Genomic DNA, 57671 nt, shown 5'->3' with positions numbered 1-57671 from the left:
GAGCTATCAGGCATTGTATCGTACATGGCGCCCGAGGACTTTCGCGGATGTTGCTGGACAATCACATATAACTCGAACACTGCAAAATGCTATTGTACAGCAGAAATTTTCGCATGCTTATCTTTTTTCCGGCCCTCGTGGTACTGGGAAAACGAGTGCTGCAAAGATTTTTGCGAAAACGATAAACTGTGAGCGTGCACCGGTTAAGGAGCCGTGTAATGAATGTGCATCTTGTCGTGGAATTCAGGATGGGTCGATTTCTGACATTATTGAAATGGATGCCGCTTCGAACACGAGTGTAGATGATATCCGGGAAATACGTGATAAGGTTAAATATGCTTCTAGTTCTGTTCCTTATAAAGTGTACATTATTGATGAGGTTCACATGATTTCAGTAAGTGCATTTAATGCATTGTTAAAAACACTTGAAGAGCCTCCAAAGCATGTTGTATTTATTTTAGCAACAACAGAACCACATAAAATACCGTTAACGATTATCTCGCGTTGCCAACGCTTCGATTTTAAACCGATTTCGAATCAGGCGATTGTGGATCGTATGAAAACAATTATCGGGGCTGAAGGAATTTCTGTCTCACAGGAAGCATTGGACACGGTTGCACTTGCGGCAGAGGGTGGAATGCGTGATGCGTTGAGTATTTTAGATCAGGCGATTTCATATAGTGAAGATAGTGTAGAATTAAATGATGTGTTGGCAGTTACTGGTGGTGTTTCCCAACAAATTTTAACAAACATCGTTCAAGCAATGCATGATAAAGATGTGCAGCAGGCGTTGAAATGGTTAGACGATTTGATTCAACGGGGAAAAGATCCAGGTAGATTTGTTTATGACCTCATTTATTTTTTACGTGATTTATTACTTTACAAAAGCGCCCCATCATTAGAAGGTATTTTGGAACGTGCTATGATTGATGAAGGCTTTAAAAATCTGGCAGAAAATGTTCCAATTGAATGGATACAGGAAGCAATTATGCAACTGAATCAGTGCCAGCAAGAGATAAAATGGACAAATAGCCCAAAAGTTTTTATCGAAATTGCAATATTAACGATTACCAATCGGTATAACGGGAAAAATGAAGCGGCAAGTGCTGTTGATTCAGAAGCAGTTATACAGCTTACACATAAATTAGAGCAGTTGGAAAAAGAATTGAAAGCATTAAAGGAAGCGCCAGCAGCTACAAGTCAACCGGCTAGGACAGAGCAAAGGCGACCAAGCCCAAGACAATCGAAAAACAGTTACAAGATTCCGTATGAGAAAATTCGTAATGTCTTACAAGAGGCTGAAAAACCAGCATTGAAACAAGTGCAATCAGATTGGGCAAAATTTTTAAGTGCCTTAAAAGCGACGAGTGCACCTGCACATGCAACGATTCAGGATAGTAAGCCTGCTGCGGCTTCTGATCAGGCACTTGTTGTAGCATTCAAATATGAAATACATTGTTCACTTTTTCTTGATAACAGAGAAACGGTCGAATCTGTATTGGCAAAGGCTGTTGGAAAGAATCTAACGATTATTCCAATCCCTGATAACAATTGGCAGGAATTACGAAATGAGTATGTTAATAAACAAGAGCAACCAACTAACATGCAAGAAAGTGAACAAGCAGATCCATTCATTGAGGAAGCTCGGAAACTTGTTGGAGATGACTTGTTGGAAATACGTGACTAAAGGAACAAAAGCGAACGGGCTTGATCAGCGGTGGCAAACTTCAATAAGGGCCGTGGAGCATTAGGTTCAGACTTTCACGCATGCCGCTAGCCCGTGGAGCCGGACGTAGCCTTACATTATAAATAAATCTAAATTGATCATTTTAAAGGAGGACTTACCATGAAAGGTAATATGGGTAACATGATGAAACAAATGCAAAAAATGCAAAAGAAAATGATGAAGGCGCAGGATGAGCTTAATGAGATGAGTTTTGAAGCATCTGCTGGCGGTGGAATGGTTACCGTTTTTGCGAATGGAAAAAAAGAAATTACCGATGTACAAATTAAAGAAGAAGTCGTTGATCCGGACGATCTCGAAATGCTACAGGATCTTATTTTAGCAGCAACAAATGATGTATTAAAACAAATTGATGAAAAAACAAATGAAACGATGGGACAATTCACGAAAGGATTAAATATGCCTGGTGGAATGTTCTAATTCTAGGAGGCGTATTTGATGTATTATCCAGAACCGATTTCCAAATTAGTTGACAGTTTTACAAAGTTGCCAGGGATCGGACCGAAAACTGCAGTCCGACTGGCTTTTTTTGTGATAAATATGAAAGATGATGATGTATTAGAGTTCGCTAACTCATTAGTAAACGCAAAACGGGAATTAACCCATTGCTCGGTTTGTGGTCATATTACAGACCAGGATCCATGCTCAATATGTCAGGATGATACACGGAATCAATCTGTTATATGTGTTGTGCAGGATCCTAAAGATGTGATTGCCATGGAGAAAATGAAGGAATTCAATGGGAAATATCATGTTTTACATGGAGCTATTTCCCCGATGGATGGAATTGGTCCAGAAGATATTAATGTGCCTGATTTGCTGAATCGCTTAAAAGATGAAGAGGTGGAAGAGTTGATTTTAGCCACCAATCCAAACATCGAGGGTGAAGCAACAGCCATGTATATTTCCCGTCTTGTTAAGCCATCGGGTATTAGGACTACACGGATTGCCCATGGACTTCCTGTTGGTGGAGATTTGGAATATGCTGATGAAGTTACGTTGTCTAAAGCTTTAGAAGGTAGAAGAGACTTGTAGGAGTGGCAGCATGAGTAGAAAAATAAAAAAGCGTGATGTGGATGAACAATTATTAGATTCTCTTATTGCAGCGGAGCAAGAATGGAAGCAAATCCGTTCTATTATGGAGAAAAGCATTGATCCGATGGGGAATGGGCTCTACCATGAACATCTTGCTAGAGCTAAATATTTATTTTTATTAAGAGAAGCACGGCACCGAAAAATTAGTGCAATTCGATACAATAAATAACGATTTCGGTTCTTTTTCCAGGTTTCTTTTCATAAGTAGTAGAAAGGGGACAAGGAGAAGGAGTTGATAGATTTGAGCTCTACAGTAGTTATTTCCATTATGGTTGCATTAATTGTGTTGCTGTTAGTAGTTGGTGCTCCTATTAAGCCAATGCGTCTAATCGCGCATAGTACAGTTAAGGTAGGAATAGGTATTTTGTTCTTGTTTTTTTTCAATGTGTTTGGTGGTGCAATTGGGTTGCATATACCTATCAATCTATTTACCACTATTGTATCCGGATTTTTAGGCTTGTTTGGCGTTGCTTCACTTGCTGCCATTCATTTGTTTTTAATACCGTAAAGAAAGGCCGAGAAGCTTTAGAGCACTCGGCTTTTGCTTTGTTTGGAAACAACCGAGCACTTCTTACATATAGTAAAGAATAAGCAAGTTTCTTTGATTCAAAGATTGCATGTATATATTTCGTTAGATTAGGAGATACTAACTAACGGAGGTGGGGAGATGAAACAAACTATTATTCATGAGCGTTGTGGCATTTGCGAGGAAGAAAAGGAAAAGGGAATTCACCTATACAAACTATTTATTTGCTGTGAATGTGAACGAAATATGATTCACACAGAGCCAAGAGAAGAAAAGTATCACTACTATCTAGAAAAGTTAAAAAACATGAATCAACCTAAATTATATTCATAGATTTCCATATGTCTAGCGAAATTAGCCTGGCCCCTCGAGGTCTTATGTTAAGCATTCATGTGGGATTGTCAGGGGTTAAACAAGGCACTTGCACTTTTCTTATGGTCTTTGTAGTAAATTTACAAAGGCTATTTTTGTTGCCATAATATAATAAATGTAGATGAAAAAAGAGGACGGAGACGTAATGAATCATAAAACCACACCATTATTTACAAAATTATCCCAGTTTAGTCAGCAAGAGCCAATATCATACCATGTTCCAGGGCATAAAAATGGGGCAATTTTTCCAAAGAACGCTCTCAACAATTATGATAAAATTTTACCCCTCGATCTAACAGAATTAACCGGGTTAGACGATTTACATGCACCAAGTGGGGTAATCGCCGAGGCAGAAGAACTGGCTGCAGATTTTTTCGGAGCTGATCATACATTCTTTCTTGTTGGCGGAAGTACCGTTGGAAATTTAGCAATGATCCTAGCAGTTTGTAATGCTGGGGAAAAAATCATTGTGCAACGCAACAGTCATAAATCGATCATAAATGGGTTAGAATTAAGCGGAGCTATGCCCGTTTTCATTAATCCAGAATATGATAAATCGGTTGGCCGCTATACAGCACCAAATTTAGCTACTCTAAAGCAGGCATTCCAGGAGAATCTGGATGCAAAAGCGGTAGTATTAACCTACCCCGATTATTTTGGAAAAACTTATGCAATAAAACAAATGATAGAAACAGCACATGAATATAATGTACCAGTACTAGTTGACGAAGCGCATGGGGTACATTTTTCGCTTGGAGAGCCATTTCCTCCATCAACATTAAAGCTTGGAGCAGATGTAGTCGTTCAATCTGCACATAAAATGGCTCCTGCTATGACCATGAGCTCATTTTTACATATCACATCAACACGTATCGCAACTGAGTCGATCGCCCATTATTTACAAATGCTGCAATCAAGTAGCCCTTCTTATCCATTGATGGCTTCGCTTGATATTGCCCGTTCGTTTTTAGCGCAGCTAACACCGATTGATGTAGACAATATCCAAGCAAGTGTTTATCAGTTGAGAGAATTAATGCAATCAAACGATTTTTGGGATTTATTACCCTATACGGAAACGGATGATCTACTGAAACTAACACTACATGTGAAACAAGGTCTTTCCGGTCATGATGTGGCCCAAATGTTTGAAAAAGAGGGAATCTTTCCGGAGCTTGCTACCCATAATCAAGTATTGTTTGTTCAAGGACTTGCACCATTCAAAGACCACTCCAAATTAAGGAGTGCGATAAAAAGAATTAAGGAACAATTAAAAATTGGCACGTATCATGCTACAATAGATATAGGAAGGTTATTTACAAAACCTATGCAAAAACTAGCATTATCCTATCAAACCATGAATCAATTACAGCCTGTACATGTACCGTTAAAAGAGGGGATAGGATATGTAGCAGCAGAGGCAATTATCCCATATCCACCTGGAATTCCTTTCATTTTAAAAGGTGAAACCATTACAGCTAATCACATAGAAATAATCGAACAATTACTCAGACAAGGTGTTACGATACAACATCGTGATTTAAATAAGGGTATTGGCGTTTTTAAAGGAGAAGAAGTTACGTGAGCGGACATTTTATAACATTTGAAGGTGGCGAGGGTGCTGGCAAAACATCTATTCTCCCTTCTGTCGCTGCAAACTTAAGTAATCTTGGGTACGATGTGTTAAAAACACGTGAGCCCGGTGGGATTGAAATAGCAGAGAAAATAAGACATATTATTCTTGATCCAGTAAATACAAAGATGGATGGACGTACGGAAGCGCTGTTATATGCAGCAGCAAGAAGACAACATTTAGTCGAAAAAGTATTACCAGCCTTAAAAAAAGGGAAGATTGTATTATGTGACAGGTTTGTTGATAGCAGTCTTGCCTATCAGGGGTATGCAAGAGGAATTGGAATGGATGAGGTATTTACAATCAATCAGTTCGCCATCCAAAATTGTATGCCAAATCTTACTTTGTTTTTTGATATTGAACCAAAAAAGGGATTACAGCGCATTGCGGCGAATAAAGATAGAGAAAAGAATCGTTTAGATTTAGAAACGATACAGTTCCATGAACAGGTATATGAAGCATATAAAATAGTAGAAAGAAAATTTCGCGATCGTTTTAAATCGATCAATGCAGACCAGTCATTTGAACAGGTAGAACTAGATGCTACAAAAGCAATTGTTTCTTATTTGGAAAATACTAATTCGTAAGGGAGGTTCGAACGATGAAATTAATCATTGCGGTTGCACAGGATAAGGATTCTAATCGTCTTGTCGATGCACTTGGTGAGGAAAATTTTAAAACGACGAAGCTTGCGACAACTGGTGGTTTTTTAAAGGAAGGAAACACCACGCTCATGATTGGTTGTGAGGATGAATATGTAGATGAAGCGCTGCAGATCATCCGAGATAATTGCTCACAGCGCGAACAAATGGTAGCGCCAATTTCTCCAATGGGTGGTAATGCTGATTCATACATTCCGAAGCCTGTTAAAGTAGAAGTCGGCGGAGCAACAGTATTTATTTTACCAATAGAATCGTTTTTTCAATTTTAAATGTAGGTTCTTTTGTTGCTATTTATAGAAATGGCGACATAAGTGCTGTAGTAATTTAGCATTTTTTATTGCTTTCTGCCCCGCAGCCCGTACACACTCCGGGATCTCACCGAGGTCTCTTATCCCCTAGGAGTCTACGTGTATACGGGCTGATTGTAGGAAAATATATGCTTTTCTATTTCTTATAAATGAAATGGGATTATAAAGCAAGTACAATATCAGCGAAGGAAATACACGGAGACTCCTGTGGGAAAGCGAAGACGATGAGATTCCGCAGTGAGTGGGTTTCTCACGAGGAGGCTCATCTCGAGCCCACGGAAAGCGTAGTGTATTTCCGTAGCGGTGGCTGTGGGTTAAGTCGGAGTTTTTTTCAATTTAGCATTTGAAAAAGCAACGATCCAAGCCTAATTTTAAAACGAAGCTGGATATAGCATATTCTAAGGAGGGACTGTTCCTATGAAAATAAGTCAGGAAATGCGTTCACAAATAGAATCGACAACAAAAAATGTTCGGACAGCTGCAGGTCAGCAGACGTTTGACGGAATGGTTCAGTCCCAAACACAAAAGCTAAAGCAGCAAGAGCTTCAGCAATTAATGAAGGACATTACCATGCAGGGTGATAAACTTGCACGATTTCGCTCATTTCGCGATTTGGTCAAGTTTAAACGCATGGTTAAAGGCTTTTTAAAAGAAACGGTTTATAATGGACTTGATTTACAGAAATCGTATGGATTTAGCTTAGATGGACAAAACCGTAAATTAGCCATTGTAAAAGAAGTGGATGAAAAGCTTGTCGAATTAACCGAAGAAATTATGAATCAAGAAAAGAAAACCGTTGATTTACTTGGGCTTATAGGTGAAATCAAAGGGTTGTTAATAAATTTATATACTTAAACTATGAGGATGGGAAACGATGAAAACATGGTCAGAGGTAGCTGAGGTCCAGCCATTGGCGAGCAGAATAATTACCAACAGCATAACGAAAAATCGTATATCCCATGCCTATTTAATTCAAGGAGAACGTGGAACGGGAAAAGAAGAGATTGCCTTGTTACTTGCAAAAGATCTGTTCTGTGAGGATAAAAAAGGTGTTGAACCATGTCAGCAATGTAATGCATGTAAACGGATTGCATCTGGTAATCATCCTGATGTTCATTGGATTGAACCAGATGGTTTATCTATTAAAAAAGAACAAATTGATCAATTACAAAAAGAGTTTTCCTATTCTGGCCTTGAATCAAATAGAAAGGTTTATATTATTAAAGATGCTGATGCACTAACGACAAATGCCGCAAATCGCATCTTAAAATTTTTAGAAGAACCAAGTAAAGAAACTACCGCAATTATGCTTACAGAAAATGGCCAATCGATTATTTCAACCATCCGCTCGCGCTGCCAAATCATTGACTTACAACCATTAAATGCCGAACTTTTTAGACAGCAATTGATTGAATCTGGTGTATCAGAAGGAAGTGCACGAATTTTAAGTGCTTTAACGAATAACTTTAATGAAGCAACTAGTTGGAACGAGGATGAGTGGTTTGCGCAAGCTAGAAAATTAATGGTACAATTAATAGAAATGTTCTCAACAAAGCCTGCTGATGCTTTCTTGTTTATTCATAATAGTTGGTTATCTCATTTTAAGGAGAGACAACAGCTAGAACAAGGTTTTGATTTATTGCTTTTAGCTTTTAAGGATATTCTCTATTATCATTTGGGCAATGAAACCGCAATGATTGTTTTTACTAGTGATAATGAAAAACTAGAAAGAGCAAGTATGGTTTTTTCTCAGGAAAAACTATTATCTATCTTACATGCAATTTTGCAGGCAAAACGAAAATTGAAGCAAAATGTTCATCCAACATTAGTGATGGAGCAACTTACACTTCAAATACAGAGGTGATATAATTGGTTGAAGTGATTGGTGTTCGCTTTAAAAAGGCGGGTAAAATATATTATTTTGATCCAGGCGATCACGACGTTGTTATAGACAGCTATGTAATTGTAGAGACAATACGTGGCATAGAGTTTGGAAAGGTTGTCATTGCTAGTAAACAGGTTGACGAGGAAGATGTCGTGCTTCCACTAAAGAAAGTCATACGGATGGCAGATGATAAGGATAAACTGACTGTTTCTGAAAACCAGGAACGGGGAGAGGAAGCCTTTCAAACTTGTTCGGAAAAGATTATTGAACATAACCTGGATATGAATCTAGTGGATGTCGAATATACATTTGATCGAAATAAAATAATTTTTTATTTCACAGCAGACGGTCGCGTAGACTTCCGTAATTTGGTTAAGGATTTAGCGGCTTTATTTAAAACACGTATCGAGCTTAGACAAATTGGTGTCCGCGATGAGGCAAAAATGCTAGGCGGAATCGGTCCATGTGGTCGAATGCTTTGCTGTTCAACATTTTTGGGGGATTTTGAACCGGTGTCTATTAAAATGGCAAAAGATCAAAACCTTTCTCTTAATCCAGCAAAGATTTCTGGTTTATGTGGCCGTTTAATGTGCTGTTTAAAATATGAAAACGATGATTATGAAACAGCGAAACGTGTATTACCTGATATAGGGGAAGCTATTAAAACACCATTTGGTAATGGAAAAGTGGTCGGTCTAAACATCCTCGAGAGGATCATCCATATCGAAATACCAGAAAAAGAACGGGTAATCGAATATACATTAGATGAACTAATCGATGAAGGAATTATTACAGCGCAAGCCACAGAATAGTGGGGTGTATTGAGGCGTGAATAAGAGTAAACGACATATTTTTGACCAAGTATCAGATATGGAAACACAAATTGGCGAGCTATACGAACGACTTGGTGATTTAAAAGGAGAGTTAGGCGATCTATTAGAGGAGAATCATCGTCTTGCCATGGAAAATCATCATTTACGTAATCGCCTTAATAGTAGTAATGAACAAATTGATGAATCAGGCAATCAGGAACACCTGTCAAAAGGAGTACCTGGTGAAGGGTATGATAACTTAGCAAGACTCTATGAAGAAGGTTTTCATATTTGCAATCTTGAATTCGGTAGTCCGAGACAAAATGAAGATTGTATATTCTGTCTTGATTTCTTAAATAAAACGAAATAAGGTAGTACTTATAAAGCTGTCTCCTGGTCTTCTTTCAAGACAAAGCGAGACAGCTTTTTATTTTTACATAGGAAAGGAATATAACATGGTACAATTATTTGATGATGAACGTCTTGATTATTTATTAGCAAACGAAACGATGCAGATTATTCAAAGTCCGTCTGCCTTTTCATTTTCTCTTGATGCCGTATTACTTGCACACTTTGCTTATGTTCCAATAAAAAAAGGAACTATCTTAGATTTGTGCTCGGGCAATGGTGTTATCCCATTATTATTATCAAGAAGGACTAACGCCTATATTACTGGTGTGGAAATTCAAAAGCGATTATTTGATATGGCGGAAAGAAACGTACAATTAAATGAGTTAGAAAAGCAAATCAACATGATACATGGTGATTTAAAGGAAATGCAGCCAAAATTGGCGCAAAGCCACTTTGATGTGGTCACATGTAACCCTCCATATTTTCGTACACCGCAAAAAACGGAACTTAACAAAAACGACTATTTAACGATTGCTAGACATGAGGTATTCTGTACGTTAGAAGATGTAGTACGGGCATGTAAACTATATGTGAGACCTGGCGGGAAAGTCGCTATGGTTCATAGACCAGGTAGACTAGTGGATATTATTTCTTTGTTCCGGAAGTATAAGCTTGAACCAAAACGGATGCAATTGGTTTATCCGAAAACAGGAAGGGATGCCAATATGTTGCTTGTTGAAGGAATTAGAGATGGAAATGCGGATTTGACCATCTTACCGCCATTGTATATTTATAATCATGATAATACGTATACAAAAGAAGCAAAGGATATTATTTATGGCAGATAAAGAACATGTTGTTTATATTTTAAAATGCAAAGACAATACGTTGTATACTGGATATACAAATGATTTAGCCAGAAGACTGCGTATGCATGAAGAAGGCAAAGGGGCAAAGTATACAAGAGGAAGAGGCCCATTTGAAGTTGAATTTGTTAAAGCATTTGTAACAAAAGAAGAGGCAATGCAGCACGAGTATGCGATTAAACAGCTTTCTAGGAGTCAAAAAGATCAAATGATACGGCTGAATAAGGAAGAAGTGAAACGGAATGAACATTCAAAAGAGCTTTGAGCAACATGCGAATGGAACAATATATGTTGTTCCCACCCCAATCGGTAATTTAGAAGATATCACGTACAGAGCGCTGAATACGTTACATACAGTTGCTGTAATTGCGGCAGAGGATACACGGAATACGAAAAAGCTACTTAATCACTTTGAAATCAATACACCGTTAATTAGCTATCATGAGCACAACAAAGAAGTGAGAGAACAGCAGCTACTGACGCGTTTAGAAAATGCAGAATCAATTGCTATTGTTAGTGATGCTGGTATGCCAGGGATATCTGATCCTGGTTATGAACTGATAAAAACAGCAGTTGAAGCGGATGTACCTGTTGTTGTATTACCAGGTGCGAATGCTGCATTATGTGCATTGGTCGGCTCAGGATTACCATCAACTGAATTTTTGTTTTATGGATTTTTACCAAGAAAAAAGAAGGATAAGCTGGCTGAATTAGAACGAGTAGGGTCATATAAAGCTAGTTTACTGTTTTACGAATCCCCTTTTCGGGTAAAGGAGACTATTTTAGCGATACATGAGCAGCTAGGAAATCGTAAGTTAGCTATTGCTAGAGAATTGACAAAACGATACGAGGAATACGTTCGAGGAACAGCAAGTGAAATTATCATGTGGATAGAGGAGAACGAATTAAAAGGTGAGTTTTGCCTTGTAGTTGAAGGAAGTAACGAAAGTGAAGAAAGTGCCGATATGCTTTGGTGGAGTCATTTATCGGTAATCGATCATGTAACACATTATATGGAACAAGAGAATATGAGTAGTAAAGACGCGATTAAGAGCGTTGCGCAGGATCGAAAAATGCCAAAACGTGAAGTATATCAAACCTATCATATAGAAAATTAAAAAGTGGCCGACGTTCGTAAAAAGCGTCAGCCACTCTTGGCACATAAATATTTTCTTTTGAAAATCACTTGTTTAATCTAGATTGAATTTCTTCGATTATTTCTTTTGCTCCCTCGGGGCTAAGTACTAATTTACCGTTTGCAAGAGAAAAGTTTTCGTCTGAAGTTTCTCCAGTAATATGACATGTCATATTTGGTGTGTATTTTTTCAAAACAATTTTATCGTTATCAACATAAATCTCTAGTGAGTCTTTTTCATGAATATCAAGAGTACGACGTAGTTCAATTGGAATTACGACACGTCCGAGTTCGTCAACCTTTCTAACAATCCCAGTAGACTTCATTATTTTATTCTCCCCTCGTAGGTAAAAAAGATTTTCGTCAAGTTTCGACATGTTTCTATGCAATATAGTACCAACCTTTACCATAAGTGTCAATATTTTTTTAGCTAAAAATAAAAATAAATGAGAAAATTTTATCAGCTTATTATTTTCTTTACGCTAAGGTCAGTAATGATTAATGTTTCATGTGGGAAATAATGGTTAATAATAAAAAGTATTCCTATATTTTATATCAACATGAATCGACAAAAATATTTTTAAAGAATTTATTGAGAAAATCAAGTTACCATTCACACGGCAATGGAAATATTGTGTTAAAATCGCTACAATAGAAATAGTTAAAAGAGTGTTGTAAGACTAGAGGAGGTAAAAAAATGCCGAAAGAAAAGAATACGTTTTATTTAACTACACCTATTTATTATCCTAGTGGTAATTTGCATATTGGGCACGCCTATTCGACTGTAGCTGGAGATGCAATGGCTCGCTATAAACGGATGCGTGGTTTTGATGTTATGTATTTAACAGGGGCAGATGAACACGGACAAAAAATTCAAAGAAAAGCAGAGGAAAAAGGCGTTTCACCACAAGAATATGTCGATGAAATTGTAAGTGGTATCCAAGATTTATGGCAAAAGCTTAAAATAACGAACGATGACTTTATTCGAACAACACAGGAACGCCATAAAAAAGTTGTTGAGAAAATATTTGCACAGCTTTTAGATCAAGGTGATATTTACTTAGATGAGTATGAAGGATGGTATTGTACATCTGATGAGTCTTTTTTTACAGAACGCCAATTAGAAGATGGTCATTGTCCGGACTGCGGAGGTCAAGTTGAGAAAGTAAAAGAAGAATCGTATTTCTTTAAAATGAGTAAATATGTTGATCGGCTTGTGCAATATTATGATGAACATCCTGAGTTTATTCAACCGGAAAGTCGCAAGAAAGAAATGTTAAGTAACTTTATTAACCCTGGTTTAGAGGATCTTGCTGTTTCGCGAACCACTTTTGATTGGGGGGTAAAGGTTCCTGGTGATCCGAAGCATGTTATTTATGTATGGGTCGATGCATTAAGCAATTACATTACAGCACTTGGCTATGGAACTGACAATGATGAAAGATTTCAAAAGTATTGGCCTGCCGATGTTCATTTAATGAGCAAGGAAATTGTTCGTTTCCATACTATATACTGGCCAATTATGTTAATGGCATTAGATTTACCGTTACCAGAAAAGATTTTTGCACATGGTTGGATTTTGATGAAAGACGGAAAAATGTCAAAATCAAAAGGAAACGTGGTTGATCCAGTAAAACTGACAGATCGTTACGGGTTAGACGCATTACGTTATTATTTATTACGTGAGGTTCCATTTGGCTCTGACGGTGTATTTACACCAGAGGGATTCGTTGAACGGACAAACTTTGACCTAGCCAATGACCTTGGTAACTTATTAAATAGAACAGTTGCAATGATTGAGAAGTATTTTAATGGTGAAATCCCAGCATATGTTGCCTCTGAAACAGATGTAGATCAGTCACTCGAACAGTTTGCCGAAGAGACAATTGCTAAAGTGGAAGATGCTCTTGATAACATGCAATTTTCAGTTGCATTAGCATCATTGTGGCAATTAATTAGTCGAACAAATAAATATATTGACGAAACGGAACCATGGATTCTAGCGAAGGATGACAGTCAAAAAGCACGTCTTGGCAATGTAATGGCACATTTAGCTGAATCATTACGTGTTGCTGCTGTGATGCTACAGCCATTCTTGACAGAAGCACCGGCTGAGATCTTTAGACAATTGGGCATTCAGGACGATTCATTAACAGAATGGGATAGTGTTCATAAAACTAGTCAAATTAAAGCTGGAACGAAGGTTGTAAAAGGTGATCCGATTTTCCCTCGATTAGATGTGGAAGACGAGATTAAAACGATCAAGGCTATGATGCAGAATCCGGCAGCTGAGAAAAAAGAAGAACAAGCTAAAGAACAAGAACAGAAAGAACAGATTGTTTATGATGACTTTATGAAGCTTGACATGCGTGTAGCTGAGGTCGTCAAAGCAGAAAAAATGAAAAAGGCTGACAAATTGTTAAAACTTCAACTAGATTTAGGAACTGAAAAACGTCAGGTGATTTCGGGAATTGCTGAACATTATCAGCCAGAGGAGCTTACTGGTAAAAAAGTTATCTGTGTAACAAATCTGAAGCCAGTGAAATTACGTGGTGAAATGTCAGAGGGAATGATTCTTTCTGGTGAAGATGCTGATGGTAAGCTTTCACTTGCAACAGTTGAACAGACACTGCCAAATGGATCTATTGTAAAATAAAATTGTAAAAGGTCAAACACCTAATTTTTAGGGGTTTGCCTTTTGTTATAATAAAAGGCTTTTTTCGTAAACCTTGTTGCTTTTTAGCTTCGTAGTTTCAGGCAAAATGTGTCTAAATATTATTGTCCCTGGATACCGCAGCCCGTATACACTTCGCGATCCTTAGGTCGGCTGATGAGCCTCATCTCCCCCAGGAGTCTCCGTGTATACGGGCTGCTAGCAAGTAAATATTAATATATTTACTTGCTTTTCTAGGTTCTTAAAAATAAATTAGAATTAAAAAGGCACAACAAAAGTGGAGGAAATACACGGAGACTCCTGCGGGAAAGCAACAGCTGAAGACCCCACAGGAAGTGGGGTCCTTCCGAGGAGGCTGAAGCGTTGCCCGCGGAAAGCGCAGTGTATTTCCGGAACGGTAGCCCAATCAAAAATTTACGTTACATTCTATGTTTTTTGTGTAATAACAACAAACTTTTGCCTTAATAAATAATAGTTATGGAGGTTAGTTTTTCTGTCATCTGATCTCTAGTGTCAAATTGTGAAAAGGTTAAAGCAGCTGCTATAATTGACTACTTACAAAAATAAAGGAGTAATATGATGCTATTCGATACTCACGTACACTTAAACGCAACACAATTTACCGAAGATCGTAATGAAGTAATAAAGCGTGCATTTGATACAGGCATAAAATATATGGTTGTTGTCGGATTTGACCGAGAAACCATTCCACTAGCGATTGAAATTGCTGAACAAAATGAAACGATTTATGCTGCTGTTGGCTGGCATCCTGTTGATGCGATTGATATGACCGATGCAGAATTAGCGTGGATCGAGGAGCTTTCTTCCCATCCAAAAGTTGTGGCAATAGGTGAAATGGGGCTTGATTATCACTGGGACAAGTCACCAAAAGAGGTACAAAAAGAAGTTTTCCGCAAGCAAATCCGACTTGCAAAAAAAGTGAACATGCCGATTATTATTCATAATCGTGAGGCAACAGAAGATATTATAGAAATTATGCAGGAGGAAGATGCTAAACAAGTTGGTGGTATTATGCATTGTTACAACGATTCAGCTCGTTATGTGCAAACATGTTTAGATATGAATTTTTATATATCACTTGGGGGACCTGTAACATTTAAAAATGCACCACTACCTAAAGAAGTAGCCCAACAGGTGCCATTGGATCGTTTATTAGTAGAAACCGATGCACCATTTCTTGCACCCCATCCAAATCGCGGTAAACGCAACGAGCCTGCATATGTAAAACTGGTAGCGGAAAAGATTGCTGAACTAAGAGAAATGTCATTCGATGAAATTAGTAAAATCACAACAGAAAACGCTTTTTCTCTCTTTAATATTAAAAAATAAACGTGAAAAAGAATGTAACATGTCGTAATTTTTATGTAATGAAATATGCTGAAAATGGTTATTCTTTTTGAGACTGGTGCTAATACTGGTCTCTTTTTTTAATGCACTCAAAAACAATTAAATATAATTATACCAAGGGTTATAGCACTGTTAGTAGAAAGGTGATAACTAATATTTTATTAAATGTAACCTTTTTGTAAACAAACCGTAATCGGAATAACTTTGACTTTGCATATGGATGTTACTATAATCGATTACGATATAAGGAGGCAAGAAGCATGAAGATTATTTCAAAGCTATTGCCGGCGTCGAAAAAGAAGCTGGTTATTTCTAGTATTGGTGTATTGGCACTTGTTGTTTTTTCTAGTTTGTTACTATTTGAAGCTACGAAAGCAGAAGTAGACCTAACAGAAAACGGAGAAAAACGCACAGTAAAGACACACGCAAATACTGTTGGAGAACTGCTTGCAGATTTAGGTATTGATGTTGGGAAGCATGATGCACTATCGGTTAATGTAGATGCTAAGATTGAAGACGGTATGAAGTTGAATTACGAAAAAGCAAAACAGGTTATTGTATCAATTGATGGAAAAGAAAAAGAATACTTCACGACACTTGATACAGTAGGAGACTTTTTAGCGGATAATAAGCTTTCTTTTTCAGAGCATGACGAAGTATCACAAGAACGTGATGATGCAATTAAAGATGGATTAAAGGTGTCTGTTTCCCTGGGATTTAAGGTTGCAATCAATGATGGTGGAAATGAAAGAAAAGTCTGGGCCAATGGCGGTACTGTTAAAGAACTAATACATAAAAATAATATTACACTAAATGAATTGGATAAAATTAAACCCGCTAAAGATGAAAAAGTAACGAAAGACACAAAGGTCAAAATTGTTCGTGTTGAAAAGGTCACAGATGTTGTAGAAGAAACGGTTGCATTTAAAACAGAGACTAAAAAAGATGCTTCACTAGTAAAGGGAAAAGAGAAAGTGCTTGATGAAGGTAAAAAAGGAACGGTTGTTAAGGAATATGAGGTAGTCATGGAAAACGGTAAGGAAGTTAGCCGTGAATTGATTAGTGAAAAGGTAAAAGAAGAAAGTGAAAACCGTGTTGTAGCAATTGGAACAAAACAACCTGAGCCAGTTGTAGAACAAGTATCTCGTAGTAATGACTCGAATAGCAAAGTGTTGTATATGACTGCAACTGCATTTACAGCAGATTGCGGTGGATGTTCTGGCCATACTGCTACAGGAGTTGATTTACAAGCAAATCCGAATGCTAAGGTAGTTGCAGTGGACCCAAGTGTTATCCCATTAGGATCAAAAGTATGGGTGGAAGGCTATGGTTATGCAATTGCAGCAGACACAGGCGGATTCTCTGGAAACCATATTGATGTACACGTACCAACAAAAGCGGATGCTTATAGCTTTGGTAGAAAGAATGTAAAGGTAAAAATAATTGAGTAAATAAATGATAAAGATACTCTTACCGTGTTAAAATGGTAAGAGTATTTTTTATAGTTTAAGAAAGAGGAATTAATATTGAAAATAAAAGAAGTTATTGTAGTAGAAGGCCGAGATGATACAGCAAAAATTCGTCAAGCTGTTGATGCCGATACAATTGAAACGAATGGATCTGCGATAAACGAAGCGATTCTTAACCAAATACAACATGCTAAAGATAAACGTGGCGTAATAATTTTTACCGATCCGGATTATCCTGGAGAACGAATCCGTCATATTGTTGATCAAGCTGTACCGGGATGTAAGCATGCATTCTTGACACGTGATGAGGCAAGGGCGAGAAACCCTCATAACAACAGCCTTGGGATAGAACATGCGTCGATTTCAACAATTAAACAAGCATTACAGGATGTTTATGAATTAAAAGTAAGTGAAACAACCGAGATAACGAAAGAAGAGCTGATTGATTATGGGCTTATTGGCGGTTCAAAAGCTAGTTCAAGAAGAGACAGACTTGGAGAGATCTTACAAATTGGGCATACTAACGGAAAGCAATTATTGAAACGGCTAACCATGTTTCAAATAACCCATTCACAGTTTGTTCAAACGATCAAGCAGGTACTTCAGGAGGAAAGTAATGACGAATAAAAAGCATATTGCAACACCGACACGTACAAAAGAAATTCTCAAGAAGTATGGCTTTTTCTTTAAGAAAAGCCTAGGGCAGAACTTCTTGATTGATGTTAATATACTTGAAAATATTATAAAACATGCAGGGATAAACAAGGAAACAGGGACTATTGAAATTGGTCCCGGGATTGGAGCGTTGACTGAACAACTAGCAATTCATGCTAAAAATGTAGTTGCATTTGAAATCGATCAGCGGCTACTACCGATTCTGAAGGATACACTTTCTGATTATAACAATGTTACTGTGATTCACCAGGATATTTTAGAAGCGGATGTTAAAGAAGTAATTGAGGCTAACTTTGCACCTGATCAGGAGGTTCATATTGTAGCTAATCTACCGTATTATATTACAACGCCAATTTTGACAAATTTATTGCGCAACAGGCTTCCAGTTTCTGGTTTTACGGTGATGATTCAAAAGGAAGTTGCAGAACGAATGGCAGCAAGTCCGAATACAAAAAGCTATGGATCCTTAACGATTGCAATGCAATATTATACGCACGCTGAGGTGGTCATGCATGTACCGAAAAGCGTTTTTATGCCACAGCCGAATGTTGATTCAAGTATTTTAAAACTTACGACAAGAACAAAGCCACCTGTAGATGTGTTAGATGAAGATTATTTCTTCAGCATTGTACAAGCGTGTTTTGCACAACGAAGAAAAACGTTACGAAATAATTTAACCAGTTATTTTAAAGAAAAATACAATAAAGAGACCATTTCAACCATATTAGAGAACATAGGAATAGATGGTACGCGGCGCGGAGAATCATTGACCATGGAAGAATTTGCAACGTTGGCCAATGCATTTTTTCGCGGAATTTAAGGAATAAATAAGCTATTGCTGCAGTTATGTGGTGACGGCTTATTTTTCTATATTTAAGTAAATAATGGATAAATAATTGTATTTTTATGGAAATACAATCCAATTCCCCCGATATACATTATCAGCTCATTTTTAAAATCAATAGGCACATAGCAGTTACACCTCACATAGGCTATTGATAGTAGCGAATGCTTTCACAGATAGAAAGCTTGTGAGGTGGACTAATGGATTTTACAACAGGAGATTTAGTGACACGTACATCATATAATCATGATTTATTGTTTCGCGTGGCATCACAAACAGATGGTAATGTCATCATCCATGGTGAAGACATTCGTTTAGAGGCTGATGCGCCGATTGATGATCTAGCACGAGTACAGGACCGGGAATTAGAGAAAAGGCGGAAATCTGTTAAGGAACAAGAGGAATTTTCCTATCGTTTATTTCGTCAGGATTATCAACTAATGAAGGAAAAAAGAGATTATCAAACAACGGAAGGGTATCATTATCCATCGAGGTTTTTCCAATTGCCAGCAAAGGTTTTGCACATAGATGGTGACCGAATGTATTTAAGAAAGTGTATAGAATTATATCAACGGATCGGATTGCAGGTTCATGGTGTCCATGTAGATGAGAAGGAAATGCCGTTTGAAATTGGTCCGTTAATAGAGAAAATTCAACCAGATATTATTGTTATTACGGGGCATGATTCATTTTCAAAGAATAAAGGTTTGAAAAGTGATCTTCGCGCTTATCGTCATTCAAAATATTTTGCTGAAACAGTCCGTTCGGCTAGAAATATAGTCCCTCATTTAGATCAATTAGTAATTTTTGCGGGGGCTTGCCAATCCCATTTTGAATCGTTAATCCGTGCGGGTGCGAATTTTGCCAGTTCGCCTTCGAGAATCAATATTCATGCACTTGATCCTGTATATATCGCTGCAAAAATTGCGTATACGCCTTTTATGGAAAAGGTTAGTGTGTGGGATGCATTACGGAATACATTAACAGGTGAAAAGGGAATGGGTGGAGTGGAAACGAGAGGTCTCCTTCGAACCGGAATGCCGTATTTGGAAGAGGAATCGACTGATTATGAATAATTAAATGGCTGATGCATACAACTCATCAGCCAAATTAATTTTAAAAAATATACATAAATTTTAACATTTATGAAATAATAATGGACAAAATTGTATTTCAGTGTTGACAGGAAAAAAGGTATATTGTTATAATATAAAGTTTCATTTGACTGTTATACAAGCATGTGATATAATAAACACAGTGAGGTGGAGTATAGTGGCTAAAACTTTAATCGAAATTAAGCAAGGTCTTGAAGGTCAGATTGGTCAACGGCTTAAATTAAGAGCTAATGGTGGAAGACGTAAGACTATTGAACGAAGTGGTATTTTAGCAGAAACGTATCCTTCCGTTTTCGTTGTTGAGTTAGATCAAGATGAAAATGCGTTTGAACGCGTTTCATACAGCTATGCAGATGTTTTAACAGAAACTGTAGAACTAAGCTTCCTAGATGAACGTACAAAAGCGATGATATTGGAGCAGTAAACATTTGTTTACTGCTTATATTTTTAATATAATTTGTTAGAAAATTGTAAAATTGGGGATATGAGAATGATTTCGATCAAAAATAGTACAGTAAAAGAAATTTGGCAATTCATTGATGAGCAGTTACGGCTGAAAAAGGAGCCATATAAGGATGTTAACGCCGTTTATGAATTTCAAATTCTTGATGAAGAAAACGGAGTATATCAGATGGTGTTTGCTGATCAACAGGCAACCGTACATTTTTCAGCTGAAAACGAAGCGGATTGTATATTAAAAATGAAAGAAAAGCATTTTAAATTGTTTTTGTTAGGCGACCTTAATAGCTCAAAGGCATTCATGACAGGAAAACTTAAAATAAAAGGTAAATTAAGCTTAGCACTTAAACTAGAAGATATGCTGAAGCAATATCAATTGGATCATTAAATTAAAATTTTCCTTTTTTGCATACATATAACGGGTGTATGTTTAACTGAATGGCACAAGCTAAGATTGTCGTAAGAAGGTAAGCTTAGGTTGGAAAGGGGTTGTTCTTTCATGGGAAGACGTAGCATGATGTCAGACCAATTGAAAGAAGAAATTGCCAAAGAGTTAGGTTTTTACGACACAGTTCAAAAAGAGGGATGGGGCGGCATCAAAGCACGAGATGCCGGAAACATGGTAAAGCGAGCAATTGAAATGGCCGAGCAGAACATGCAAAAAGGAGGCAGACCCTAAGGGTTTGCCTTTTTGTATACGAACATCACCCCGAGAGAAAGAATATTAACCCGAGAGAGAAAGCATCGCTCCGAGAGTAAGACCATCAACCCCTAAATCAGTCATCTCCCACGTTGATCCAGCTGCGGATCCTAGATGCTTTCGTTCCGTCATAAGCAAGGGACACTCTAGGCGCCAAACCGATGCGCTTTATGAGGCTTTGTTAATGCGTCCGCTTATGAACAGTCGCCTCCGCTTTTTTATTATGTTACAATTTGGTATAGATTTATAAAGTGGGTGACGGAGATGGTTCTTTTTGAGAAAGCGCCAGCCAAAATTAATTTATCGCTAGACGTCCTTGGTAAGCGGGATGATGGTTTTCATGAAGTCGAAATGATTATGACTTCCATCGACTTAGCCGACCGAGTAGAATTACATCCTTTAGACGAGGATTGTATTGAGGTGTCTGCAGATAATCAGTATGTTCCAAATGATGAACGGAATCTGGCATATAAGGCGGCGTTTGCTTTTAAAAATAAGTACCATATTAATCGAGGTGTTCGGATCGATATAGAAAAAAATATTCCTGTATCGGCAGGGTTAGGTGGAGGTAGTAGCGATGCAGCTGCAGTATTACGTGGGCTAAACCGGATGTGGTCCGTTGGTGCAACGCTGGCTGAGCTTGCCGAATTGGGAGGTGCTATTGGATCAGATGTACCATTTTGTATCTATAGTAAAACGGCCTTAGCTACGGGGCACGGGGAAATCCTTCGTGACATAGCTCCGCCTCCGCAGTGTTATGTGGTGTTAGCCAAGCCTAATATTGGTGTATCAACAAGAATAATTTTTCAACATGTACATGCAGAAGAACTTATACATCCAAATACTCAAAGGATCATTCGTGCGATGGAAGAAAATGATTTTACAAAACTGTGTGAGAATGTAGGGAACGCACTGGAGAGTGTAACATTTTCATTATTTCCAACTGTTCAGCGTATAAAGGAAAAAATGGTCAGGGCGGGAACGACAGGTGTATTGATGAGTGGGAGTGGTCCAACAGTAGTTGGCTTAGTCGAGCATTATAGTAAAGCGAAGCGTATATATAATGGATTAAGAGGCTTTTGTGAAGAAGTATACATTGTACAGCTCCTTGATCGCCGTTAGCACTTGCTTAAATACGTATAAAAGTGATATATTTATTAGAAAATATTCGGTTTTTAGAGGTGTTGTGTAATGAAAAGAAGCGAACGGTTAGTCTCAATGACAAATTATTTTTTGGAAAATCCAAAACAACTTAAGTCATTACCATATTTTACAGACATGTTTCAGGCTGCTAAATCATCTATCAGTGAGGATCTCGTGATTGTAGATAAAGTTTTTCAAAAGGAAGGTATCGGACATCTGCAAACGGTAGCTGGTGCGGCAGGTGGGGTTAGGTACATTCCGGGCTTCTCTAAACGAAGTAGTCTTCAGTTTATTGATAAACTTTGCCGTACATTGGAGGAGCCAGTGAGAATCCTTCCAGGTGGCTATCTATATATGAGCGATATTTTAGGTAATCCAAAAATGGTTAATCAAATTGGGCGTGTACTTGGATCGGCATTTTCTGAAGCGGAAATTGACGTGGTAGTGACGGTAGCTACCAAAGGTATTCCTTTAGCATATGCAGTAGCATCATTTTTAGATGTTCCAGTTGTCATTGTCCGTAGAGATCCAAAGGTAACTGAAGGGTCATCTGTAAGTATTAATTATGTTTCAGGATCGTCTCGCAAAATTCAAACAATGGTATTGCCGAAAAGAAGCTTACAGGAAGGAGCAAACGTTTGTATCATTGATGACTTTATGAAAGCGGGAGGTACAATCACAGGGATGACCAGCCTGCTAGCTGAGTTTAATGCTAATGTAAAAGCTATTGGAGTGCTTGCAGAGGCTGATGACGAGGAAGAAGACCGTGTCGTTGAGAATTATACATCATTAGTTAAAATATCAAATGTAGATATAAAGCAAAAACAGATTCAAGTTCTTCCTGGAAATTTCACCCAAAAACAAGGTTGAGTTTTAGATAAAATCTTTCTGAATAAGGGAAAGGTTTTATTTTTTACTATTTTTATGTGTAATTATTTAAATTTTTTTTAAAATTAGGCAGGATTTATCAATGTTTTGTTGAATATTGGTAATAAGCTAAAAGGGAAAAGGTGGTGAAACATCATGGAAGTAACTGACGTAAGATTACGCCGCGTCGCTACAGAAGGAAGAATGCGTGCCATTGCATCGATTACTTTGGATCAAGAGTTTGTAGTCCATGATATCCGCGTTATTGACGGTAATAATGGATTATTTGTAGCAATGCCATCCAAACGCACTCCCGACGGCGAATTCAGGGATATTGCACATCCGATTAATTCGAACACACGTGCAAAAATTCAAGATGCTGTACTAGAAGAGTACCGCAATGCTGGTGAAGCAGAAGTTGAATACGAGGAAGCAGGTGCTTCCTAAGATGTACACAACAAGAGGACTAATCTTAATTGGATTAGCCTTCTTTTTTTGCATAGAATAATTTCCCATATTTAACAAAAAATTAATACCATTAACATATAAACTCACGTGCCTTCATCTACTTGTATCTGTTGAAATAATCCCCTTTTTAAGATATATTCATAATGGATAATTAGAATGGAGGTTTACTTCATGGTAAAACGATATGCTGTTATTTTAGCAGCAGGTCAAGGAACTAGGATGAAGTCTAAATTATATAAAGTACTTCACCCAGTGATGGGGCGACCAATGGTGCAACATGTAATAGATCAAGTGAAGGCAGTACAACTAGATGACATGGTTACAATTGTTGGGTTTGGTGCTGACAAAGTTGTTGAAAAAATAGGAGACGCGAGTAAATTTGTTGTGCAAGAAGAGCAGCTTGGAACTGGACATGCTGTTCAACAAGCAGAAGAAATTTTAAATGGTAAGGATGGGACGACCATTGTAGTTTGCGGAGACACCCCTTTAATTACGGATGAAACGTATCAAGCGCTGTTTAATCACCATGAAAAAGAGGGTGCTAAAGCAACGATATTGACAACAGAAGTCCTTAATCCAACTGGTTATGGCAGAGTAATTCGTAATGAGTCTGGTGAAGTTGAACGAATTGTTGAACATAAAGATGCGAGTGTTCAAGAGCTTCGTGTGAATGAAATTAATACCGGGACCTATTGTTTTGATAACAAAGCACTTTTTGAGGCGTTAAAAGAAGTATCAAACGATAACGCTCAAGGTGAATATTATTTGCCGGATGTAATTGAAATTTTACGAAATAAACGCGAAAAAGTTAGTGCATTTTTAACACCAAATTTTGAAGAAACACTTGGTATTAACGATCGTGTTGCATTGGCTCAAGCCGAGCAAGTAATGAAAAAACGAATTAATGAAAAACATATGCGTAATGGTGTGACAATTATTGATCCAGATAACACGTATATTGGCCCGGATGTTACAATTGAACAGGATGTCTTAATCCATCCTGGAACGATTATCAATGGGGAGTCTACCATTAAGACGAATGCAGAAATTGGTCCCCATACGGAAATCTCTAACTGCATGATTGGTGAGGAAACCGTTATCAAACAGAGTGTCGCTAATGATAGCCAAATCGGTGATCGTGTAAAGATTGGCCCATTTGCTCATATCCGACCAGAAGCATCGATTGGTAATGAAGTGAAAATAGGCAACTTTGTAGAAGTGAAAAAATCATCATTAGGCGACAAAAGTAAAGTTTCTCATCTAAGCTACATTGGTGATGCGGATGTAGGAAGCAATGTAAATATTGGATGTGGAACAATTACAGTCAATTATGATGGTAAAAATAAATTTTTAACAACAATTGAAGATGATGCATTTATCGGATGTAACTCAAATCTAATTGCGCCAGTAACTGTTGGTAAAGGTTCATATGTTGCAGCGGGGTCAACAATAACGAAAAATGTACCAGAGGATTCGTTATCTGTTGCGCGAGCTAGACAAACAAATAAAGAAGGCTATGCATCAAAAATAAAAAATAGAAAATAAGATTAACGGAGGGTTTTACACCATGGCATCAAGCTATAAGGATCCATCTTTAAAAGTTTTCTCATTGAATTCAAATCGTAAACTAGCAGAAGATATTGCGAGCCATATTGGAACAACGCTTGGTGAGTGTACTGTTTCAACATTTAGTGATGGTGAGGTTCAAATTAATATTGAAGAGAGTATACGCGGATGTGACGTTTATGTAGTTCAGTCGACATGTTCTCCTGTTAATCAACACATCATGGAATTACTTATTATGATTGATGCATTGAAACGTGCTTCTGCTAGATCAATTAATATTGTAATGCCATATTATGGTTATGCAAGACAAGATCGTAAAGCACGTGCAAGAGAGCCTATTGCAGCAAAGCTTGTTGCAAATCTTTATGAAACCGCTGGAGCTGATAGGGTTATAACACTTGATTTACATGCACCGCAAATTCAAGGATTTTTCAATATTCCTATTGACCATTTGCAAGGTGTGCCGATCCTATCTGATTACTTTATTAAGAAAGATGTTGAAGATCCAATAATCGTTTCACCGGATCACGGTGGTGTAACCCGCGCACGAAAAATGGCAGAACGGTTAAAAGCACCAATTGGCATTATTGATAAACGTAGACCACGCCCCAATGTTGCAGAAGTAATGAATATTGTAGGTAACATTGAAGGAAAAACCGCAATTTTAATTGATGACATTATCGATACAGCAGGGACAATCACGCTTGCGGCTAATGCATTAATTGAAAATGGTGCCAAAGCCGTTTATGCTTGTTGCACACATCCGGTACTATCGGGTCCTGCTATTGAACGTATTAAGGATTCGAAAATAGAGGAACTGATAGTAACCAATACAATTCCGCTTCCAGAAGAAAAGCAAATTGAAAATATTAAGCAATTATCGGTAGCTCCACTAATTGGTGAAGCAATTATCCGTGTTCACGAATTACAATCTGTAAGTATCCTGTTCGATTAAAGGTTTAGAAATATGTTGATTCGGGAAATATCTATTATAGGCATTTAATGCTTGATAAGAAAGATAGAATAAACATCGATAGACAGTAATTCTAATGGTTATAAAACTTAACAAGTTTAAGTTTTCAAATAATTGGAGGGTGATGAACATGGCAGTAAAACTTAAAGCAACTGAAAGAGAAGATCATGCAAAATCAACTACAAGGAAAATTAGAGAGAATGGACATGTTCCCGGAGTTGTTTATGGGAAAGAAAAAGATGCCAAATCTATTGCTGTAGATAGTATAGATTTAGTAAAAACAGTCCGTGATGAAGGTCGAAATGCAATCATTTCACTTGATATCGAAAATGGTAAACCTGTAGATGTAATGTTGCATGACTATCAAATGGATCCAATTAAAGATGAATTGGTCCATGTTGACTTCTATATTGTAAATATGTCAGAAGAAATGGATGTCGCAGTACCGCTTCATTTGGAAGGTGAAGCAGAAGGTGTTAAAGATGGTGGGGTCTTACAGCAGCCATTGTATGAGCTTCAGGTTCGCGCAAAACCAGGTAATATTCCGGATGAAATTTCTGTTGATATATCTAATCTAGGAGTTGGTGATAGTATTGCAATCGCAGATATTCCTACTGCGAAAAACTATGAATTTCTTGATGATGTTGAAACAACAATTGCTACAGTAATACCGCCTGACACACTAGACGATGTTGAAGAAGCTCCAGATGAAAACGCAGAACCGGAATTAGTTGATCGTAAGGGTGACGCTCAGGACGATCGATAATAGAATGATTTAAACCATATTATATCTGCCCTCCTATAAGACGGGGTTAATCTTATAGGGGGGTTAGTTGTATATATAATCCTTTATTTTTATTACAAAAATAATTACAATGAAAAGAAGATCATCTAAAAGGGAAGAAAACAAATGAAATGTATAGTTGGATTAGGTAACCCAGGTAAAAAATACCAGAATACTCGTCATAATATTGGCTTTATGGTTATTGATGAACTGTTAAATCGATTTCATTGGGATCTAAGCAAAACAAAATTTAATGGTAAATTTGCTATGGAGCATGTTGCAGGCGAAAAAGTCATTCTGTTGCAACCACAAACGTATATGAACTTGTCAGGTGAAGCAATACGGCCGTTAATGGATTTTTATAATATTGATATGGAAGATGTTCTTGTTATTTATGATGATTTAGATCTTCCAACCGGAAAAATCCGCTTGCGAGAAAAAGGCGGGCATGGTGGACACAACGGGATTCGGTCGATGATTGATCACTTAGGTACAAAAGAGTTTAAACGTATCAGAATTGGTATAGGACGTCCTATTTCACCTATTCCGGTTGTTGATTATGTACTTGGTTCGTTTCCAAAAGAAGAACACGAGGATGTTCTATCAAGTATTAAAAAATCAGCAGATGCATGTGAAGCGTGGTTTAACCGTGACTTTATTGATGTAATGAATGATTTTAATAGTTGATACATATTGTAGGAATGTAGAATCGAACGTTTTTGCGATCAGTCACCACTGGATAGTTAATTAACGTATGGTTGTTGTATGAAAAATTGTTATGTGTGAAGATAAAGTTTATAAAATACTTTGAGCGACCGAATACAAGGAGGCTCACCGTTCACCCGTAGGAAGGCCTGTGTTTGAGGGACGGGTATAGCTAAATAATAACAATGTTTACGAAAAGAGCCTAACGTATAAAAAACAGCTTTTCGGATAAACCTATAGGTACCCCATGTTTATTCGAGGAGGTTTGTTTTATGTCTTTTGTCTATCAATGTAGGCATTGTGGGCAAATGCTCGGGAAAATCGATCAGCAAGTTGTTGATACATCAATGCTTGGTTTAGATAAATTATCGATTGAGGATAAAAAAGAAATGATTGCATATCAGGAAAATGGAGATGTTCATATTAAGACAATTTGCGAAAGTTGTGAAGAGTCGTTAGGAACAAATCCACATTATCATGAATTAGATTTTTTCATACAATAAAAGCGTTGAGTAAAAGCTTTGGTCTCCAGCCAAGGCATTTTTGCGCTTGTTAGGGCGAGCTTATATAAATCCTGATCAGTACGAGAAGGATGGATCGCTATGATTACTGTGGGGGTTTACAATGAAAGGTATTAATAATTATTTACAATCAAAGGAAGATATACAATCCATTATAAGTGGTATTTCGAGTGGGATGAATGAGCAGCTTGTTGCGGGATTGGCAGGTTCTGCACGAAGTTTACTTGTTTCCATAATTAATGAGTCCACTAATAAACCAGTATTACTGGTTACGCATCAATTAGTCCAAGCGCAGCAATTATATGATGATTTAGCGGAATTGGTCGGGGAGCAAGATATTCATTTGTACCCTGTAAATGAATTGATAGCTTCAGAAATTGCTATTGCTAGTCCTGAATTAAGAAGCCAGCGTATAGAGTCTTTAACAGCATGGACAAGAAGGGACTCAGGGATATTAATAGCTCCTGTTGCAGCATTAAAACGCATTTTACCACCTCCTAGCTACTTTCAAAATTATCAACTGAGATTTAGTTATGGGGAAGAAATAAATATAAAAGCATATTTAACATCACTTGTAGATATGGGTTATGAACGTGCGACAATGGTAAATACGCCTGGAGAATTCAGTCAGCGTGGAGGCATTATTGATATTTATCCAGTTACAGAAGAGCACCCAATCCGTATAGAGTTATTTGACGATGAGATTGACTCTATACGCTATTTTGATGCAGAAACACAACGATCTTTAGAACAGAAAAAAGAAGTTACTATTGGCCCTGCCACGGAGCTGCTTTTAACGGAAGAAGATATTATTGCAGGCGCTGAACGTTTAGAAAATGCATTAGCAGCAACACTAAAAAAGTTAAAAACCAACGATGCTAAAGAAAAGCTAATCGAGGTAATGGAGCACGACATAGGTCGTTTAAAAAACCTAGAACATTTTCAGGAAATGTACAAATATATTGGATTCCTCTATAAAAATCCTGCTAGTTTATTAGATTATTTGCCATTAAATGGCCTAATTATTATGGATGAAATGAGCAGAATACAAGAAACAGCTACCAATTTAGATACGGAAGAAGCGGAATGGTATAACAGTCTTCTGGAATCGAATCAAATGGTCAGGGAAAGTAGATTTTCATTTGATTGGCATGATGTATGGAATCAATTGCATCATCAACGATTGTATTTGTCTGTATTTTTACGACATATACCAAATACACAGCCACAGAATATTATTAATTTATCGTCAAGAGCTATGCAGGAATTTCATGGTCAAATGCATTTGTTTAAAAATGAGTTAAAACGTTGGGAAAAAGGGGATTTTTCTGTTGTTATACTGGCCCCCGATAAAAAACGGGCAGAAAAAGTCCAATCTATTTTTACCGATTATGATATGGAGGTAGCGGTCACAAAGCAATTAGAGCTACCGGTTAAGAAACCGACTATAGCTGTTGGAAATATTAGTAGTGGTATAGAGTTTCCAATGCATAAGCTAGTCATCATTACAGAAAATGAATTGTTCAAAAAACGATCAAAACGAACAAGGAAAAAACAAAAAATATCGAATGCTGAACGAATTAAGAACTACCAGGATTTAAAGGTTGGGGATTACGTTGTTCATGCAAATCATGGTGTTGGTAGATATTTAGGAATTGAAACGTTGGAAGTTAATGATTTACACAAGGATTATATGCTAATCAAGTACTCTGGTGATGACAAGCTATTCGTACCAATTGATCAAATCGATTTAGTACAAAAGTTTGTTGGCTCAGAAGGAAAAGAGCCTAAACTGTATAAATTAGGCGGTAGTGAATGGGCAAAGGTAAAAAGAAAAGTCCAATCGTCCGTTGAAGATATTGCTGATGATTTAATCAAGCTTTACGCAGAAAGAGAAGCAAAGAAAGGGTATGCGTATTCACCGGATTCTGAGATGCAACGTGAGTTTGAAGCCTCATTTCCGTATCAGGAAACGGAGGATCAGTTAAGGTGTATTGACGAAATCAAACAAGACATGGAAAAAGAACGACCAATGGATCGATTGCTCTGTGGTGACGTAGGTTATGGGAAAACGGAAGTAGCGATACGTGCTGCTTTTAAGGCTATAGCAGACGGGAAACAGGTTGCTATATTAGTTCCCACGACAATTCTAGCACAACAGCATTTTGAAACAATTCGTGAACGATTCCAGGATCATGCTATCAATATTGGTCTATTAAGTAGATTCCGAACAAAAAAACAACAAAAAGATACTATTGATGGGATAAGAAAAGGGTTAGTTGACATTGTTATCGGTACCCATCGTATACTATCAAAAGATTTACAATACCATGATTTAGGTTTGCTAGTAGTCGATGAAGAGCAACGTTTTGGTGTGAAGCATAAAGAAAAAATCAAGCAATTGAAAACAAATGTTGATGTACTTACATTAACAGCGACACCAATTCCAAGAACCCTTCACATGTCGATGCTAGGTGTTCGTGATCTCTCGGTAATCGAGACACCGCCTGAAAATCGTTTTCCTATTCAAACATATGTTATGGAATACAATCCAGTGTTTATCAGGGAAGCAATTGAACGTGAAATGGCCAGGGGAGGACAAGTATTTTTCTTATTTAATCGTGTTGAAAATATTGATGCTATTGCCCGGGAAATCGGTATGTTAGTCGATGATGCAAAAATTGCAATTGCACATGGCCAAATGAATGAGACCGAGTTAGAAAGTGTTATGTTCTCCTTTTTAGAGGGGGAATTTGATGTTCTCGTTAGTACGACAATTATCGAAACGGGTGTAGATATTCCAAACGTAAATACGTTAATTGTCTATGATGCCGATCGTATGGGACTAAGTCAGTTGTATCAGCTAAGGGGACGAGTTGGACGGTCAAATCGTGTCGCCTATGCGTATTTTACATATCAAAAAGATAAAGTATTAACAGAAGTTGCTGAGAAGCGATTGCAGGCCATAAAAGAATTTACTGAGCTCGGATCAGGATTTAAAATTGCAATGCGGGACTTATCGATTCGTGGTGCAGGGAACTTATTAGGTGCACAACAGCATGGGTTTATAGATTCTGTCGGATTTGATATGTATTCACAAATGCTAAAAGATGCAATAGATGCACGAAAAGCTGGAAAAGAAATAGATGACATAAAACCGTTCGAACCAGAACTGGCATTGGATTTAGATGCATATATTCCAGATGAGTATATAAAAGATGAAAAACAGAAAATCGATATGTATAAACGATTCCAAACTGTCGACAACACTGACGATATAGAGGAATTGAAGGAGGAATTGATCGATAGGTTTGGTGATTATCCAGAGGAAGTAGCAAATCTGTTTATCGTTTCCTCGTTAAAAATGCATGCCAAACGGCAGAAGGTCGAATCAATCAGTGAAAAGAACAAAAAGATTGAAATGCTCGTAGATGAAAATCGTAGCCAGGAAATCGATGGATCGAAATTATTCACACTTGCCAATACATTTGGTCGAGGGATCCAGCTTGGTACGGAAAATCAAAAATTAAAAATATCGTATAAGTGGTCACGTGAAGTAAATCACCAACATTATGAGATAGTTGAAGATTTTATCAAACAATTACACTCGGTCAATCGAGATGAATAAAATAAAAAGCGGAATGATGAAAGGCTACTAGTAGCTGGCCGTGGCTTGCTTTGTTGATTATTTAGTTGAATTAACAACGTATACTTTCTTTTCATTAGAAAAATTGTGCTTCGATGTATAGTTCTTACAATATGATTAATACTAAAACCACAACTGGTGATTTTTAACTTGTTTTTAGTAAAAGTGGAAAATCAGCAGATACGATCATCATATGAAAGTGAGGCTTCATCGAATGAAGGCAACAGGAATTGTACGTCGAATTGATGATTTAGGCAGAGTAGTTATCCCAAAGGAAATAAGGCGAACATTACGTATCCGAGAGGGCGATCCGTTAGAAATTTTTGTTGATAGAGAAGGCGAAGTAATTTTAAAAAAATATTCACCTATAAATGAGTTGGGAAACTTTGCGCAAGAATATGCAGAGGCACTATTTGACTCCCTCCATCATCCAGTCTTTATTTGTGATCGTGATGAAATTATAGCTGTCGCGGGAGAATCAAAGAAGGATTATTTAAATAAAAATATTGGTGCGAAATTAGAAAAGGCAGTGGAAAATCGGTCATCACTTTTTGAAACTGAGAAAACCACATTAGAAATTTTAGAAGGCAAAGAGGAAGAAATAGCTTCCTATTGCTTAAGCCCAATAATTGCTAATGGTGACCCGATTGGTTGCGTTATGATGTTCGCAAAAGATGATAAACAACTTAGTAATGTTGAACAAAAGTCGATTGAGACAGCTGCCAGCTTTTTGGCAAAACAAATGGAATAAACTACTTAGATGAAAACAAAAATCAACGTGAAGAAACGTTGATTTTTGTTTTTGGCTTTTTTTGAAGGCTATCTATATCAACTGGAATAGTGTTGGTTCAAGCTCCATTCACATATATGCTATAATGAGATAAAAAATTACTATCGGTTGGAAAGGCGTTTGTCATGGATGGGAACGAGTCAAATAAGTTCGTTAAAGGTGCCTTGCTACTTACATTAGCTGGTCTCATCAGTAAGGTATTAAGCGCTGGTTACCGAATCCCTCTGCAAAATTTGACAGGGGATATTGGATTTTACATTTATCAACAAGTATATCCAATTCTTGGTATGGCGTTAGTTCTATCGCTGTATGGATTTCCATCTGCTATATCAAAAATGACGGTAGATTTAAAAGCACAAGGTATAAATATTTCATTCAGAAATTTTTATGTACCTATTTTCTCCATACTATTTTGTATAAACGGAGCGATATTTATTTTCTTGTTATTTAATGCAGATTCCATTGCGGTTTGGGTGGGAGATGCTAATCTTGCGAATATATATCGGTTTGCCGCTTTTATCTTTTTATTACTACCTTTTTCCGCATTAATAAGAGGAGTTTTACAAGGAAGCAATTATATGAAGCCAACAGCTTATTCGCAGGTTGGTGAACAACTTGTTCGTGTTTGTATTATTATTTTTGCTGCTGTATTTATTTCCGTTCAAGGAGAAACTATATATAAAATTGGAAATGCTGCAGTACTTGCCTCGATAGCAGGAATGATCACGGCAATCTTTATTCTTAGTTTATTTTTTATTAAACATAAACCTTATTTCCATGAAAAAAACGAGATTCCATGGAATTATTATGTGCGAACACTAGTAACATTAGGAATTGTAGCAGCGTTAAATCACATGATTTTGCTAGTCATTCAATTCGCAGATACATTCACACTAGTACCTAGTTTAAAGGAATATGGCTTGTCCCAAATGGAATCAATGGAAGCAAAAGGAATTTTTGATAGAGGGCAGCCACTGATTCAGCTTGGAACTGTACTTGGTTCATCATTTGCTCTAGCACTAATCCCGACTATTTCAAAGGAAAAATTACAAAAAGACCCAGATACCATTTACCATTACATTCGTAGTGCGTTATCATTTAGTCTCTATTTAGCTATTGGAGCAACAATTGGATTAATTTCAATTTTTCCTGAAACGAATATCTTACTATTTGAAAATGAGAAAGGAACAACTAGTTTACGAATTCTTGTAACTGCTATATTACTTTGTTCGGTAGCGATTACAGGATCATCTATTCTACATGGGTTAGGGTATATGAAACGGACTGCGGCATTTATCCTTATTGCCTTATTTGCAAAATGGATATTAAATCAATTCATGGTACCGTTTTGGGGGATAACTGGCGGTGCGATAGCAACCGTTGTCAGCCTGCTTGTACTTTCGGTGCTGGTCATACTAGAACTTAGAAGAAAATTGCCCAAATTGCGTTATATTGAACAGATCAACTGGCGTTCACTTCTTACTGCAAGTATTGGTATGACGGTGTACCTATGGATAATTGATTATCTATTTTCCTTTACAAACCTATCATCTCGCATAGAATTACTAGTTTATGTTATGTTTATCGCAATAACGGGTGCGATTGTGTATATTCTATTATTAATTAGAACTGGAGCATTTTCGAAAAAAGCGTTATCGATGCTACCATTCGCAACCTTTTTCATTCGATTACATAGTGGGAGGAACACAAAATGAATAGAAAAATCCAAGTTTTAGGATTAGGCGCAGGTGATATTAACCAGCTTCCTCTTGGGGTTTATAAAAAGTTAACTGACACTGAAAATACGATTTATGTACGAACGTTAGATCATCCAGTCGTAAAAACATTGGAACGAGAAGGCGTTAAGTTCGAATCATACGACAAGGTTTATGAGGCACAGGATCAATTTGCAGATGTTTATCAGAGCATTGTAGATGATTTACTAGAAAAAGCAAAACAATCCACGATCATTTATGCCGTTCCTGGTCACCCAATGCTTGCTGAAAAAACAGTTCAGCTTTTACTTGAGCAAAACGAAATAACTGTTGAAGTTAGTGGTGGTCAAAGCTATTTAGATGCTCTTTTTACTACGTTGAAAATAGATCCAATCGATGGCTTTCAGTTTGTTGATGGAACATCATTCGAGCGTAGTCAGCTCGAATTTAGGCAGCATATCGTTTTTTGTCAGGTCTATGATCGTTTTATCGCATCTGAAGTGAAGCTTGCTCTATTAGAAGATCTTCCACCAGACTACCAGGTAACCATTGTTGAAGCAGCTGGTAGCAAACAGGAAAAAGTTACAACTGTTCCATTAGAAGAATTGGATCATTCATTAGAGATAAGCAATTTAACAAGTGTCTATATTCCACCAGTAAAAGCTAATCATCTAAACCATAAGTTTGCTCGCCTCAGGGAGGTAATTGCACAGTTACGTGGACCAAATGGCTGTCCATGGGACCAAGCGCAAACACATGAAACACTTCGTGAATATGCAATAGAAGAAGTATATGAGCTTATCGATGCTATTGATGAACAGGATGATGAAGGAATTGTTGAAGAACTAGGTGACATTCTTCTGCAAGTAATGCTACATAGTCAAATTGGCGAGGATAACGGGTATTTCATGATTGATGACGTTATCCAATCCATTACCGATAAAATGATTCACCGGCATCCACATGTGTTTAGTGATACAACGGTAGATTCGGTTGATGATGTCTATCAAAACTGGGATAAGCTTAAACAGGAAGAAAAGGGTGACACGCGGAAGTCTGTTCTTGACGGGGTGCCGAAAAGCTTATCAGCACTTGCAAGAGCAGCTAAGCTACAACATAAAGCAGCAAAGGTTGGCTTTGAGTGGGACTCAGTTGATGGTGTTTGGGAAAAGTTTGCAGAAGAGTTAGAAGAGGTAAAAGAAGCAATAAAAGAAAAAGAGACAGATAAAATAGAATCTGAATTAGGTGACCTTTTGTTTGTACTAGCTAACTTATCAAGGTATTATAAAATAAACCCGGAAATCGCCTTAAACCGTACCAATCAAAAATTCATTTCTCGTTTTTCGTATATCGAAGCAAAATTAGAACAACTTGGAAAAAATATTAGCGAAGCGTCATTAGAGGAAATGGATAATTATTGGAATAAAGCTAAAGGAAATGAGTGATTATAATTGCGATTAGATAAATTCTTAAAGGTATCCCGTTTAATTAAACGTCGAACTCTAGCGAAAGAGGTTGCCGATCAAGGACGGATAACGATCAACGGCAATCAAGCAAAAGCATCTTCAACTATAGAAGTTGGTGATGAGTTAGTTATTAAGTTTGGCCAGAAAGTGGTAACCATTGAAGTGAAAGTATTGAAAGAGACTGTGAAAAAAGACGAAGCAGAGATGTTATATAAGGTTATTAAAGAAGAAAAAATTAGTAGCTAGTAAATCAAAAGCGAAGCGGGCAAGACCTGTGTCTATTGCTTACGTCAAGCGCCACTAGCCCGCACGAAGCTAAACGTGACTATAGCGAGCTGATAATTTATCCAAAGTTATAGACTGAAAAATTAGTAACTAGATTTGTTCTATACTTGTCCCTTCTTTCATAAAGTAATAATGATAAGGAGGGCGAAACATATGAATAATTATTATGAAAAAGAAACGGTAAATCGTGTTCAACAGGACCATTATGTTAAAATTAATAATCGGAAAAACTTAGAAATTACTGGTGTTAAAGAAGTTGATAGCTTTGACAATGAGGAATTTTTGCTCGAAACTGTTATGGGCTATTTAATTGTTCGTGGACATAATCTCCAGCTAAAGAATTTAGATGTCGGCGAAGGCTTAGTTACGATTAAAGGAAAAATCTATGAGCTTTCCTATGTGGATGAACACCAGCAGGAGAAAGCTAAAGGGTTCTTTAGCAAGCTATTTAGATGACTCTAAGTGTTCAATTTATGACTATGATTGCCATGGTTATAGCTGGCTTTTATTTGGGAATGGTACAGGATACGTATAGGCGCTTTACAAAGCACTGGAAAGGTAAACTTTTTTTAACGTATTTTATGGAAATTTCCTTCTGGCTTTCACAGACATTGATTCTATTTTATGTGCTATTTCGTGTTAATGCTGGAGAGTTGAGGTTTTATGTTTTTCTTGCTTGTTTATTAGGATTTGCAGCATACCAGGGCCTTGCTTCTAATTTGTATAAGCGGTTGTTGGAACGTGTTATAAAAATTGTTCTGATGTGTTATCGATTTATAAAGAATTTAGTTCAAATGATTATTATTGCTCCGATTAAATACGTTATACAGATTTTGATTACGGTTATTTTGTTTATTGGCCATCTTCTGCTTACTATTTTTCTCTTTATCGTTAAGCTTATTTATACGCCATTAAAATGGATTTTTATGACAATCTACCGGATCCTGCCAAAAAACTTTCAAAACTTTTTACACAAATTAGCAGGTTTTTATAGTACAATGAAGAATATATGTATTAAATGGTTAAAGTATTTTAAATTTAAGGGGAGGTAGCCATAGGTGTCTACAAAGAAAAAAACGGTAACAAGATTAGATTCGAATTATATGCAGCAATACGATGCACATATAGAAAGACAAAAGAAGAAGAAAAAGCGCCTAATTCGCCGTCTTGTGTTATTTTCTATAGTAACAGTTATTGTTATTGGTAGTATGGCTACATATCATGTGAATCAGCGTGCACTTCAGGCGGAAAAAAAGGACCAATATGAACAGCTTCAGGACAAGCTTGCTACTTTGAAAAAGCAGGAAGAGAATTATCGTGAAGAAATTAATCTGTTGGAAGATGAGGAATATGTTTTAGAAATTGCCAGGACGAACTATTTCTTCTCCAAAGAAGGGGAATTAATCTTTAAAATCCCTGATGAAGATCCCTCTTATTGACACCCTTTTATATGCTTAGCTATAATATATTAGTACTATATATTGAAAAATTTTAAGGAGGAGCATTTTTTTTATGTCAATCGAAGTAGGCAGCAAGCTGCAGGGAAAGGTAACAGGTATCACTAATTTTGGAGCTTTTGTAGAGCTTGGGGAAGGAAAAACTGGCCTTGTCCATATTAGTGAGGTTGCCGACAACTATGTTAAAGACATTAATGAACACTTAACTGTTGGTGATGAAGTGTTGGTTAAAGTGATTAATGTCGAAAAAGATGGCAAAATTGGATTATCGATTAAGAAAGCAAAGGATAAGCCAGTACGCCAAAGAAACAATCGTGATCGCGGTGAATCTTTTGAATCAAAAATGAATAAGTTTCTAAAGGATTCAGAGGACCGTTTAGCCTCTTTGAAGAAGCACACGGAATCCAAACGTGGAGGTCGAGGTGCTAAAAGAGGATAGCAACTGCTGTCTATAGAGGATGCTCTATAATCATAAATAAAAAAAGCAGGTACCCACTTTTATAGCGGGTACCTGCTTTTTTGTAGGACAGGGTCTCTTATTTCAATTACTATCAATAGAATTGTTGTTTTTACACAAAAAACATAAACTGCGACATAAATTTTTGATTAGGCTAAAGTTCCGGAAATACACTGCGCTTTCCGCGGGAAACGCTTCAGCCTCCTCGGAAGAAACTCACTTCCTACGGGGTCTTCAGCTGTTGCTTTCCCGCAGGAGTCTCCGTGTATACGGGCTGCGGTATCCAAGAACAACAATACGTCGCATTTTACTGAAACTACGTGGTTAAAAAGCAACAAAATTTATGGAAAAGCCAATAGAAAAAGACCTGCTAAAGGGTTATACCTCTAGCAGGTCTTTGTTTAGATCTAGCTTCGGCTCCTAGAAGTTGCCTACGCTTTTTGTAATAGCGGCGGAGGGGATCGAACCCACGACCTCACGGGTATGAACCGTACGCTCTCGCCAGCTGAGCTACGCCGCCAAAATCAGTCACAAAAAATATCATACATCAGTGGTAGATTTGTGTCAATAGAAATTGCCTATTTTGTAATTTTTGATTAAATGGAAAGTGCCGCCTCGTAAAAAGGCAGCACATTTAATTTAACTGTTCTGTGGCTCTGCTTCAAAGTGTTACATGAACTTTACCTTGTTCCTCTGCTTCACGACTTCTTTCCTGATTATACGCATCGTCCTCAGCATCTGGTTTTGTGCGTTTAATGAAGAACGACAATATAAATCCTAAAATTGCAAATCCGGTTGCTACCATAAATGAATCGTTTATTCCTTCAATTGTTGCGAGACCCTTAATCATTGCGAATTCCTGTTCACTAGGCATCCCTGTTTTCGGCATGAAATCAGCAATATGGTCAGCAGCACGGTTACTCATTACGGTTATTAAGAAAGCAGTACCAATAGCACCAGATAGCTGTCTAAGCGTATTGGCCATTGCAGTACCATGTGAATACAAACGTCTTGGTAATTGGTTTAATCCGGCTGTCATAATCGGCATCATGATCATGGAAATACCGACCATTCTAGCAGTGTACAATAACATCATAAACGTATACGTTGTTGAATCCGTTAAATCCGTAAAAAAGTAAGTTGTTACAGCAGTAATTCCTAATCCAAGTAATGCTAATGGACGTGCACCAATTTTATCAAAAAGCTTCCCGGTAATTGGTGACATGATTCCAGAGACGATAGCTCCAGGCAATAATAACAATCCTGATTCCATAGGAGTAAATCCTCTGACATCTTGTAAATAGAGTGGTATTAATAGCATAGCCGCAAACATTGCCATAGTTACGACAACGTTTATGACAGTAGTTAATGAAAACATAGTGTATTTAAAAACACGAAATTCCAGCATTGGTGTCTTAATTCGTAGTTGTCTAAATACAAAAATAATCATTGTAACAGCACCGACAGCTAAAGTTGTAAGAACAATCGAATCTGACCAGCCATCCTGACCGGCAGCACTAAATCCGTAAAGTAATCCACCAAATGCAATGGTAGATAAAATAATTGATGCTATATCAACTTTCGGTTTAGATAGTTTGGTCACGTTGCGTAATAGGAAATATGCAAGAATGACGTCAATGACCGCTATTGGTAATACGATGAAAAATAATAAGCGCCATGAAAATGTTTGGACAATCCACCCAGACAATGTTGGTCCAATAGCAGGTGCCGCCATCATAGCTAGACCAATCAGTCCCATTGCACCGCCACGTTTTTCAATTGGAAAGAGACTTAGGATAACGTTTGTTAATAATGGCATCATAATACCTGCGCCAGCAGCTTGAATGACTCTACCAATTAAAATTAAAGCAAACCCCGGTGCTATACCACAAATAAGTGTTCCTAAAGCAAATAGTGACATTGCTGTCAAAAATAACTTTCTAGTTGAGAACTTTTCCATTAAAAATGCAGTAATTGGAATCAAAATACCATTTACGAGCATAAAGATTGTTGTTAACCATTGTGCAGTAGTCATATCTATTTTTAAATCTTCCATCATTACAGGTAATGCCACATTCATAAGCGTTTGGTTTAAAATTGCTACAAATGCTCCAAGTACCATTACAAAAATAATCGGACCTTTTGGCACTTTTGAAGCATCAATATAAGCTGATCTAGTTGTACGGTTTAACACGTTTCATCATCTCCGGTAATCTTAATTTTTTCTTTGATTAATTGGTGAATTTCAATTAACTGTTCTACATCACTATCACTTATTTCATGTAGTTTAGAAAGACGTTGCATAAATAACGCATGTGCCTCTTTCTTTTTTTCTTCCCCAAGAGGCGTTAAATTCAAAATGATTGCTCGTCTGTCTTCAGTTGAACGCTCTCGCTTAACATAATCTGCCTTAACTAAACGATCAACTGTACTACTAATAGTACTTTTACCCGCACTCATTTTTTTGGTGAGGCTTAGTAAACTTAAATTAGGTTCTTCAGATAAAATTTTAAGTATTTGCAGCTGAACGATTGTTACACCTAATTCATTTGCGTGCTGCCACATCTGTTTATAAAAGAAACGATTAACTTCTCGAAACGAGAATATAATGTCTCGGATTTTTTTATCAGAATCCATATAATTTCTCCTTTAAACTATAATAGTTCACATGCGAACAATTCGCACGAGAACTATTATATGAAAATACGGCTTATAATGCAAGAGTTTTTTTCTAATGCAGTTTTCTAATTAAAAAGTTAATTTGTCCAGCATTCGAGTATTCCTGATAGAAATGAACAACAAATTTAATCTTCTATCAACGTAAAATGAAGGATCGGAAATAACGTATACATTAGTAGATTTGCTTAATAGAGAAGTAATTTCAGGAAAGGGGGAGAATGGTAGAATACGTTGCTAATTGTAGAAAAATCGCTCGTCCAACAAAAGATAGTCGAACGATTTTATGAATATGCTCTCTTGTTTTGACAAAAAAAGAATACCTCTTGTGGTTTAATAACTGAGGAGAGGGAGTGGTTTTATATGATGGATTCAATTCCAAGAGTAGAAACTAAAGCATTTGGAAGAGAACAACGCGATATGAGTAAGTTGCGAAAAAAAATTAATTCCACAGCCAGGGCGATAATGCTTGAAAAAGGATGGCTGTTCATTATTGTCGGTTTCTTATTAGGACGAGCCGTTATCTTGTCCGTTGTATCCCCGTTTGCTGTAGCATTTTTAGCAACTATATGGATTGTACATAAGGAAAAATCAGCTAAGGTTATGCTAGCTGTACTTGCTGGTGCTTGTACATATTCATTCAATCAAGGCATATTTGTTGCGCTTGCAATGATTGTCTTTATTTTTCTTGCGGGTTTGTTTAAAAATGCTAAGAATCAGCAGGTTATTATTCCACTTTTTGTGTTCCTATCCACAATAGCACCACGATTGTTTCTCTATTCGATTACAGATCAACTTTCATCGTATGAATGGATGCTTCTGTTCGTTGAAGGTGTGCTTGGTACGGTACTTGTACTGATATTTATGCAAAGCATTCCGTTATTATCACCAAAAAGATATAAACCTACATTAAAAAATGAAGAAATTGTTTGTATGATCATCTTACTTGCTTCGATATTGACGGGTACGATTGGTTGGGATATATATGATGCTTCGATAGAGCAGGTTCTTTCCCGTTATTTTGTGCTACTACTTGCTTTTATCGGTGGCGCCGCTGTTGGGTCAACGGTTGGTGTAGTGGCAGGGTTAATTTTATCACTTGCAAATGTCGCAAACCTTTATCAAATGAGTCTTCTTGCCTTTTCTGGATTGTTAGGTGGATTATTAAAAGAAGGTAGGAAAACGGGGGTTAGCGTAGGGCTGTTGGTTGGGACGTTTTTGGTCGGATTTTATGAGGACGCTTCCACATTATTACCATCTATTATTGAATCATCCATTGCAATTTTGATTTTCTTTCTTACCCCTGCTAGTTTTTTTAAAAAGCTTTCCCGTTATATTCCCGGGACAGAGGAATATACCAACGAACAGGAACAATATTTACAAAAGGTACGAAATGTCACCGCTAAGCGGGTTGAACAATTTTCAGACGTGTTCGAAGCATTGTCGAAAAGCTTTTCATCGAACGAAGAATATCCGCAGGAGGATGCTGATCGAAAACGGGAAACGGATTATTTTTTAAGTCAAGTAACCGAGAAAACGTGTCAGACCTGTTTTATGAAGGATCGGTGCTGGCAGCAACAGTTTGATAAAACATATTCCTTGATGGAGGACATGAAAGATGATCTGACTGATGACCATGATCCTAATCGTAAGTTGATGCGCGACTTTGAAAACCATTGTGTGAAATCTAAAAAGGTAGTTGACGCAATGAAAGAGGAAATGTCATTCTTTGAGGCAAATCAAAAGTTAAAAAAACAGGTGATGGAAAGCAAACGTTTTGTGGCTGATCAGTTACAAGGGGTATCAGAGGTAATGGAAAATTTCGCAAAGGAGATTTTAAAAGAAAGACAGCATCATGAAAACCAGGAAATACAAATTGTTAATGCTTTAAAGCATATGGGGATAGACTTAGAGAAATTAGATATTTTTCGGTTGGATAAAGGAAATGTAGATATTGAAATGACCGTTTCCTTTTATGATTATCATGGGGAGGGACCAAAGTTAATTGCCCCAGTACTTTCGGATATTTTGAATGAAATGATTGTTGTGAAACAAGAAGAAATTTCACCATTTCCGAATGGCTATTGCTACTTATCGTTCGGTTCAGCCAAGGAATTTGTGATTGAAACAGGTGTCGCGAATGCAGCAAAAGGTGGTGGACTAATTTCCGGTGATAGTTATACTACGATTGAACTGGGTGCAGGAAAATACGCGATGGCAATTAGTGATGGTATGGGGAATGGAAAACGTGCACATGAGGAAAGCAATGAAACATTACGGTTGTTACAGCAAATCTTACAGACAGGTATTCCAGAAAAAGTAGCAATTAAATCTATAAATTCTATTTTATCTTTACGTTCAACAGATGAAATGTATGCAACCTTGGATCTTGCAGTGATCAATTTGCACAATGCATTTGTGAGATTCTTGAAAATTGGTTCAACACCTAGTTTTATTAAACGAGGTGAAGAAATGCTTAAGGTGGAAGCTAGTAATTTACCTATGGGAATCATTCAAGAATTTGATGTAGATATTGTTAGCGAACAACTGAAGTCAGAGGACATATTAATCATGATGAGTGATGGAATATTTGATGGACCGAAGCATGTTGAAAATACGGATGTATGGTTAAAACGAAAAATACGTGAAATGAAAACAGATGATCCACAGGAAATGGCTGATTTGTTACTAGAGGAAGTCATTCGCACTAGATCTGGTGCAATTGTAGATGATATGACAGTTATGGTAGCCAAAGTAGTAAAGAATTCGCCACAGTGGGCTGCTGTACCAGTATATGAAGAGAAAGCACAGTGAATATTTTGGTATCTCCCAATCTATGTCTAGCTCCGGATTCTATGTATATAAACTTGTCATAGTGGTGATGATGATAGTGGAATAGTTGGGAGGTAGATTTTTTGAAAAAAGGTACATTGAAGCAGATTTTGCTGATTACCGATGGCTGCTCCAATAAGGGGGAAGACCCTGCAGCAACAGCAGCAATTGCCTATCAGCAAGGAATCACAGTAAATGTAATTGGAATCTTAGACGATGATCAGACAGAAGAACCAGAGGGGTTGCATGAAGTAGAGGATATTGCCCTCTCCGGTGGTGGTGTCAGCCAGCTTGTTTACAAACAGTCGTTATCACAAACCGTACAGATGGTGACAAAGCAGGCGATGACACAGACGTTACAAGGGTTTGTGAATCAGGAATTAAAACAAATTTTAGGACCAAAGCAATCAATGGAGGATTTAGATCCAGAAAAACGCGGTGAGATTATGGAAGTGGTAGAAGATATGGGTGAGACCTGCGATTTAGAGGTACTCGTCCTTGTGGATACGAGTGCTAGTATGCATGACAAGCTACCAACTGTTAAAGAAGCGTTAATCGATCTATCCATTAGCTTAAATGCAAGAATTGGCCGAAATCGGTTTTGTATCTATAGTTTTCCAGGCAAACGGAAGGATATTCAAAAAGTATTTGATTGGTCACCGAAGCTTGATGCTATTTCAACTATATTTCCAAAGCTCACAAGTGGAGGAATTACACCGACGGGACCAGCAATTCGTGAAGCGATGTACCAATTTGGTAAGAAGAGCTTGTTAAGGAGCTTGAGGGATGAAGATGAACCAAACGTGGAAGAAGCAGGATATTGAACTTAAACCAGGCATGAGCCTTAACGGGAAATGGCATAAATTCCGTTATATGATCAAACGTAAACTAGGTAGCGGTGCCATCGGTTCAGTTTTTCTGTGCGAATGCAATGGTAAGGAATATGCCTTGAAAATCAGTGATAATAGTACATCGATGACGATGGAAGTAAATGTGTTAAAGTCTTTGCAAAAGGTCCAAGGAAATCGTCTTGGACCTTCTTTATTCGATGTTGATGATTGGGTTACTCCACATGGAATAAAATACTCCTTTTATGTTATGGAATATCTAAAAGGAGAAACGATGGCCAGCTTCATAAAAAGAAATGGCAGTGCGTGGATAGGTGTGTTTATGCTCCAGCTTCTTGAAGATTTAGAACGCTTGCATCAATCTGGGTGGGTGTTTGGTGATTTAAAAGCAGAGAATCTTCTAGTCCTCTCATCGCCTCCAAGAGTCCGTTGGATTGATGTTGGAGGTACTACGCAAAAGGGTAGGGCGATCAAAGAATATACCGAATTCTACGACCGGGGCTATTGGGGTATGGGCTCAAGACGTGCTGAGCCAAGCTATGATTTATTTGCGTTTGTCATGGTCTTTTTAAATTTATATTTTCCAAAACGGTTTAACAAAGGACCAAATGCGGAAAAGGTCCTTTATGCAAAAATAAATGAAGTTAAAGCATTAAAGATATACAGTCCATGTCTCATGAAAGCGATCCAAGGAAAATATCAATCTAGTGCACAAATGAAAAATGAAATAGCAAATACTATGTATAAAGCACAAAAGACACATACTAGCAGCAAACAGACAGGTCGTACACAAAAGGTAAGGACTAAAACTAAAAGCCCTGTCATAGTTGAAACTGGTGGCATATTTTTACTTGCGTTATTCTACTATCTATCCTCATTATTAGTGCCTTAACAGGCAGGAAGTATGTTACGATTAAAATGTTACCAAATCTTAATAGGGATGGCACAAAATGAGACAAACTGTTATTTCATTTATCCAAAAACATAAGTTGATAGCTAAACATAAAACGGTTTTAGTCGGTGTATCGGGTGGACCAGATTCTATGGCGCTCCTGCATTTTTTAAGGTCTATTCAAACCGAATGGAGCCTAAAAATTATTGCAATAGCTGTCGATCACCAGTTAAGGGGGGACGAATCGAAAGCAGATATCGAATATGTTAAAAATATGTGTAAAAAATGGAATATTGAATTTTATGGAACCTCTGTAGACGTTCCATCGTATAAGATAGATAGGCAAGTTGGAACAGAGCTTGCAGCAAGAGAATTACGTTATGCGGTTTTTGAAGACCAGATGAAAACGCACAATGCCGATTACTTAGCACTCGGGCACCACGGTGATGATCAGATTGAGACGATGTTAATGGGACTTACTCGTTATGCAAATTCAAGAGCACTTACTGGTATTCCGTTAAAACGTATATTTTCAACGGGCAAAATAGTACGTCCGTTTTTATGTGTATCGAGAGATGAAATTGAAAGGTACTGCTTGGATGAGCATATTAGTCCAAGAAGGGATCCTACAAACGATGAGACGAACTTCACAAGAAATTATTTTCGGAAGTATATGGTTCCATTACTAAAAGAGCAAAACCGGAATATACATACTACAGTGCAGCATTTAAGTGAATCACTACAGGATGACGAACAATTTTTAATGAAGGAAGCAAATAATTTATTTAAACAGGTAATACTATTTGATAAAAAAAACAATAGAGCTTCATTAAAAATTAGAGAATTTGTAACACATTCCCGTGCTTTACAAAGGCGAGTCTATCATCTAATATTAAATTATCTATATGATGAATTGCCAAACTATTTATCGTATATGCATGAGGAGCAGTTTTTTTCATTATTAAAATCTAATAAGGCCAACGCCCAAGTAGATTTTCCGCACAAGCTAATCGTAGAAAAGTCATATCAACAGGTAAACTTTTATTTTTCCGACCATGCCCAAAAACCACATTCTTTTAATGAAATAATAGCTATACCAGGTGAATTAGATTTGCCGGACGGGTCAAAATTATTGGCTATTCATACGAAGGATCCAGGAGTACAAACCGAAAAAAACTATTTATGTGGTGTAGATCAAGTTTCCTTACCTTTACATATAAGAACTCGTCAGGCGGGGGATCGGATGCGCTGGAAAGGTTTAAACGGAAGTAAAAAAATAAAAGATATATTTATTGATGCAAAAATTCCAGTTAACGAACGGGATAAATGGCCGATAGTTACCGATAATAATGGAGAAATATTATGGCTTGTTGGATTGAAAAAAGGAAAACCAACAAGACAGAAAAAAAGCACCTCATATATTCAATTATTTTATGATAAAGGCAATCTGTAGGAGGAACCAAAATGCATAACGATATTGAAAAAGTACTAATATCTAAAGAGGATATTGCAAAAAAATGTGCCGAAATAGGAAAACAGCTTACTGAGGAATATGACGGCAAATTTCCATTAGCGATTGGTGTGTTGAAAGGTGCTATGCCTTTTATGTCAGATGTCTTGAGACATACAGAAACTCACTTGGAAATGGATTTTATGGATGTATCAAGCTATGATGGTGGCATGCGTTCATCTGGTGAAGTCAAAATTGTAAAAGATTTAGACACAAAGGTAGAGGGTCGCGATTTATTAATAATTGAAGACATTATCGATAGTGGGTTAACACTAAGCTATTTGGTTGATTTATTTAAATATCGCAAGGCGAAGTCAATCAAAATTGTGACACTATTAGATAAGCCTTCTGGAAGAACAGCAAACATTAAAGCTGACCTCATTGGTTTCGAGGTTCCAAATGAGTTTGTTGTAGGCTACGGATTAGATTACCAGGAAAAATATCGAAATTTACCATACATAGGTGTATTGAAACCGAAGATTTATGGTGGAGAAGAAGCGTAAAAACAACGTTTGTTTTAGTCAAATAAGTTAGAGGGAAATTAGACAAAGTCTTCGCCAATTTGATTTCTCACCCTAGCTTCTGGAAAGATGCAGATAGCGTTTTTTCAACATAGACAAATTAGTAATAGAATAATTTTAAATTATAAGTGGAATTAGTTGTATTGCAACTTTTTCTTATGGTACTATGTACTATAGTTTTTCCCGCTTGGGAGGAGGTAGGCAATGAACCGATTATTTCGGAATGTGATCTTTTATTTCCTTATATTCCTTGTCATCATTGGCGTTATAGGAGTATTTAAAGGACAAAATGATCAAGCAAAACAATTTGATGTAGAACAATTTATGCAACATTTAAATAATGGTGAAATCGAAGAAATGACGATGCAGCCAGCAAATAAAATTATGCGAATTACTGGTACGTTAGATGACGGTGATAAGCAATTTATTGCACAAGTTCCAGATAACACTGAAATCGTCGCAAATATTACAGATATAGCAACTGAACAAAGTTTGCTTAATGTAGAAGAAGAGGAACAACCAAGCGGATGGGTTACTTTCTTAACAACGATGATTCCATTTATCATTATTGCGTTATTTTTCTTCTTTATACTTAGTCAATCACAAGGCGGCGGCGGTCGTGTAATGAACTTTGGTAAAAGTAAGGCGAAAATGTACAGCGAAGAAAAGAAAAAAGTTCGCTTTAAAGATGTCGCAGGGGCCGATGAAGAAAAGCAAGAGCTTGTTGAAGTTGTGGATTTCTTGAAGGATCCTCGTAAATTCTCAAACGTTGGGGCACGAATTCCTAAAGGTGTTCTTTTAGTAGGACCTCCAGGAACAGGTAAAACTTTATTAGCACGAGCAGTAGCGGGTGAAGCAGGTACACCATTTTTCTCAATTAGTGGTTCTGATTTCGTTGAGATGTTTGTTGGTGTTGGGGCTTCTCGTGTACGTGATTTGTTCGAGAATGCTAAGAAAAATGCTCCTTGTATTATATTTATTGATGAAATTGATGCGGTTGGGCGTCAACGTGGTGCCGGTCTTGGTGGTGGACACGATGAACGTGAACAAACGTTGAACCAATTGCTTGTGGAAATGGATGGATTTGGTGTCAATGAGGGAATTATCATTATCGCTGCAACTAACCGTCCAGACATTCTTGACCCGGCGTTATTACGTCCAGGCCGTTTTGACCGCCAAATTACGGTTGATCGTCCAGACGTTAAAGGCCGTGAAGAAGTATTAGCAGTACATGCGAAAAATAAACCAATTGATGCAACAGTTGATTTAAAAACAATTGCACTTCGTACACCAGGATTCTCCGGTGCTGACTTAGAAAACCTGTTAAATGAAGCGGCTTTAGTAGCAGCTCGTCATGATAAAAATACGATTGACATGCTTGATGTTGATGAAGCGATTGACCGTGTCATTGCAGGGCCTGCTAAGAAAAGCAGAGTTATTTCCAAAAAAGAACGAAACATTGTCGCATACCATGAAAGTGGGCACACTATTATAGGTATGGTACTGGACGATGCGGATATGGTTCATAAAGTTACTATCGTTCCACGAGGGCAAGCTGGCGGTTATGCTGTGATGTTACCGAAAGAGGATCGTTACTTCATGACGAAGCCGGAACTTTTTGATAAAATTACTGGTCTTTTAGGTGGACGTGTAGCAGAGGAAATTATATTTGGTGAGGTAAGTACTGGTGCATCTAATGACTTCCAGCGTGCAACTAATATTGCGCACAAAATGATTACCGAATACGGTATGAGTGATAAAATCGGTCCACTTCAATTTAGCAGTGGCGGTGGCGGAAACGTCTTCTTAGGACGTGACATCCAAAATGATCAAAACTACAGCGATGCTATTGCACATGAAATTGATAAGGAAATGCAAAACTTCATTAACTATTGTTACGACAGAGCTAAAACGATTCTTACAGAGAACAAGGATAAGTTAGAACTTGTTGCACAAACGCTTCTAAAAGTAGAGACTCTTGATGCAAAACAAATAAAGGGGTTATTTGAAAATGGAGAACTTCCTGATCCAGAGGAATTAGAGGAAGATAATAACGATTCAACTAATCCAGAAGATGATAAGAATCTACGCGTTAACATCAATTCGAAAAAAGAAGATGACGATGTCCCAGAGACATACGAAGAAGCAAAAGAAAAAGCGCAACAAAAATTAGCTGAAGATGTCAATGAAGAAACAGAAATTAATGATGAAGATAAGAAAGAATAACAAGAATTGAATAAAACAGCCTCTCATGATAATGGGAGGTTGTTTTTGTGTAAAGTTACTTATGGTATATTATAGAATAGAAAAATCGGTTACTATTATTTTCGGTAGAAAGGTTTGATTAGTGATGCTTTTTGTACTTGATGTAGGAAATACTAATACGGTTTTGGGTGTGTTTGAAAAAGATCAATTAAAGCATGAGTGGCGGATAAAAACGGATCGATATAAAACAGAAGATGAATTCGGAATGTTGATAAAGTCACTTTTAGATCATAAAGCAATTGCATTATCGGATATAAACGGCATTATCATTTCATCAGTAGTTCCACCAATTATGTTTGCGTTGGAAAAAATGTGTACAATTTACTTTAATCAAAAACCATTAATTATCGGAAAAGACACTGTTCAATCATTTTTAAAAATGGGTTATCCGAATCCAAAAGAAATTGGTGCTGATCGTGTGGTGAATGCTGTCGGTGCAATTGAAGAATATGGCTCCCCACTTATTATAATTGATTTCGGAACCGCTACAACGTATTGTTATATTAATGAAAAGAAAGAATACAAAGGTGGATCGATTGCTCCGGGAATTCACATTTCTATGGAAGCATTATATAGTAAAGCATCAAAGCTACCGAAAATTGAAATACAAGCACCAGACAATGTGGTTGGTTCAACAACAGTCGAAGCGATGCAATCTGGTGTTTTTTATGGTTATGTCGGACAAGTTGATGGCATCGTGAATCGTATAAAACAACAATCGGAAATAGAGCCGAAAGTAATTGCTACTGGAGGTCTAGCTTCGTTGATCTCTGATGCATCTCAAACAATTGATCACGTTGATAAACATTTGACATTAAAAGGTTTATACTTAATTTATAAGAAAAATATGCAATTAAAGAATTAATAGCATAAAGGAGCAGGTTTCAGCATGAATGATTATTTAATAAAAGCAACAACATTAAAAGGTATGGTACGTGCTTATGCCATTACCTCGACGAATACAGTAGAAGAAGCACGCCGAAGACAAGATACTTGGGCTACAGCATCAGCTGCTTTAGGGCGAACGATTACAATTTCAACAATGATGGGTGCGATGTTAAAAGGTGACGACTCATTAACGGTTAAAGTGGAAGGGAACGGACCAATCGGAGCAATTATTGCTGATGTTAATGCACATGGTAATGTGCGTGGCTATGTGTCTAATCCGCATGTTGACTTTGATTTAAATGATCGCGGTAAATTAGATGTGGCCCGGGCTGTTGGTACCGAGGGTAGTTTAAGTGTTGTTAAAGATTTAGGATTGAAAGATTATTTTACTGGACAAGTCCCAATTGTATCTGGTGAAATTAGCGAGGATTTTACGTATTATTTCGTTAATTCAGAACAAGTACCATCAGCTGTGGGTGCAGGGGTTTTGGTGAATCCAGACCATACGATCCTAGCAGCAGGCGGATTTATTGTTCAGGTGATGCCTGGTGCTGATGAAGAGGTAATTGAACAGCTTGAGGATCGAATCCAGTCTTTTCCTGCTATATCGAGCCTTATACGTGAAGGGAATTCACCTGAACAAATTTTACAGCGGTTATTTGGTGATGAAGAAATTAATTTTCATGAGAAAATGCCAGTAGAGTTTAAGTGTAAGTGTTCAAAGGAACGTTTTGAAAAAGCGATAGTTGGGCTTGGCAATGACGAAATTCAACAAATGATTGATGAAGATCATGGGGCAGAGGCGGTCTGTCATTTTTGTAATGAGACATATACGTTTACGGAAACAGAACTAGAAAACTTGAAAAAGAACAATGAACAGTAAGGAAGGGAGCTACTATGTCTAAAAAATTGCTCTTAAGTGTAATAGTCGTATTGCTCATTACCAATGTTGCTACATTATTATTTTGGAATAAGGACGATGAAAAGGTAGTTCTTGATGAAGGAAATGCTGTTGATCTAAAAAAACCAGTCGCAACCATTGAGGGTGAGGAAATTTCCTATAAAGAATGGATGGATGCTCTTCGAAAAGCACATGGACAAAGTCAGTTAGAGAAGATGATTGACCATGAAATTGTAACACAACTAGCTAAGAAGAATAATATAGAAGTTAGTGAAAAGGTAATCGACCGAGAACTGTCCTTATTAACTGGAATGCAAGGTCCGATGACGGAAGAAGAAGCGGAAAAAAAGGCAAAGAAATGGCGTGAGGATGTCATTTACCGTTATCAACTAGCGGCACTTTTGACAATGGATGCATCAATCCCAGAAGAAGAAATGAGATCATATTTTAATGATTACAAGAATCAATATAACTTTACTGCTTCACTGAAATTATCACACATTATTGTTCCTGACTTCGATACTGCTGAAAAAGTAATGAAGGAGTTAGACAATGGTGCTTCATTCCAATTACTAGCACAGGAGTATTCAATTGATGAGGATACGAAGAAGGATGGCGGCTATTTAGGTTATTTTACTAATAACAGTCAATTCCTCCCAACGGGATACCGAGAGACTGCGTTGGAAATGGAAGAGCGTTCATATAGTGAACCGTTTAAAAGTGATACGGGCGTTGCCATTATTTATCTTCATGCTAAGCTTCCGGATATAGAATTTACGTATGACGAAATAAAACCATATATTAAAAGCGAATTAGCTCTAGAGAAACAGAAGGAATCATTATCAACAAAACCATTATGGGATAAGTTGGATATTGAATGGATTTATGAATAGAATGTTTTCTAAAGGCTCTTATTTATAGAAACTTGCGATGTGAATTTATGCTTGGATTACCGTTCCGGAAATACACTTCGCTTTCCGTGGGCTCGCGCTGAGTCTCCTCGTTTGCGGGGGTCATTGTCTTCGCTTTCCCACAAGAGTCTCTATGTATTTCCTTCTCTGGAGTTATGCTTGCTTTATAATCCCATTTCATATATAGGAAATAACAGAAATCTTTTCGAAATGAGTTTAATTGGTAGGAATTGTTTGACATTTCGATGGTTAAAACGTACATTATAATTAAATCCTATAAAAATACTTGGAATTAGGAGGGAATAGTATGAGAGTAGCTGAAAATATTGCAGGGTTGGTTGGCCAAACCCCAATTGTAAAGTTGAATCGAGCTGCAGACAAAGATAGTGCAGATGTTTATTTAAAACTCGAGTTTATGAACCCTGGGAGCTCTGTGAAAGATCGTATTGCAATGTCAATGATCGAAGCCGCAGAAGAAGCAGGTATTCTTAAAGAAGGCGATACGATTATTGAGCCTACAAGTGGTAATACAGGTATCGGTTTAGCAATGATTAGTGCTGCAAAAGGCTATAAAACTGTTATCGTTATGCCTGATACAATGAGTAAAGAGCGCAGAAATTTACTACGTGCATATGGTGCAAAACTGGTATTGACACCTGGCGCAGACGGAATGAAGGGTGCTATTAAAAAGGCAGAGGAATTAAAAGAAGAAAATGGCTATTTCATGCCGCAACAATTTAACAATGAAGCAAATCCGGAGGTACATGCCCGTACGACTGGTAAAGAAATTGTCGAGCAAATGAAAGATGGCCTTGACGCATTAGTTTCAGGAATCGGCACTGGTGGAACCATAACAGGTGCTGGTAATGTGTTAAAGGATCATTTTCGGGATATAAAAGTTTATGCTGTTGAACCAGAGGATTCAGCTATTTTATCAGGTGGAAATCCTGGTCCGCATAAAATTCAAGGTCTTGGAGCAGGTTTTGTTCCAAAGGTTTTGGACACAGAAGTATATGATGAAGTTGTGCGTGTTTCTAATGATGAAGCTTTTGCCGCAGCGCGTCAAGCTGCTAAAGCAGATGGTATCCTAGGTGGTATTTCATCAGGCGCCGCAATTGCTGCAGCAAAAAAGGTCGCAAAAAAATTAGGAAAAGGCAAAACAGTTCTTGCAGTACTACCTGATAATGGAGAACGTTACTTATCAACACCATTGTATCAATTTGACGAAGAGTAAGAATCGGAAAAGGTTGGCATCGAATTATATTGGTGCCGACTTTTTTTGTGCTTAATTTACCATTTCCAGTGACTCTTCCGCTTTTAACGTTGCTGTGATACGATTATAAAATGAAACTTCAATCAGCAGTTTTTTTGTCCCTACTGATTGTTAGTTGACAGAACCGAACGTTTTTTGGAGTCGTCCCCACATTGCTAGTCAGTTTTACCACAAAATATGAAATGGGGGGCTTACTGGGGCAAAGCGAATCATAGTACTGGAAGAAGGTAAGATTATGCATACGATTTTAAAGACGAATTCTAAACAATATAATTTATCAGAGCGTACTCATATTATGGGGATTTTAAATGTAACTCCGGATTCGTTTTCTGATGGCGGAAGTTATACATCAGTTGAAAAAGCGGTAAAGCAAGCTATAACGATGGAGAAACAGGGCGCAGATATCATTGATATTGGTGGAGAATCAACTAGGCCAGATCATAAACCTGTATCTTTGAAGGAAGAACTAAGTCGTGTACTTCCCGTTATTCAAGCAGTAAAAAAAGAAGTCCAAGTACCAATTTCTATTGACACATATAAAGCTGAGGTGGCTAGACAAGCAATAGAGGCTGGTGCAGAAATTATTAATGATATTTGGGGAGCAAAAAAGGAACCTGATATAGCATCTGTTGCGGCAGAATATAATGTACCGATTATTATAATGCACAATCGGACAAACATGGATTACACATCTATAATTGATGATATGAAAGCTGATTTACAGGTAAGTATTGATATAGCTTTAAAGGCTGGGGTAGCTAAAGAGAACATTATTCTTGATCCAGGCATTGGTTTTGCGAAGACAGCTGAGAATAATTTAGTTGTAATGAATAACCTTGAGAAGTTAAACGATTTAGGTTATCCATTATTGTTGGCAACGTCCAGGAAAAGATTTATTGGAAGTGTGTTAGATCTTTCACCGGCTGAGCGTGATAACGGAACTGGAGCTACTACTTGCTTAGGGATTACTAAGGGTGTGCAAATTGTTCGTGTCCATAATGTAAAATTAAACGTAGAGTTAGCGAAAATGATGGACGCCATGCTGGGAAAAGGGGAGAGTCTAAATGGATAAAATACTTATGAATGGCATGGAATTTTATGGTTACCATGGCCTTTTTCCTGAAGAGAATAAACTTGGCCAACGTTTTTATGTGGATGTTGAACTTTTGACTGATTTAAAAACAGCTGGTAAATCTGATAATATGATTGATTCAATTGATTATGGTCATGTATATGAATTAGTAAAGGAAATTGTAGAAGGCGAACCAAAAAATCTCGTCGAAGCGGTTGCTGAGTCTATAGCTGATAGACTTTTATCATCGTTTGGGCTTTTATCGGCATGTACAGTAAAAATCACGAAGCCGGATCCGCCAATACCAGGCCATTATCAATCAGTTGCTGTGGAAATTTTCAGGGGGAAATCCGTATGAAAAATGTATACGTTGCATTAGGCAGTAACATTGAACCAAGGGAGGAGCATTTATCCAGAGCAATAGATATGCTTCAGGAGCATGCTGAAATTGCTGTTGTAAAAAAATCATCTATTTATGAAACGGCACCAGTAGGTTATACGGATCAAGCTGACTTTTTAAATATGGTTGTTCAATTGGATACATCGTCGTCTGCCATTGAATTACTCACTATTTGCCAAACAATAGAGCGTAATTTAGGGAGAAAAAGAGAAATTCGTTTCGGTCCACGTACAATTGACCTTGACATTTTAATCTATAATCAAGAAAATAGTAAAACAGAGCGATTAACTGTACCACACCCAAGAATGCATGAAAGGGCATTTGTTTTAATCCCGTTAGCGGAGATTGAACCGAATATATGTGTTCCTAATTGGAGTAAAAGCGTGACAGATTTGATAAGTGAACTGTCACCTGAAGATATGAAGGATGTTACGAAATGGACCCAAAACGAATCGGGAAACGAATAAAAGCGTTTCGTAAGTTAAAAGGATATACGCAAATTGCATTTGCAAAAAAGTTAGACGTTTCAATCGCTGTACTCGGAAATGTTGAGCGCGGTACGGAAGAGGCATCAGATGAATTGTTGGATAACATTTCTGATACATTATCTATCTCAAAGGAAGAATTAACGTTAGAGAATAAAGAAATGATATAACTAATTATAAATGTTTCAAATTGGAGACATACGATTCCTAACCGTGTAGTATTAGCACCGATGACGGCAAATGTATGAAGGGTATGCTGATTGTAATTAAGGACTAAAAGGAAATGGGAAAGTAAGGGCTCGTATTAATTATGTTGAGTTAAGTGATAGTCTGTTAGATATTCTATATACGTATGCAAGAGAATTAGAAGAGGTTTCAAAAGCATCGTAAACACATTTAATTGACAGGCTTCCATGCTTTTTTTATACTAATTAAAGACACACCTGCCAGTTTATTTGCTGGCAGTTTTTTATTTATATATAACTTGAACTTATTTAACATTATGGGATCAGTTACTAATGATATATAATATAAACAATTGGAGTGATGAAGGTGTCAGAAGAATTAAATGAACATATGCAGGTCCGCCGGGAAAAATTAGAAACATACACAGAACAAGGCATTGATCCCTTCGGAGGGAAGTTTGAACGTACTGGCTTAGCTGATGAGTTAATCGAGAAATATGATCAGTTTTCTAAAGAAGAATTAGAAGAGAAAACAGATACTGTTACAATTGCTGGCCGTATGATGACGAAACGCGGGAAGGGGAAAGCGGGATTTGCCCATATTCAAGATTTAAGCGGTCAAATCCAAATCTATGTTAGAAAAGATGCTATTGGTGAAGAGGCCTATGAAATCTTTAAAACAACTGATTTAGGTGATATTGTCGGTATAACAGGTGTAATGTTCAAAACTAAAGTTGGAGAGTTATCTGTTAAAGCGACAGAATTTAGTCTGCTAACAAAATCACTTCGCCCACTACCTGAAAAATATCACGGATTAAAAGATGTTGAGCAACGTTATCGCCAACGTTATTTAGATTTAATTACTAATTTAACTAGTAGAGAAACGTTTGTATTACGTAGTAAAATTATTCAAGCCATGCGCCGTTATTTAGACGGACAAGGTTTCCTTGAAGTAGAAACACCAATGATGCATGGCATTCCAGGTGGTGCAGCAGCTCGTCCATTTGAAACACATCATAACGCATTGGATATTCCGTTATATATGCGTATTGCCATCGAATTACATTTAAAACGCTTAATTGTTGGCGGATTGGAAAAGGTTTATGAAATTGGCCGTGTATTCCGTAATGAAGGTGTATCCACACGACATAACCCTGAATTTACTATGATGGAACTTTATGAAGCATACGCAGATTTCCATGATGTTATGTCACTTACAGAAAACATGATTGCCCATATTGCAACAGAAGTATTAGGCGAAACAACTATTATGTATGGCGAAGAAGAGGTTTCATTAGAGCCACAATGGAAAAGACTGCACATGGTTGATGCTGTTAAAGAGTATACAGGCGTAGACTTTTGGAAAACAATGAGTGACGAAGAAGCTAGAAGTTTAGCGAGAGAACATGAGATAGACATTAAAGATTCCATGACATTCGGACATGTTGTTAACGAATTCTTTGAACAAAGAGTGGAAGAGAAGTTAATTCAACCTACATTTATTTATGGACATCCAGTGGAAATTTCTCCTCTTGCGAAGAAAAACAAGGAAGATGATAGGTTTACGGATCGTTTTGAACTCTTTATTGTTGGTCGTGAACATGCGAACGCCTTTAGTGAATTAAACGACCCTATCGATCAACGTGAGCGTTTTGAAGCACAGGTGAAGGAAAGAGAAACAGGAAATGATGAGGCGCATTTAATGGATGAAGACTTCTTAGAAGCGTTGGAATATGGTATGCCGCCTACAGGAGGACTGGGCATTGGAATCGATCGTCTCGTTATGTTATTAACAAATAGCCCATCGATTCGTGACGTATTGTTATTCCCGCAAATGCGTAATAAATAATGGTTAAAAAATAGCAGCAAAATGGTTTAATTAAAATGACCTCTTTTCCAGGTAATTCTGTTCTGGTGAGGGGTCATTTAAATATATTTTGGTCAAGGAATGCTATGATTAACAAGAGGAAATCTAGGGTATACATAAGATGAATAAAAAATTTCCATTTATTTCTTTTCATTTCCTCTTGCCTTAAGGGAATAATCATGGTAAATTAGATATCGTTGCTTAAGACGAACAGCAACAATGATAAAAAAACTTAAAAAAAGTTATTGACTTTAAATGGTCAGCGTGGTAAGATAATAAAGTCGCCAAATTGAGCGACATTAAATAAATTTGCTCTTTGAAAACTGAACAAAACAACCAGTATGTCAAGAAAAACATGAACTGTTTTTCGAATAAAACAGGTTAAAAGATAACGACAGATTTTATCTGTTATGTATCTTTTAAACCCTGATTTCAATTTAGCTAAGACTAACAATAAGATTGACGTAAGTCATCTTATTTCAAACTTTTTTGGAGAGTTTGATCTTGGCTCAGGACGAACGCTGGCGGCGTGCCTAATACATGCAAGTCGAGCGCGGGAAGCAAACTCTGCCCTTCGGGGCGTGAGTTTGTGGAACGAGCGGCGGACGGGTG

At 37.3% G+C, this 57671-nt stretch carries 59 protein-coding genes, 1 tRNA gene, 1 rRNA gene and 1 pseudogene (1 of these 62 running past the window's edge); 58 read left to right on the top strand and 4 right to left on the bottom strand.

Annotation, left to right across the window (positions count from 1 at the left end; all coding sequences use genetic code 11):
* The 16 genes and pseudogenes from dnaX to rsmI form a co-directional block, all read left to right on the top strand.
* Nucleotides 1-1687: the 3' portion of a DNA polymerase III subunit gamma/tau gene (gene dnaX / locus CS937_RS13065; protein WP_099158927.1), read on the top strand. 2 nt of this gene lie to the left of the window's left edge; 1687 of the gene's 1689 nt are visible here — the last part of the coding sequence; only part of the start codon is in view: it crosses the left edge, with 1 base visible at nucleotide 1; its stop codon occupies nucleotides 1685-1687.
* Between the two features lie 159 nt (nucleotides 1688-1846).
* A complete protein-coding gene (locus CS937_RS13060) occupies nucleotides 1847-2164 on the top strand; it encodes a YbaB/EbfC family nucleoid-associated protein (protein WP_099158926.1) in 318 nt (105 codons plus the stop codon).
* 18 nt (nucleotides 2165-2182) lie between these two features.
* Nucleotides 2183-2779, top strand: coding sequence for a recombination mediator RecR (gene recR, locus CS937_RS13055; RefSeq protein WP_099158925.1), 597 nt, complete (start codon nucleotides 2183-2185; stop codon nucleotides 2777-2779).
* Between the two features lie 10 nt (nucleotides 2780-2789).
* Nucleotides 2790-3008 (top strand): YaaL family protein, encoded by a 219-nt coding sequence (locus CS937_RS13050; protein WP_099158924.1) that lies wholly within the window; start codon nucleotides 2790-2792, stop codon nucleotides 3006-3008.
* 72 nt (nucleotides 3009-3080) lie between these two features.
* Nucleotides 3081-3347 (top strand): pro-sigmaK processing inhibitor BofA family protein, encoded by a 267-nt coding sequence (locus tag CS937_RS13045; protein ID WP_099158923.1) that lies wholly within the window; start codon nucleotides 3081-3083, stop codon nucleotides 3345-3347.
* Nucleotides 3348-3506: 159 nt separating this feature from the next.
* Entirely contained in the window at nucleotides 3507-3698 is a 192-nt protein-coding gene (locus tag CS937_RS13040) for a sigma factor G inhibitor Gin (RefSeq protein ID WP_099158922.1), read from the top strand.
* Nucleotides 3699-3882: 184 nt separating this feature from the next.
* A complete protein-coding gene (locus CS937_RS13035; protein WP_099158921.1) occupies nucleotides 3883-5319 on the top strand; it encodes an aminotransferase class I/II-fold pyridoxal phosphate-dependent enzyme in 1437 nt (478 codons plus the stop codon).
* Nucleotides 5316-6000 (top strand): annotated as a pseudogene (tmk, locus tag CS937_RS13030) (dTMP kinase). The gene CS937_RS13035 and the pseudogene tmk overlap by 4 nt, the downstream one beginning before the upstream one ends.
* Entirely contained in the window at nucleotides 5969-6298 is a 330-nt protein-coding gene (locus CS937_RS13025; RefSeq protein ID WP_099158919.1) for a cyclic-di-AMP receptor, read from the top strand. The pseudogene tmk and the gene CS937_RS13025 overlap by 32 nt, the downstream one beginning before the upstream one ends.
* Before the next feature lie 456 nt (nucleotides 6299-6754).
* Nucleotides 6755-7192, top strand: a complete 438-nt coding sequence (locus tag CS937_RS13020) for a YaaR family protein (RefSeq protein ID WP_099158918.1) — start codon at nucleotides 6755-6757, stop codon at nucleotides 7190-7192.
* 19 nt (nucleotides 7193-7211) lie between these two features.
* A complete protein-coding gene (gene holB, locus CS937_RS13015) occupies nucleotides 7212-8201 on the top strand; it encodes a DNA polymerase III subunit delta' (RefSeq protein WP_099158917.1) in 990 nt (329 codons plus the stop codon).
* A 5-nt stretch (nucleotides 8202-8206) separates the two neighbouring features.
* Entirely contained in the window at nucleotides 8207-9034 is an 828-nt protein-coding gene (locus tag CS937_RS13010; RefSeq protein ID WP_099158916.1) for a PSP1 domain-containing protein, read from the top strand.
* Nucleotides 9035-9050: 16 nt separating this feature from the next.
* On the top strand, nucleotides 9051-9404 hold the full coding sequence (gene yabA, locus CS937_RS13005; protein ID WP_281251901.1) for a DNA replication initiation control protein YabA: 354 nt from the start codon (nucleotides 9051-9053) through the stop codon (nucleotides 9402-9404).
* Nucleotides 9405-9489: 85 nt separating this feature from the next.
* Nucleotides 9490-10233 carry a tRNA1(Val) (adenine(37)-N6)-methyltransferase gene (locus CS937_RS13000; RefSeq protein WP_099158915.1) on the top strand — a complete coding sequence of 248 codons (744 nt, stop codon included), beginning with the start codon at nucleotides 9490-9492 and terminating at the stop codon, nucleotides 10231-10233.
* Nucleotides 10223-10516: a GIY-YIG nuclease family protein gene (locus tag CS937_RS12995; protein ID WP_099158914.1), complete on the top strand. Its 294-nt coding sequence runs from the start codon at nucleotides 10223-10225 to the stop codon at nucleotides 10514-10516. Before CS937_RS13000 ends, CS937_RS12995 begins: the two co-directional genes overlap by 11 nt.
* On the top strand, nucleotides 10494-11369 hold the full coding sequence (gene rsmI, locus CS937_RS12990) for a 16S rRNA (cytidine(1402)-2'-O)-methyltransferase (RefSeq protein ID WP_099158913.1): 876 nt from the start codon (nucleotides 10494-10496) through the stop codon (nucleotides 11367-11369). The genes CS937_RS12995 and rsmI overlap by 23 nt, the downstream gene beginning before the upstream one ends.
* A gap of 64 nt (nucleotides 11370-11433) precedes the next feature.
* Here the strand turns inward: rsmI and CS937_RS12985 are convergent, their stop codons facing one another.
* Entirely contained in the window at nucleotides 11434-11712 is a 279-nt protein-coding gene (locus CS937_RS12985) for a transition state genes transcriptional regulator AbrB (RefSeq protein WP_099158912.1), read from the bottom strand.
* A gap of 371 nt (nucleotides 11713-12083) precedes the next feature.
* On the opposite strand from CS937_RS12985, the gene metG reads away from it, so the two are divergent.
* The 26 genes from metG (at nucleotide 12084) to CS937_RS12855 (ending at nucleotide 37515) form a co-directional block, all read left to right on the top strand.
* Nucleotides 12084-14042 carry a methionine--tRNA ligase gene (gene metG / locus CS937_RS12980; RefSeq protein WP_099158911.1) on the top strand — a complete coding sequence of 653 codons (1959 nt, stop codon included), beginning with the start codon at nucleotides 12084-12086 and terminating at the stop codon, nucleotides 14040-14042.
* Nucleotides 14043-14639: 597 nt separating this feature from the next.
* Entirely contained in the window at nucleotides 14640-15410 is a 771-nt protein-coding gene (locus CS937_RS12975) for a TatD family hydrolase (protein ID WP_099158910.1), read from the top strand.
* 278 nt (nucleotides 15411-15688) lie between these two features.
* Nucleotides 15689-16879 (top strand): resuscitation-promoting factor, encoded by a 1191-nt coding sequence (locus CS937_RS12970; protein ID WP_099158909.1) that lies wholly within the window; start codon nucleotides 15689-15691, stop codon nucleotides 16877-16879.
* Between the two features lie 75 nt (nucleotides 16880-16954).
* Nucleotides 16955-17524 (top strand): ribonuclease M5, encoded by a 570-nt coding sequence (gene rnmV / locus CS937_RS12965; RefSeq protein ID WP_099158908.1) that lies wholly within the window; start codon nucleotides 16955-16957, stop codon nucleotides 17522-17524.
* Nucleotides 17514-18392, top strand: a complete 879-nt coding sequence (rsmA, locus tag CS937_RS12960) for a 16S rRNA (adenine(1518)-N(6)/adenine(1519)-N(6))-dimethyltransferase RsmA (RefSeq protein WP_099158907.1) — start codon at nucleotides 17514-17516, stop codon at nucleotides 18390-18392. The genes rnmV and rsmA overlap by 11 nt, the downstream gene beginning before the upstream one ends.
* A gap of 224 nt (nucleotides 18393-18616) precedes the next feature.
* Complete coding sequence (gene yabG, locus CS937_RS12955; protein WP_099158906.1) at nucleotides 18617-19492, top strand: sporulation peptidase YabG; 876 nt, start codon at nucleotides 18617-18619, stop codon at nucleotides 19490-19492.
* 196 nt (nucleotides 19493-19688) lie between these two features.
* Complete coding sequence (gene veg / locus CS937_RS12950) at nucleotides 19689-19955, top strand: biofilm formation stimulator Veg (RefSeq protein WP_099158905.1); 267 nt, start codon at nucleotides 19689-19691, stop codon at nucleotides 19953-19955.
* 66 nt (nucleotides 19956-20021) lie between these two features.
* Nucleotides 20022-20378, top strand: coding sequence for an SCP2 sterol-binding domain-containing protein (locus CS937_RS12945; protein WP_176555835.1), 357 nt, complete (start codon nucleotides 20022-20024; stop codon nucleotides 20376-20378).
* A 111-nt stretch (nucleotides 20379-20489) separates the two neighbouring features.
* Nucleotides 20490-20669, top strand: coding sequence for a small, acid-soluble spore protein, alpha/beta type (locus CS937_RS12940; protein ID WP_099158903.1), 180 nt, complete (start codon nucleotides 20490-20492; stop codon nucleotides 20667-20669).
* Between the two features lie 285 nt (nucleotides 20670-20954).
* Complete coding sequence (gene ispE, locus CS937_RS12935; RefSeq protein ID WP_099158902.1) at nucleotides 20955-21812, top strand: 4-(cytidine 5'-diphospho)-2-C-methyl-D-erythritol kinase; 858 nt, start codon at nucleotides 20955-20957, stop codon at nucleotides 21810-21812.
* Nucleotides 21813-21881: 69 nt separating this feature from the next.
* Complete coding sequence (purR, locus tag CS937_RS12930) at nucleotides 21882-22703, top strand: pur operon repressor (RefSeq protein WP_099158901.1); 822 nt, start codon at nucleotides 21882-21884, stop codon at nucleotides 22701-22703.
* 153 nt (nucleotides 22704-22856) lie between these two features.
* Nucleotides 22857-23147, top strand: coding sequence for a septation regulator SpoVG (spoVG, locus tag CS937_RS12925; RefSeq protein WP_099158900.1), 291 nt, complete (start codon nucleotides 22857-22859; stop codon nucleotides 23145-23147).
* A gap of 192 nt (nucleotides 23148-23339) precedes the next feature.
* The gene (gene glmU / locus CS937_RS12920; RefSeq protein WP_099158899.1) at nucleotides 23340-24713 is read left to right on the top strand and encodes a bifunctional UDP-N-acetylglucosamine diphosphorylase/glucosamine-1-phosphate N-acetyltransferase GlmU; all 1374 of its coding nucleotides are present in this window, start codon (nucleotides 23340-23342) and stop codon (nucleotides 24711-24713) included.
* A gap of 22 nt (nucleotides 24714-24735) precedes the next feature.
* Nucleotides 24736-25689, top strand: coding sequence for a ribose-phosphate diphosphokinase (locus CS937_RS12915; RefSeq protein ID WP_099158898.1), 954 nt, complete (start codon nucleotides 24736-24738; stop codon nucleotides 25687-25689).
* A gap of 148 nt (nucleotides 25690-25837) precedes the next feature.
* Complete coding sequence (locus tag CS937_RS12910; RefSeq protein WP_099158897.1) at nucleotides 25838-26473, top strand: 50S ribosomal protein L25/general stress protein Ctc; 636 nt, start codon at nucleotides 25838-25840, stop codon at nucleotides 26471-26473.
* 144 nt (nucleotides 26474-26617) lie between these two features.
* Nucleotides 26618-27178 (top strand): aminoacyl-tRNA hydrolase, encoded by a 561-nt coding sequence (gene pth, locus CS937_RS12905; protein WP_099158896.1) that lies wholly within the window; start codon nucleotides 26618-26620, stop codon nucleotides 27176-27178.
* A 290-nt stretch (nucleotides 27179-27468) separates the two neighbouring features.
* The gene (fin, locus tag CS937_RS12900; RefSeq protein WP_099158895.1) at nucleotides 27469-27699 is read left to right on the top strand and encodes an anti-sigma-F factor Fin; all 231 of its coding nucleotides are present in this window, start codon (nucleotides 27469-27471) and stop codon (nucleotides 27697-27699) included.
* 121 nt (nucleotides 27700-27820) lie between these two features.
* Nucleotides 27821-31345 (top strand): transcription-repair coupling factor, encoded by a 3525-nt coding sequence (mfd, locus tag CS937_RS12895; RefSeq protein ID WP_099158894.1) that lies wholly within the window; start codon nucleotides 27821-27823, stop codon nucleotides 31343-31345.
* Between the two features lie 232 nt (nucleotides 31346-31577).
* Nucleotides 31578-32114 carry a stage V sporulation protein T gene (spoVT, locus tag CS937_RS12890; RefSeq protein WP_099158893.1) on the top strand — a complete coding sequence of 179 codons (537 nt, stop codon included), beginning with the start codon at nucleotides 31578-31580 and terminating at the stop codon, nucleotides 32112-32114.
* Between the two features lie 164 nt (nucleotides 32115-32278).
* Nucleotides 32279-33868, top strand: coding sequence for a putative polysaccharide biosynthesis protein (locus CS937_RS12885; protein ID WP_099158892.1), 1590 nt, complete (start codon nucleotides 32279-32281; stop codon nucleotides 33866-33868).
* Nucleotides 33865-35313 carry a bifunctional methyltransferase/pyrophosphohydrolase YabN gene (gene yabN / locus CS937_RS12880; protein ID WP_099158891.1) on the top strand — a complete coding sequence of 483 codons (1449 nt, stop codon included), beginning with the start codon at nucleotides 33865-33867 and terminating at the stop codon, nucleotides 35311-35313. The genes CS937_RS12885 and yabN overlap by 4 nt, the downstream gene beginning before the upstream one ends.
* A gap of 6 nt (nucleotides 35314-35319) precedes the next feature.
* Nucleotides 35320-35580, top strand: a complete 261-nt coding sequence (locus tag CS937_RS12875) for an RNA-binding S4 domain-containing protein (RefSeq protein ID WP_099158890.1) — start codon at nucleotides 35320-35322, stop codon at nucleotides 35578-35580.
* A gap of 192 nt (nucleotides 35581-35772) precedes the next feature.
* Nucleotides 35773-36075 (top strand): sporulation protein YabP, encoded by a 303-nt coding sequence (gene yabP / locus CS937_RS12870; RefSeq protein WP_099158889.1) that lies wholly within the window; start codon nucleotides 35773-35775, stop codon nucleotides 36073-36075.
* Nucleotides 36072-36671 (top strand): spore cortex biosynthesis protein YabQ, encoded by a 600-nt coding sequence (yabQ, locus tag CS937_RS12865; protein WP_099158888.1) that lies wholly within the window; start codon nucleotides 36072-36074, stop codon nucleotides 36669-36671. Before yabP ends, yabQ begins: the two co-directional genes overlap by 4 nt.
* A 6-nt stretch (nucleotides 36672-36677) precedes the next feature.
* Nucleotides 36678-37058 carry an FtsB family cell division protein gene (locus CS937_RS12860; RefSeq protein WP_099158887.1) on the top strand — a complete coding sequence of 127 codons (381 nt, stop codon included), beginning with the start codon at nucleotides 36678-36680 and terminating at the stop codon, nucleotides 37056-37058.
* Between the two features lie 73 nt (nucleotides 37059-37131).
* Nucleotides 37132-37515 carry a S1 domain-containing RNA-binding protein gene (locus CS937_RS12855; protein ID WP_099158886.1) on the top strand — a complete coding sequence of 128 codons (384 nt, stop codon included), beginning with the start codon at nucleotides 37132-37134 and terminating at the stop codon, nucleotides 37513-37515.
* A gap of 464 nt (nucleotides 37516-37979) precedes the next feature.
* On the opposite strand, the gene CS937_RS12850 is transcribed toward CS937_RS12855, so the two are convergent.
* The 3 genes from CS937_RS12850 to CS937_RS12840 all read right to left on the bottom strand — a co-directional run bounded on the left by CS937_RS12850 (nucleotide 37980) and on the right by CS937_RS12840 (nucleotide 40170).
* Nucleotides 37980-38053, bottom strand: a tRNA-Met gene (locus CS937_RS12850).
* 141 nt (nucleotides 38054-38194) lie between these two features.
* Entirely contained in the window at nucleotides 38195-39655 is a 1461-nt protein-coding gene (locus CS937_RS12845; RefSeq protein ID WP_099160059.1) for a DHA2 family efflux MFS transporter permease subunit, read from the bottom strand.
* A 65-nt stretch (nucleotides 39656-39720) separates the two neighbouring features.
* The gene (locus CS937_RS12840) at nucleotides 39721-40170 is read right to left on the bottom strand and encodes a MarR family winged helix-turn-helix transcriptional regulator (protein ID WP_099158885.1); all 450 of its coding nucleotides are present in this window, start codon (nucleotides 40168-40170) and stop codon (nucleotides 39721-39723) included.
* 402 nt (nucleotides 40171-40572) lie between these two features.
* Between CS937_RS12840 and spoIIE the strand changes: the two genes are divergently transcribed.
* The 16 genes from spoIIE to CS937_RS12760 form a co-directional block, all read left to right on the top strand.
* Entirely contained in the window at nucleotides 40573-43023 is a 2451-nt protein-coding gene (spoIIE, locus tag CS937_RS12835) for a stage II sporulation protein E (RefSeq protein WP_099158884.1), read from the top strand.
* Nucleotides 43024-43124: 101 nt separating this feature from the next.
* Entirely contained in the window at nucleotides 43125-43865 is a 741-nt protein-coding gene (locus CS937_RS12830) for a vWA domain-containing protein (protein ID WP_099158883.1), read from the top strand.
* The gene (locus CS937_RS12825) at nucleotides 43828-44781 is read left to right on the top strand and encodes a protein kinase domain-containing protein (protein ID WP_099158882.1); all 954 of its coding nucleotides are present in this window, start codon (nucleotides 43828-43830) and stop codon (nucleotides 44779-44781) included. Before CS937_RS12830 ends, CS937_RS12825 begins: the two co-directional genes overlap by 38 nt.
* A gap of 58 nt (nucleotides 44782-44839) precedes the next feature.
* The gene (gene tilS, locus CS937_RS12820; protein WP_099158881.1) at nucleotides 44840-46234 is read left to right on the top strand and encodes a tRNA lysidine(34) synthetase TilS; all 1395 of its coding nucleotides are present in this window, start codon (nucleotides 44840-44842) and stop codon (nucleotides 46232-46234) included.
* Nucleotides 46235-46245: 11 nt separating this feature from the next.
* Nucleotides 46246-46794 carry a hypoxanthine phosphoribosyltransferase gene (gene hpt / locus CS937_RS12815; RefSeq protein WP_099158880.1) on the top strand — a complete coding sequence of 183 codons (549 nt, stop codon included), beginning with the start codon at nucleotides 46246-46248 and terminating at the stop codon, nucleotides 46792-46794.
* Nucleotides 46795-47016: 222 nt separating this feature from the next.
* Nucleotides 47017-49038: an ATP-dependent zinc metalloprotease FtsH gene (gene ftsH / locus CS937_RS12810; protein WP_099158879.1), complete on the top strand. Its 2022-nt coding sequence runs from the start codon at nucleotides 47017-47019 to the stop codon at nucleotides 49036-49038.
* 124 nt (nucleotides 49039-49162) lie between these two features.
* On the top strand, nucleotides 49163-49942 hold the full coding sequence (locus CS937_RS12805; RefSeq protein WP_099160058.1) for a type III pantothenate kinase: 780 nt from the start codon (nucleotides 49163-49165) through the stop codon (nucleotides 49940-49942).
* Between the two features lie 24 nt (nucleotides 49943-49966).
* Nucleotides 49967-50848 (top strand): Hsp33 family molecular chaperone HslO, encoded by an 882-nt coding sequence (gene hslO / locus CS937_RS12800; RefSeq protein WP_099158878.1) that lies wholly within the window; start codon nucleotides 49967-49969, stop codon nucleotides 50846-50848.
* Nucleotides 50849-50862: 14 nt separating this feature from the next.
* Nucleotides 50863-51759, top strand: coding sequence for a peptidylprolyl isomerase (locus tag CS937_RS12795; RefSeq protein ID WP_099158877.1), 897 nt, complete (start codon nucleotides 50863-50865; stop codon nucleotides 51757-51759).
* A gap of 325 nt (nucleotides 51760-52084) precedes the next feature.
* Nucleotides 52085-53011, top strand: a complete 927-nt coding sequence (cysK, locus tag CS937_RS12790; protein WP_099158876.1) for a cysteine synthase A — start codon at nucleotides 52085-52087, stop codon at nucleotides 53009-53011.
* Between the two features lie 274 nt (nucleotides 53012-53285).
* Nucleotides 53286-54122, top strand: a complete 837-nt coding sequence (gene folP / locus CS937_RS12785) for a dihydropteroate synthase (RefSeq protein WP_099158875.1) — start codon at nucleotides 53286-53288, stop codon at nucleotides 54120-54122.
* Entirely contained in the window at nucleotides 54115-54480 is a 366-nt protein-coding gene (folB, locus tag CS937_RS12780; RefSeq protein ID WP_099158874.1) for a dihydroneopterin aldolase, read from the top strand. The genes folP and folB overlap by 8 nt, the downstream gene beginning before the upstream one ends.
* On the top strand, nucleotides 54477-54989 hold the full coding sequence (folK, locus tag CS937_RS12775; protein ID WP_099158873.1) for a 2-amino-4-hydroxy-6-hydroxymethyldihydropteridine diphosphokinase: 513 nt from the start codon (nucleotides 54477-54479) through the stop codon (nucleotides 54987-54989). Before folB ends, folK begins: the two co-directional genes overlap by 4 nt.
* On the top strand, nucleotides 54959-55177 hold the full coding sequence (locus CS937_RS12770) for a helix-turn-helix domain-containing protein (RefSeq protein ID WP_099158872.1): 219 nt from the start codon (nucleotides 54959-54961) through the stop codon (nucleotides 55175-55177). Before folK ends, CS937_RS12770 begins: the two co-directional genes overlap by 31 nt.
* A 382-nt stretch (nucleotides 55178-55559) precedes the next feature.
* Nucleotides 55560-57041 (top strand): lysine--tRNA ligase, encoded by a 1482-nt coding sequence (gene lysS / locus CS937_RS12765; protein ID WP_099158871.1) that lies wholly within the window; start codon nucleotides 55560-55562, stop codon nucleotides 57039-57041.
* Between the two features lie 504 nt (nucleotides 57042-57545).
* Nucleotides 57546-57671, top strand: a 16S ribosomal RNA gene (locus CS937_RS12760); the annotation flags it as partial.

Origin of the sequence: Virgibacillus ndiopensis (genome assembly GCF_900187325.1) — a bacterium.
GTDB lineage: Bacteria > Bacillota > Bacilli > Bacillales > Amphibacillaceae > Virgibacillus_E > Virgibacillus_E ndiopensis.
Note: the sequence above shows the minus strand (reverse complement) of the source record. Positions and strands in the feature narration are given on the sequence as shown.

What these genes read in the sequence shown, in the direction of transcription:
- CS937_RS13060 (WP_099158926.1), top strand. Translation starts at nt 1,847, where the DNA reads ATGAAAGGTAATATGGGTAACATGATGAAACAAATGCAAAAAATGCAA.
- recR (WP_099158925.1), top strand. Translation starts at nt 2,183, where the DNA reads ATGTATTATCCAGAACCGATTTCCAAATTAGTTGACAGTTTTACAAAG.
- CS937_RS13050 (WP_099158924.1), top strand. Translation starts at nt 2,790, where the DNA reads ATGAGTAGAAAAATAAAAAAGCGTGATGTGGATGAACAATTATTAGAT.
- CS937_RS13040 (WP_099158922.1), top strand. Translation starts at nt 3,507, where the DNA reads ATGAAACAAACTATTATTCATGAGCGTTGTGGCATTTGCGAGGAAGAA.
- CS937_RS13035 (WP_099158921.1), top strand. Translation starts at nt 3,883, where the DNA reads ATGAATCATAAAACCACACCATTATTTACAAAATTATCCCAGTTTAGT.
- CS937_RS13025 (WP_099158919.1), top strand. Translation starts at nt 5,969, where the DNA reads ATGAAATTAATCATTGCGGTTGCACAGGATAAGGATTCTAATCGTCTT.
- CS937_RS13020 (WP_099158918.1), top strand. Translation starts at nt 6,755, where the DNA reads ATGAAAATAAGTCAGGAAATGCGTTCACAAATAGAATCGACAACAAAA.
- holB (WP_099158917.1), top strand. Translation starts at nt 7,212, where the DNA reads ATGAAAACATGGTCAGAGGTAGCTGAGGTCCAGCCATTGGCGAGCAGA.
- CS937_RS13000 (WP_099158915.1), top strand. Translation starts at nt 9,490, where the DNA reads ATGGTACAATTATTTGATGATGAACGTCTTGATTATTTATTAGCAAAC.
- CS937_RS12995 (WP_099158914.1), top strand. Translation starts at nt 10,223, where the DNA reads ATGGCAGATAAAGAACATGTTGTTTATATTTTAAAATGCAAAGACAAT.
- rsmI (WP_099158913.1), top strand. Translation starts at nt 10,494, where the DNA reads ATGAACATTCAAAAGAGCTTTGAGCAACATGCGAATGGAACAATATAT.
- CS937_RS12985 (WP_099158912.1), bottom strand. Translation starts at nt 11,712, where the DNA reads ATGAAGTCTACTGGGATTGTTAGAAAGGTTGACGAACTCGGACGTGTC.
- metG (WP_099158911.1), top strand. Translation starts at nt 12,084, where the DNA reads ATGCCGAAAGAAAAGAATACGTTTTATTTAACTACACCTATTTATTAT.
- CS937_RS12975 (WP_099158910.1), top strand. Translation starts at nt 14,640, where the DNA reads ATGCTATTCGATACTCACGTACACTTAAACGCAACACAATTTACCGAA.
- CS937_RS12970 (WP_099158909.1), top strand. Translation starts at nt 15,689, where the DNA reads ATGAAGATTATTTCAAAGCTATTGCCGGCGTCGAAAAAGAAGCTGGTT.
- rsmA (WP_099158907.1), top strand. Translation starts at nt 17,514, where the DNA reads ATGACGAATAAAAAGCATATTGCAACACCGACACGTACAAAAGAAATT.
- yabG (WP_099158906.1), top strand. Translation starts at nt 18,617, where the DNA reads ATGGATTTTACAACAGGAGATTTAGTGACACGTACATCATATAATCAT.
- CS937_RS12945 (WP_176555835.1), top strand. Translation starts at nt 20,022, where the DNA reads ATGATTTCGATCAAAAATAGTACAGTAAAAGAAATTTGGCAATTCATT.
- CS937_RS12940 (WP_099158903.1), top strand. Translation starts at nt 20,490, where the DNA reads ATGGGAAGACGTAGCATGATGTCAGACCAATTGAAAGAAGAAATTGCC.
- ispE (WP_099158902.1), top strand. Translation starts at nt 20,955, where the DNA reads ATGGTTCTTTTTGAGAAAGCGCCAGCCAAAATTAATTTATCGCTAGAC.
- purR (WP_099158901.1), top strand. Translation starts at nt 21,882, where the DNA reads ATGAAAAGAAGCGAACGGTTAGTCTCAATGACAAATTATTTTTTGGAA.
- spoVG (WP_099158900.1), top strand. Translation starts at nt 22,857, where the DNA reads ATGGAAGTAACTGACGTAAGATTACGCCGCGTCGCTACAGAAGGAAGA.
- glmU (WP_099158899.1), top strand. Translation starts at nt 23,340, where the DNA reads ATGGTAAAACGATATGCTGTTATTTTAGCAGCAGGTCAAGGAACTAGG.
- CS937_RS12915 (WP_099158898.1), top strand. Translation starts at nt 24,736, where the DNA reads ATGGCATCAAGCTATAAGGATCCATCTTTAAAAGTTTTCTCATTGAAT.
- CS937_RS12910 (WP_099158897.1), top strand. Translation starts at nt 25,838, where the DNA reads ATGGCAGTAAAACTTAAAGCAACTGAAAGAGAAGATCATGCAAAATCA.
- pth (WP_099158896.1), top strand. Translation starts at nt 26,618, where the DNA reads ATGAAATGTATAGTTGGATTAGGTAACCCAGGTAAAAAATACCAGAAT.
- fin (WP_099158895.1), top strand. Translation starts at nt 27,469, where the DNA reads ATGTCTTTTGTCTATCAATGTAGGCATTGTGGGCAAATGCTCGGGAAA.
- mfd (WP_099158894.1), top strand. Translation starts at nt 27,821, where the DNA reads ATGAAAGGTATTAATAATTATTTACAATCAAAGGAAGATATACAATCC.
- spoVT (WP_099158893.1), top strand. Translation starts at nt 31,578, where the DNA reads ATGAAGGCAACAGGAATTGTACGTCGAATTGATGATTTAGGCAGAGTA.
- CS937_RS12885 (WP_099158892.1), top strand. Translation starts at nt 32,279, where the DNA reads ATGGATGGGAACGAGTCAAATAAGTTCGTTAAAGGTGCCTTGCTACTT.
- yabN (WP_099158891.1), top strand. Translation starts at nt 33,865, where the DNA reads ATGAATAGAAAAATCCAAGTTTTAGGATTAGGCGCAGGTGATATTAAC.
- yabP (WP_099158889.1), top strand. Translation starts at nt 35,773, where the DNA reads ATGAATAATTATTATGAAAAAGAAACGGTAAATCGTGTTCAACAGGAC.
- yabQ (WP_099158888.1), top strand. Translation starts at nt 36,072, where the DNA reads ATGACTCTAAGTGTTCAATTTATGACTATGATTGCCATGGTTATAGCT.
- CS937_RS12855 (WP_099158886.1), top strand. Translation starts at nt 37,132, where the DNA reads ATGTCAATCGAAGTAGGCAGCAAGCTGCAGGGAAAGGTAACAGGTATC.
- CS937_RS12845 (WP_099160059.1), bottom strand. Translation starts at nt 39,655, where the DNA reads ATGGTACTTGGAGCATTTGTAGCAATTTTAAACCAAACGCTTATGAAT.
- CS937_RS12840 (WP_099158885.1), bottom strand. Translation starts at nt 40,170, where the DNA reads ATGGATTCTGATAAAAAAATCCGAGACATTATATTCTCGTTTCGAGAA.
- spoIIE (WP_099158884.1), top strand. Translation starts at nt 40,573, where the DNA reads ATGATGGATTCAATTCCAAGAGTAGAAACTAAAGCATTTGGAAGAGAA.
- CS937_RS12825 (WP_099158882.1), top strand. Translation starts at nt 43,828, where the DNA reads ATGAAGATGAACCAAACGTGGAAGAAGCAGGATATTGAACTTAAACCA.
- tilS (WP_099158881.1), top strand. Translation starts at nt 44,840, where the DNA reads ATGAGACAAACTGTTATTTCATTTATCCAAAAACATAAGTTGATAGCT.
- hpt (WP_099158880.1), top strand. Translation starts at nt 46,246, where the DNA reads ATGCATAACGATATTGAAAAAGTACTAATATCTAAAGAGGATATTGCA.
- ftsH (WP_099158879.1), top strand. Translation starts at nt 47,017, where the DNA reads ATGAACCGATTATTTCGGAATGTGATCTTTTATTTCCTTATATTCCTT.
- CS937_RS12805 (WP_099160058.1), top strand. Translation starts at nt 49,163, where the DNA reads ATGCTTTTTGTACTTGATGTAGGAAATACTAATACGGTTTTGGGTGTG.
- hslO (WP_099158878.1), top strand. Translation starts at nt 49,967, where the DNA reads ATGAATGATTATTTAATAAAAGCAACAACATTAAAAGGTATGGTACGT.
- CS937_RS12795 (WP_099158877.1), top strand. Translation starts at nt 50,863, where the DNA reads ATGTCTAAAAAATTGCTCTTAAGTGTAATAGTCGTATTGCTCATTACC.
- cysK (WP_099158876.1), top strand. Translation starts at nt 52,085, where the DNA reads ATGAGAGTAGCTGAAAATATTGCAGGGTTGGTTGGCCAAACCCCAATT.
- folP (WP_099158875.1), top strand. Translation starts at nt 53,286, where the DNA reads ATGCATACGATTTTAAAGACGAATTCTAAACAATATAATTTATCAGAG.
- folB (WP_099158874.1), top strand. Translation starts at nt 54,115, where the DNA reads ATGGATAAAATACTTATGAATGGCATGGAATTTTATGGTTACCATGGC.
- folK (WP_099158873.1), top strand. Translation starts at nt 54,477, where the DNA reads ATGAAAAATGTATACGTTGCATTAGGCAGTAACATTGAACCAAGGGAG.
- CS937_RS12770 (WP_099158872.1), top strand. Translation starts at nt 54,959, where the DNA reads ATGGACCCAAAACGAATCGGGAAACGAATAAAAGCGTTTCGTAAGTTA.